Here is a 48155-nt window from a genome sequence, read left to right on the forward strand (position 1 = left end):
CTGGCAGGGCTATTGGATCGACGCGGCGTCAGCGCTGCGTATGAGCGATGATGCGGTTATTGTCCTTGATCCGGTAAACAGAAAAGAAATAGACAAGGGCATCGCCGGTAATGTAAAAACATTTGTAGGTGGTAACTGTACAGTATCGCTGATGTTGATGGCATTAGGCGGTCTTTTTGAACAGGACTTGGTGGAATGGGCTTCGCCAATGACCTATCAAGCCGCTTCTGGTTCAGGTGCCAAGCACATGCGTGAGCTGCTTGAACAAATGGGCGCGGTGCACGGTCATGTTAAGGATTTACTCGATGATCCCGCCAGTGCCATTTTAGACATCGATAAAAAAGTGGCCGAGTTTATTCGCTCTGACGAGAATCCTACGGCGCAATTTGGCGTGCCGTTGGCGGGCAGCCTGATTCCGTATATTGATAGTCAACTGCCTTCAGGCCAAAGTCGCGAAGAGTGGAAAGCCCAGGCCGAGGCGAATAAGATTCTTGGAACTCAAGATGCGCCAGTACCCATTGACGGATTGTGCGTGCGCGTAGGCGCTATGCGTTGTCATAGCCAGGCGGTAACCTTGAAGTTAAAGCAAGACATCAGTGTTGATGAGATCCAAAAAATATTGGCGAGTCACAATGACTGGGTGAAAGTGATCCCCGATGACAGAGAGGTTTCCATGGCAGAGCTTACGCCAGCCAAAATAACCGGGACTTTATCTGTTCCTGTGGGTCGGATCCGTAAACTGAACATGGGGCCCGAGTATATTTCAGCCTTTACCGTAGGCGATCAGTTATTGTGGGGCGCGGCAGAGCCTCTGCGCAGAATGTTGCGCATCTTATTGGAAAAATAAGTTTTAACGGGTTGGTGTTAAAAGACAAAAGGCCCTCCAGTTTACACTGGGGGGCCTTTTTTCATGATCTAATAAAATTAATTATTCTCTTTTTTGTCCATTTCCTCTTGTACGGCATCGGCATCTAAATCGGTAATATCCACTTTCCCTGCGTTGATAGCTTGTATCTTTTTAATACGTTGTAATATTTCTAGCTGAGTGGCGGGGAAACGGGTGCCCAATCGCGCTTTTTCTGTCAAGCTTTCACCAAATGGGTTCTCGATATTGGATAAAGCCATCCCGCCGTCCCCACTGCTGGTAGGCTGGGTAGACCGAACGGCATCTAATATGGCTGAGCCGTTTATCATACTGGAGCCGCCATACTCACGGGTACCCCCGGTCAGGTTGGCCAGTTGCCAGTCTTGATTGCCAAACTCCAGCGCCTCGGCATCCCGAATTTCGGTGTACATCTCGTCTTCAAGGTAGTCGAGTAAGTGATCCTTAAGCTCTGCAACATCGTTATCGAAAAAGACTAAGTTGCGCTCATAAAAAACCGATACTTTGCCGTCATAATAGGTTCCTCGGTTAGAATTGACAAACTCCGTTGCAGCGTCTTCTAATTGGCGCCATACATTTTTTCCGCTAAAGGCTTTAGGCTGAATGCTGGGGCCGCCGATATTCCCTTGAAACAATCCATAGATCACCAACGGGTTTCTCGGGTACTTCTCTTTTAAAATGGTAAATTGGATATCGTCTAAACTTAAAGGAACGCCCGCTACGTTAAGGGTTTTTTGGGCAAGAATGGAATCGCTATCGCCGTAATCGAGCAGCCGCTTTATGCTGCCAGAGGGCGAGGCCTTTGCCATTTCATCCAGTAAGGTGAAGTTATACAGGTTTAACCAATAGGCCAGTTGTTCATTGCGGTTGAGATAATGCAGGGGGACTTCCGAGGGTAAGGCTTCAAGGCTATCTTGTAAAACGGTGAGTATATTGGCCACCTCTTCATCTCGGAGTGATTCAAAGTTAAACCGATTTCCTTCCAGCGCAGTAAGGCGATTAATGCGAACCTTGATACGGCTACCTGTGTTTTGCGGACGGGGGGCTTTTTCTCGGGTAGAGCGCCCCACATCTAAGACCTGAGCTTGCAAAAACGCATTTAAATCATCGTAAGACACTTCCAGTTTTGCGTTCTCATCGTCGCCCCTAAAAGGGGCTGGAATTTTTTGTTCATCCGCGAAAGTAAGGGGGCCGCCCAATGAACAGAGCATGAATATAACCAGCGTTCCTATTCTCATTTTAATGTCCTTTATCTATGCTGAAGTGAGTGTTTGTGTGTTTCTTTACATCGCCTATACGCTTATAAGCTGATTGGTTAAAGACTTCAAGCTGTCAGAGATGTTTTTAGGCGAATAAAGCGGCAGCAAAAATTGCCATACCACCCTTGTCGCGTCGGCAAACACGTCCACAAGAAAAGGAACAATGCAAGCCTGTACAGGACACTAATAAAATGACTTTACTTGGTGTTAAATTCTATCATTTATTATATATTCGAAAATATATGCTCAATATGTGATGATTTTTGATTTATCTGACATGAATATTCTATTTTCATTCAGCTATTATATTCACTCGAAATTACAAAGCAGGGTGTCATCATGTCATTGTGGATAGCGCAAGCAGTAAAGAAGATAAATGCCGATTACCAGCGTTCAGCAGATACACATCTCATTAAATTAGACAGTGGGTCATTACCCGGTATCGATATCTACTTAAAGGATGAAAGTACCCATCCTACTGGTAGCTTAAAGCATCGTTTGGCCCGTTCTTTGTTTCTGTATGCTCTGTGTAACGGCAAAATCCACGAAAATACCACCGTGGTAGAGGCGTCATCAGGCAGTACGGCGGTATCGGAGGCTTATTTTGCACGTATGCTGGGCATTCCGTTTATTGCGGTGATGCCTCGCAGTACCGCCCAAAGTAAAATTCGTCTCATTGAAGCCTTTGGTGGCCAGTGCCATTTTGTTGATTGTCCAACTCAAATGCATGATGAAGCGCAACGTATTGCCCAGCAGAAAAATGGCTACTTTATGGATCAGTTTATGTATGCCGAGCGGGCAACGGATTGGCGGGGTAGTAACAATATCGCTGAGAGTATTTTTGGACAGATGTCGGCAGAGCCGCATCCCATCCCTCATACTGTGGTAATGAGTGCGGGCACTGGTGGTACGTCTGCCACCATTGGCCGGTATATCCGCTACCGAGGTATCAACACCAAATTGCTGGTGGTGGATCCGGAGCATTCTGTTTTTTACGACAGCTTTAATCTAAAACGACCGGATCTCACCGCCAACCGAGGCAGTCGTATTGAGGGCATTGGTCGCCCTCAGGTGGAAGCGTCATTTCAGATAGATGTAATTGATAACATGTTAAAAGTGCCTGATCTGGCCAGTATTGCCACCATGCGGTGGTTGAATCGAAGGGCGGGTATTAAAGCTGGGGCATCCACAGGCACCAATTTGTGGGGCGTGTTTCACGTAGCTCGCCAAATGCAACAGCGGGGCGAAACAGGATCAATCGTGACACTGATGTGTGATAGCGGCGAACGCTATCTTGATACCTATTATAATGATGAATGGGTGAAGCAGGAGTTTGGTTCCACTGATGAATATGATGAACAACTTGCTCGTTGGCTGGGATGATGGGGGAAATTCAGCCCGCTAGCCAATGAAATAAATCTCTCATTTTATTGGCGAAATTGTTCCTGTACGACAATACTTAAATGCATATTTTTATATTCATGAAGTCTTTTCGTAAAGGAATACTCGTTTGAAAATCTGCAATGGGTTATGCCTGTGCCTAATGCTGCCTGGATTCTCGTCCTTCGGCGCCACGGAGCCCTCTGGCATTGAGTTTTCTGGTTTCGCTAGGTTGGTTGCGGGCTACCTAAATACTGATGAAGCCAGCTTTGAAGGCTATGAAAATAAAGTCAGTCTGTCAGAAAAATCCTTGTTGGGCTTTCAGGTTGATTACGCCTTTTCCTCTCAGCTTTCTGTGTCTGCGCAATTGCTTGCGCATAGTGATGACTCCCGTGACTCAGGCGTTCAATGGCTTTACCTGAACTATGAACCGTCATCTGCCTGGCAATTTAAGGCTGGCCGATTACGTACGCCGTATCTAAAATATTCTGATGTTGTGGATGTGGGGTTTACCTATCCTTGGTTATCGGCGCCACAGCAACTTTATGGCAGTTATTTGTTTTTTCCTCAGTATGATGGCATCACTGGGCGATATCGATTTAATTTAGATAAAGTGTATGTCGAAACCGAGCTCTATTATGGCAGTTTTGAAGATGAGGTTACCGCCAGTGGATCGCATTTTTCCCTTGAGGTGAATCAGCTTTATGGGGGCGTTGTACAGGTAACATACAGCGGGCTGCAATTTAGGGTGGCATCGCTAGCCAGTCAAGATCTCGAAGTAAAAATCGATGGTATAGAGCAACTAATTGGAGCCTTGACGGGAGCTGGTTACAGCGAGCTCGCGGCATTCTTTCAGTTGGACGGCAGTGCCGAATCCTATGTCATGGGGTTAACGTACGACAGTCTTGATTGGTTTTTTGTTGCAGAACGAATGAAAGTGAGTACTGATACAGCGATGCTTTCCGGCATTGATAATTACTACCTTACACTGGGACGACATTGGAATGAATTTCAATTTTTAATCACCTTTTCCCATTCTAAGCAAACGCTAAATACGCTCGATAACACGATTCCGGTAGGCGTTGATCCTAACCTTGATAGTCTTTATTACGGTCTGGAAGACTTCGCGTCCATGTATCCCATTGATGACTTAAATACGGTTACATTAACTGGGCGATGGGATTGGTCGCCCTCGTTTGCATTTAAAGCCGAGGTGTCATTTCTCAATGGCGAGCGTGGAAAAACGTCATTTTTTCATATCAAAGAAAGTGCCCAGGATTTCGATCGAAAGGCAATCTTGTACCAGCTCGGTGTGGAGTGGGTATTTTGATCAAATATATCCTCTTTTTCATGGTTGCTAGCCTTGTGGTAAGTACAGGTGCCACAGCCAGTGAGCAGCTTGTGGTGGTCGCCCATACACAGGCGCCATTGCGGTCTTTGGAAAAACATGAAATCCGAAATTTATTTATGGGCGGGATGTTAGATAATTTAACCCCTGTTGCCTTTGCGCCTGGTGTGAAAGAGCGGCTTATTTTTAATACCCGTATAGTGGGGTTAACGGAATCACGCATTCAATCCTACTGGGCACAAATGCGTTTTAGTGGGCGGAGTCATCCTCCAGTGGAAGTACAAACGGTGGATGAAATGTTGGACTATCTGTTACAACACGAGGACTGCGTCGGATATTTACCCGCCGGTATGGAACTTCCACCGTCGTTATCCGTTATTTATCAACTCCAGTAAGGATATTTTAAGTTATTGAATAAGTTCAATTTCCTGACTCGTTTCCAGGGGCTCTGGCTTGCCATAATAATATCCTTGCAGCAATTCACAACCATGCTCAATAAGAAACCTTGCTTGCTCGGGGGTTTCTACCCCTTCTGCACACACGCTTAGGTTTAAGTTTTTTGCCATATCAATGATGGTGACAGTGATGAGCTCTGAGCGTTCAGACTTACCAATTTGATTGACAAACTGTTGGTCAATTTTTAGTGTATCGATATTAAATTCTGTTAAATAACTTAAAGACGAATAGCCCGTACCGAAATCATCAAGCGCAATTTTACAGCCTATTTTACGTACTTGTTCAAAAAAGGTATTACCGGATTGAAAGTTCTTTAAAAAGGCCGATTCGGTAATTTCAAATTCAATGGCACTGGCATGGGGCCCTAACCCCTCAACCGATGAGAGGGCGTACTGTATCAGCTTTTCATTTTGAAGGTCCGATGCCGAGAGGTTTAATGATACGGTAGTTGCATAGCCGTGTTTAGCCAGAATATGCGGCACATCTTTGCATACCTGGCTTATTACCCAGGTGGTGATGGCTGAAATTTTGTCGCTTTGCTCCGCGATGGGGATAAATTCGCCCGGTGATACGATACCAAAATGGGGATTGTACCAGCGCAATAACGCTTCTAGGCTTTTCACTGAGCCGTTTTCATCAACTTTAGGCTGGTAAGCAATGAAAAATTCGTTGTTTTCAAGCGCTGTATAAATGCTGGTGGCAATACGAAGCATACGCTGGTTGTCGTCCTGCATGATACGGGTAAACAAGGTATACTGGCTTCTGCCGCAGCGCTTTGCATGGTACATGGCAACATCGGCATTGCTAATCAAGGTGACAGGGTCATAATCACAATCTTTGGCCATTGCAATGCCAATACTCACTCCGGTTTCTAGCTTCCATTGTTCGACTATGTGGGAGGTGCTTAAAGTATCGACGAGTCTTTGGGCAATTTCTTCAATTTTTATCAGACTGACTTCATCACTTAGGATCACAACAAATTCATCTCCCCCTAAACGTCCAACAATATCGCCTTCCCGAAGGTTTGTGGTGATTTCATCGGAAATCTCACACAGCAATTTGTCGCCGACGTCATGGCCAAAAGAATCGTTGACCATTTTAAAACCGTCTAAATCAAGAAAGAGTATGGCAACATCACGTTCATGACGCTTTGCGCGGGCCAGTTCGATACTAAGGCTTTTCATTAGAAATTGGCGGTTGGGCAGCCCTGTTAGGGGATCAAAATTCGCCAGTTTCTCCATTTGTGCCTGTTGTCGTGTAAGCAAACGGTTTTTCTGATTGATTTGTTCTGTTTGCTGACTGATGTCAGACATCATATTGTTGAAGCCTCGGGTGAGAGCTCGTATTTCTGATTTCCCCTCAATGTTTACCGCCACTGCGTAGTCTTTTGTTTTTTCTATATGACGCATTTTGGCAATAAGTTTAAATAACGGGAGCAGTGAGCGTCGCTGCAATTCAAGCACGATAAAAAGAGAAAAGATCAGGATCGTTAGCACAAACGGAAGGGTTGAATAGGTGAAGTCCCGACGACTGGCAGCGAGTGCATTTTCAATGTTATAAGACAAAACAAGCTTGCCTTGTACAAGCTGTGGGTTGCCAATCATCTTCACGATTTGAATGTGACCATCCTCGATATTGAGGCCGTAATCTAATTCGAACCGTGCTTTTTGGCTATCTATGCTGTGGTAGGGCGTATTCTCAAGTCGAAGGTGTGGCGTACTTTGCCCCGTGTAAGATGAAATAAGGGTTCCTTGTGCATTATAGACTTGGGCAAATTCGACATTTTCATATTCATCTAGGCGTAATAAAATACTAACGATGGAAAAGTTGCCGGGTTCTTCGTTCATATAGGGGAGGAGATCCACCGTGATATTGTCGGTTAATGAGGTCAGTTGTTCGGAAACAAAATCTTCGTACAAGCCTTCATAAACCTGTAACGACACCCAGATAACAAGTCCACTGATAAGGGAAATTGAAACCAAGGTGATGACGGCGATGTGTGACCGGAGGCTTTTCAATATGCGACCTTATGACTGCTGTTCTAATAATTATTGGGACATATACCGTTAAGATTAGACGAAAGCTGCTATTTATCCATTTTTGATGGTGTTTTAGTGCCGCTAATGGTGCCTTTCAACGTGTGCTTGGAACCCATTGATTAATATTGCCGTGAGTGGAGGGATAGGGTGGTAATCTTGCGAGGTTAAAAATCCACCTCGCTATTTGCCAGAAGTCCTGTTAAACTCTGCCTGCCTTTTGAAGGTTCTATTACTATTTGTAAAGCTTCTTCCGTTAGTTCTTTGTGAGTCTCTTGCTCTACTTCCAGAAATCGACTGATTTTAGCCTGCGTTAACATTGATAGCCCTTCTGTGCAAACGGGGTTCAGCCCCTTAATTGTATTTTATACTCTCCTTTACACACATTTTGAGGTTTTCATGTCGTTTACCCCCTTGGGTTTAAGTTCATCGCTACTTAAAGCGGTGTCCGCGTTGGGTTATGAGTCGCCATCTCCTATTCAGGCGCAGGCCATTCCGGTTATTTTATCCGGCAAAGATGTTTTGGCCGCAGCACAAACAGGCACAGGAAAAACTGCCGGTTTTGCTTTACCAATATTACAAAATTTACAAGCTGGGCAACCGGCTAGGGCCAATCAGGTGCGGGCGTTAATTTTGACTCCCACACGTGAATTGGCTGCACAGGTCGAAGATAACATTCGCGGGTTTAATCAGTTTTTGAAACTGAAAACCACCGTGGTGTTTGGCGGTGTTGGTATTAACCCGCAAATGAAGCGATTGCGTGGAGGCACCGATGTTTTGGTGGCCACACCAGGACGCCTTCTGGACTTGTATCAGCAACATGCGGTGAAGTTTGAGCAGTTAGAAGTCTTAGTCTTGGACGAAGCTGACAGAATGCTGGACATGGGATTCATCCATGATATTAAACGCATTTTAAAAGTACTACCGAAGAAGCGTCAAAACCTGCTTTTCTCTGCGACTTTTTCACCTACCGTTACCGCGCTGGGTGAATCCATCGCTTCGAATCCGGTAAAGATTACCACTGCCCGCCCGAATACCACGGTTGCGGAAGTACAGCAGCGGTTAGTGAACGTGGATAAATCGAAAAAAGTCAGCGCGCTTACTACGCTAATCAAACAGCAGAATTGGCGACAAACCTTGGTGTTTAGTCGTACCAAACATGGTGCAAACCGGGTTGCGACACGCTTGACCAACTCTGGTATACCCAGTGCCGCTATCCACGGCAATAAAAGTCAGGGCGCCCGTACTCGTGCGCTAAGCGATTTTAAAGACGGTAAAATCAACGTGCTGGTGGCTACAGATATTGCGGCCCGAGGTATTGATATTGCCCAGTTGCCCATTGTGGTTAACCTGGATTTACCGAATACTGCCGCCGACTACGTGCACCGTATCGGTCGAACTGGACGGGCTGGTGCTACCGGTGAGGCTTGGTCATTAGTCAGTGCCGATGAGTTGTCTCAACTTAAAGATATCGAGACACTCATTCAAAAGTTGTTACCTCGGGAAACCCTGGCCGGGTTTGAACCCAGCCAGATGTTAAGTGAAACCCGTTTAACGGCACCGAAAAGACCGAAAAAACCAAAGAAGCCTAAAGGGGCAAACTCGGAATCATTTTGATTCCAGCGTAAGATTGACGCCGTTAAAATCCTCTTGTAGGTGATGCTGACTATTCGTTAAAAACAACCGGTTAGCATCCACTTCTGCCACATTGACCAAATAGCTTTTTACTGCTTTTGCCCGCGAGTCGGCCAGTACGGTCAAATCCGCTTCGCTGGCTTGATAGTGGTTTCTTAACTGGTTATACAAACTGATGGTCAATGCCTGTTGTATGGCATTGTCTTCTACCGGTGTATCGGTATTTTCCTGTTGCAACTGGGCACTAATGTGTTCTTTTTCACTTGCCACATCACTGTCCATCACCTCATTAAATAACGCCATAAGACTGTCTGATAACGGGCCTTCTAAAGGAAAGCTACTGGCAGACAGATCTTCGGGCAATGCGGCTAAAGACGAGCGAGTAAGTAGGATATTTTGTAACGTCTGTTCTGCTAATTCGCGACTGTCAGCGACGGCATCCACCGAGCCTTCAATATTCACCCGTAAGCCAGGGCGCTGTTTGAGGGCCTCTGCCAGTGTCGTGAGCTTTTCCTTCCCGTTGTCATCCAGCTCATTTATCCCGGCGGCAAAGTCTACAATATTAAGTTCTTCGTCCGATGAAACTAAGCTGGCAAGCAAGGAGAAGGGCGCAGTCACCGCCTTAGTAATGATGTTGCCTATGGCATTAAGAATAATGGATCCGAAACTAAAATCCGGACTATTTACATCACCAGAGACTTCCAGTCCCAAATCAATGACCCCATTTTGGTCTTCCAGCAAGGCCACGGCGAGTCCAAGAGGAAGCTGTAAAGCATCTTCGGAGTCGGTTTTCTTACCCAGGGTTAATTGATCGATAACAAGATGATTTTCACCCTTTAATTGCTCGTCTTCTAATCGATAACTCACATCCAATGACATCAAGCCTTTATCGATGTAATAGCCCATGTAAGTACCGGAATAGGGATTGACCGAGGTCAGTTCTGCACCAGAAACGGAGAAGTCGAGATCCAGATACGGTGAGGCAAGAAACGGGTTTAACTCGCCTTGCAATTTAACCGGCGCATAGCTGTCTATCTTACCTTTTAAATCGACCCCTGCACGGGTGTCTGTTTGGGAACTTAATTGGGTGATGGCACCGTTGAGATCGGCAATACCTGAGGCAAAGCGGGGCGTTAAGGAATAATCGGCAAAATAAGCGCTACCGTCAGTGATGGTCACTTCGGCAATATCCACAGTCATTGGCGTAGCGTCGGCATCATCTTCACTGGCAGATTTCTGTGCCGTGGAGGTTGGGGTATCGTCACTTGGGGGTTGTTCTCGAAGTAAGTCACTTAGGTTTGTTTGCTTATTTTCATCAATTTGGATGTTGGCGTACGGCGCGGAAAGTGTAACCTGCTTAACGGATAAGGCGTTGGCGAGGTTATCAAATTGAACATCTGCCACGTCGAGGGAAGCCCAACTGAGCAACGGCTCATTTTTCCCAGCATCGTTTACCTGTAACTGGTCAATCCGTGCATTTGCCGCAACCTGGATATCGCCCTGAGCGTCGGCTTTGTAATCAGCTGAAGCAAATAAGTGACCATTGTTCATGGTGACGTTGGCATAGTGTGCAATGTAAGGCTGTAACTGGGCCAGTGCAAAATCGTCAAAGGCCAAAGAACCTGAGACCTGTTGCTCTGCCACGTCAACGCTGCCCTGGGTATTGAAACCGGCATGCTGTGCGGCGGCAAGTTGATCACTTCCGGCTTTAAGGGACAGGGAAAAATCTATTGGTTGTGTAAACTGGGTATCAATTTTCCCGGTGCTAAATGCAATGTTGTTAATTTGCCAGTTAACGGTATCGGTGACGGCGTTTTCGCGCACAATCACTTCCCCATTTTGAATACCAAACTGATCTAAAATCACTTGCCATTCTCCCTCATCGCTGGCGTCAGCCGTTGGGGTTGGCGCGGCTTCCTCGGGTGTGGCCTCGGCAACATACAATCGTTGTAGGTCGCTACCTTGTGCATCGACAGTGGTGTCTATGCGAGGTGCTTTTACGGTGACAGAATCGATGGTGACGGTTTGGGCTTGGGAATCCATGTTGATGTTATCAACAACAATGGCCGGTAGGGTAATTTTAGGCACATCGTTTTGCATCAGCGTAAGGGCATCTATGCTCAACTGACCATCAGTAACCTTTACCACTAGATCATCAGCGGTTTGGTTGAGCGTGGCATTAAGGGCAAAACTGATAGAACCGTCACTCAGGGTGCCATCAACCTGATCTTTAATCAGCGGCCAAAACGGGGTGAGTGCAAAGTGTTCTAAGGCAATGTGGGTATCCACGGCTAAGGGAGAAAGCTGAAAAAAGCCGTTTACGCTGATGGTGCCGTTTTGTGCTGTGACAGCGGTAAAATCGTATTGGTTTTCTGTGTCTTTGTTGTTCGCTGCGTTTTCGCTAGGCGTAGCTTGAGTATCTAAATCGGTTAAGGCCACAGACAGTTCAGGGTAATCAAGCTCAGCGCCTGTCACCGAATCGGATATCAGCACATGGCCGTTGAGCAAAGCGAGGTGATCCAGCTTCAGTCGTAATAACTCACTCTCCTCCGATTCTTCTTCTGGGGGCGTTTCTTCGGTTGCAGTTAGGTGATCGACAATGGCTGAGACATTAAAGCGCGGGTTTTCGCCGCCCTCTAGACGCGCAAGGTGAAGGTATGGCCCGTTCAGTGTTAAGTCATCAAGGGTCAACGTTAGCGTGAAAATACTGCGCCAAGCGCTGATATCCACAATAAGATCGTCAAAATGGAATAGCGGGGTAACGTCATCTTTGTTGGTAACGCCAAGGGCGGATACATGAGCACGAAGTAAAAAAGGGTTAATGCTAACGTTACCCACTAAGACATTGGCGTTTAACGTTTCAGAAAGCGTATCCGGTAGTGTACTTTTCAGGTATGCAGGAACTGCTAAGCCTAAGGTGACTAGATAGATGCTGTATACACACAGCGTGATGACAGAAAAACGAAACCATCTGGGTTTTGTTTTGAATCGGTTTATCAGATTTTTAGGCATGGTCTTAGCTATCAAAAAAGAGAAGAAGGTAGCGGGCTGTAAGAAAGGAAATATTCAGCCCGCCAAATGCAGCTTATAAAGCTGAGAGTAAATTATCTAGTCCTGATTCAAAAATAGATTGGGTTTCTGTTGCATCTTCAGCGCTAAAGTAGCTGCTGATTTGTGATACAAAGCTGCTGATCATATCAGTAGACAAACCTAAGGATTCAAATTGACTTTGCAGTTCGTTAACCGAGCTGATGGTGTCACTGTATTCAGAGGCTTTATCCATCAGGCCAGACAGGGCACTGGTACTGCTGCTTTCAGTGCTATCTGTATCTGGTACACTTTCTAACAAGGAATCTAGACCTGTGATATTACTGGCCAATTCGGAGTAATCAGAGGTGGATAGGTTACCTTTTACATAACTGAAAATGGACGCCAAACCGCCTTCAGATTGAGACTCAGTCACACCGAGGTTTTCAGTTACGCTACTGACTAAGCTACTTACATCCAAACTAGAGGTGGTTTCTTCAGTGGTTTCTGTGGTGGAGGTGTCTTTGCCCAACAAGCTTGATAAGTCTTGAAGAGAAGTACTTGCACTGGCAGGCAGCGCGAAAGTAAGTGCAAGGACGGCAGTAACAACAGCGGGTTTAAAGTTCATGGTAATACTCCTGTATGTAGAGCGAAAGTCAAAAGGTCCTGATACTGCTTAGATGGGGTTACGCAATTTAATTGCGTACGGTTTACACCATTTAAACAAATACTATCGGCTCAATTAGTTATCCGATTTTACAATCGCAAATGTTATCCGTTTCTTTCCATAGGCGCACTTATACTTCTTACTAAAATTGCCGTGGTAGAGGAAGAAAAGGGCGAGTATCCGAGATTGTATGTGAATGTAAATATTTGCAGAAGATTATAAATCAACCGTAATGAAATAATAAACGACCTTTACAATGCGCTGACATTCAATCAAGGTATAAAAGAGACGCTTTATAAAAATAAATTATAGTGATTTATCTGAGTAGAACCCATATGCCTGCCAAAAATTCGCCCCAAGACACTGACGTTGAGTCGTGGTTGCAACAACATTCTTCGCCTAAAGGCCAGTCAGGCTTAAGAGCCGCCAATGAACGACGGATCTTGGCGCTGATCCGGCAACACCATCACCTGCCAAAATCCATTATTGCCAAAGAGACAGGGCTGTCGGCCCAAGCGGCTACGGTTATTATCAATAAGCTTGAACAAGAAGGACTTGTGCTTCGGGGCGCACCGCAAAAAGGGAAGCGGGGCCAGCCGTCCATCCCATTTTCACTCAATGCCCAAGGCGCATTTGGGTTAGGGATCCGTATTGGGCGACGGAGTATTCAACTGACACTCATTGATTTTTGCGGCAAGGTGCAAGCTTCGTTACGCGAGCAATGGCAGTATCCTACGGTGGATGCCATGAATCGGTTTGTGCAAAAGGCCATCCCGGCAGTGACGGCACCTCTTACAGCAGAACAAAAACAAAAGTTATGTGGTGTTGGGGTGGCAATGCCGTTTGAAATTTGGCGTTGGAGTGAACAGGCTGGAGCCCCGGAAGCGGTATTAGAACAATGGCGTCAACTGGCCATTGTACCGGCCTTACAACAGATGATTTCCCTGCCTGTGTTTATGTGTAACGACCACACAGCGGCTTGTGCTGCCGAACTGTGGTATGGAAAACACAAACAACTGAATGATTATTTATATTGCTTTATTGGGACTTTTGTCGGTGGGGGGTTGGTTATCAATCGCCAACTTCATGTGGGCCGTAACGGTAATGCCGGAGCGCTAGGATCTTTGCCATTTAATCAGGGCGGTACACAGACACAGCTTATCAATCAGTCGTCACTTTATCTTTTAGAGCGCATGCTTAACGAGCATCAAATTGACAGCACGTTTTTGCATAGCAACACCGCCCCCTGGCCCCATGACTTGCCCGGTTTAGATGGGTGGATTAATGATGTTGCCTCTGGTCTGGCCCACGCCGCCCTCAATGCCCACGGGATCCTCGATTTGGATGCGGTGGTCATTGAAGGGGCGCTGCCCCGTGGTGTACTTGCAAAGGTGGTGGCATCGTGTAAGCAAAAGCTGGCGGACGCGGATAAACGGGGACTCACCCCAGTGACGCTTCTAGAAGGTTCTGTGGGTGCCGATGCCCAATCTTTGGGGAGTGCTCATTTGCCTCTTTTAATGCTATACAGCAATTAGTTGTTATCAATTAAATAAAATTAGTTGATTTATTGTTAAAACTGCAATAAATTGCTGCTTCTCTTTTACCCCGTTGGGCAGTCCACACATTGAGCGGAGATGATAAAATGCAAATTTTATGCATGGGTGAGGCATTAATCGACATGTTATCCACAAAGGGAAAGCCCGGTGTGGATGAAAACAATGAAAGTTTTCGCAAATTTGCAGGTGGTGCGCCGGCAAATGTTGCTGTGGCTGCTGCCAAGTTAGGTGGAGAAAGCTACCTGTTTGGCAAACTGGGTAAAGATCAGTTTGGCGATTATTTGCTTAAAACATTAAAAGCCCTTGGGGTGAATACCCGGTTTACTACCTATTCTGATAAAGGTAAAACCGCCTTGGCTTTTGTGGGCCTGGACGCTGACGGTGAGCGCTCTTTCGATTTTTATATTGAAAACGCCGCACATATTGATCTTAGTGTTAAGGATTTAGATGACGGGTTGTTTGCTTGTCCTCGGATTGTGAGTTTTTGTTCGGGGTCTGTCTCCATGCCTTCCTTGCGGGATGTGACCAAAGAGGCTATCAAGGGCTTTAAGCAAGCCGGTAGTATCTTATGTCTGGATATCAATCTTCGTCCTGCATTTTGGGACGACGCGGCGTTGGCGCCTGAAAAAATTGATGAAACCGCGCGCCAAGTGGATTTTATTAAAGCCAGCAAAGAAGAGTTGGTGGAATTATATGGTGAAGCCAATATAGAAGGGCGAATCCAAAGCTGGTTAGCGGCTGGTGTTTCATTGGTACTTGTCACCAATGGTGGTGAACCCGTGGTGTTTTACAGTAAAGATACCCAAGGGGTATTCCCAACACCGGATGTGAATGCGGTGGATACCACGGCTGCCGGTGATGCCTTCGTCGGCGGCTTCTTGTATCAGCTATCTTCTCAGGTGACGGATTGTGACAGTTTTAAAGCTTGGTCGCAAAACGCAGAAGAAATTATGCACGCGTTGCAGTTTGCCACCCAGTGTGGCGCCCATGCGGTATCACATTATGGCGCCTTTGATGCGCTGCCGACACAACAAGATATCCAGCAACAAAAAGCGTAATTTATCACGATAAACACGCTGAAATTTCAGCAATTAGCCCTTAGGGGCCTTATGTTCCGGATAAAAGAGAAGAGCAGGCAGCGACAGGGTTGTCGCTGCTTGTGGATCATCAGCTAAACTGATTAATAATGGATGAAAAGTCCAGTGTGCTATTTCCCTTCTCACAATGTTCAGCAAACAGCGTAGCGGCTCGCTCGCCCATAGGCACATCGGCAGATACCGATTGCGCCCCCTGCATGGCAAGCTTAAGATCTTTTAACATCAGTGCTGAAGCGAATCCGCCTTGAAATTCATGATCCGCTGGGCTTTCTGGGCCTACACCTTTCACCGGGCAGTAGCTGGTCATCGACCAGGTTTGGCCAGAGGCATTGGATGCAATATCGTAAAAGACCTGTGGATCTAAGCCTAATTTCTGCGCCAGTTGAAAACTTTCACAAGTGGCAATCATCGATGCGCCAAGGAGCATGTTATTGCATATTTTTGCAGCTTGTCCTGCACCTTGCTTGCCAGCATGAATAACATTTTTTCCCATGGCGTTAAGCACCTCTTTTGCCTGTGCAAAGGCATGGCTATCGCCACCGACCATGAAGGTTAGGGTGCCAGCCGATGCCGCGGCAGTGCCGCCGGAAACCGGTGCATCTAACATGGGCAGTTGTTTTTCCTGGGCCAGACCCGAGACATATTGTGCGGTGGCAACGTCGATAGTGGAGCAGTCGATCAATAAGGTGTTTGGTTTAACATTGTTGAGAATATCTTTTACGTAGAGTGCCTTAACATGCTCACCTGCTGGCAGCATAGTGATCACTATATCGGCATCACTCACTGCCACCTGTGCACTAATGGCTATCTTACAGCCAAAGGTGGTCGCGTTATTCATGGCGGCTTCATTAAGATCAAAGGCCACCACCGGAAATTCATGTTTCACTAGGTTTTTGGCCATGCCGGAACCCATATTGCCCAATCCGATAAATGCGAGTTTTTTCATCAGATTTTTCCTCGTTGTTAGAAAACTAAAATAGGTGCTGGTGCTAATAGCACAGGCCTTGCTTATCCCATGGTAGGAATATCAAAAGCATTGTTGTCGTTGTCCGTGCCATCCGGCCAGCGTTGGGTGATGGTTTTGACTTTCGTCCAGAATTTCACACCTTCCATTCCGTGTTGATTGGTATCGCCAAAGGATGAGCGTTTCCATCCACCAAAGGTGTGATAAGCCACAGGAACCGGAATAGGGACGTTGATACCTACCATACCAACGTTAACTCGGCGGGCGAATTCCCGGGCCGCATGACCGTTGCGGGTATAGATGGCGACGCCGTTACCATATTGGTGTTCGCTGGCCAGTTGTAAGGCTTCGTTAAAGCTATTAGCTCGGACCATTTGCAACACGGGCCCGAAAATTTCTTCCTGATAGGACTGCATGGAAGCGGTGACCTTGTCAAAGAAAGTCGGCCCGATAAAATAGCCGTCAGTATTGCCGGGAATTGTATGTTTGCTACCATCGTAAACCAGTTCAGCCCCTTCTTTGATTGCAAGATCAATATAGTGGCTAATGCGGGCTTTATGTTGGGCGGTGACCACGGGGCCATAATCGGCTTTGGGATCATCAGAGGGTGCCACGACAATCTGTTTCATGGCCGCGATGAGTTTTTCACGCAGGGCATTGGCGGTGTCTTCTCCTACCGGCACCACAACAGGCAATGCCATGCAGCGTTCACCGGCAGAGCCAAAGGCGGCACCAACCAAATCTTTGACCACCTGATTTAAATCGGCATCGGGCATGATAATACCGTGGTTTTTCGCCCCTCCCATAGCCTGAACCCGTTTGCCCGCTCGTGCACCACGTTCGTAAACAGCATGGGCAATATCCGATGAGCCCACAAAACTTACGGCTTTTATGTCGGGATGATCAAGAATACAACCGACAATTTCTTTGTCACCGTGCACCACATTAAGCAAACCGGGAGGCAGGCCAGCTTCAATCATCAGTTTAGCTAATTCCACCGGCACAGATGGATCCCGTTCAGAGGGTTTTAGAATAAAGGCATTTCCGCAGGCGATGGCAACACCAAACATCCACATGGGGATCATGGCGGGGAAATTAAAAGGAGTAATGCCGGCAACCACACCGAGGGGCTGACGCATGGAATACACATCAATACCTGGCCCCGCCCCTTCGGTATATTCGCCTTTTAGTGCATGGGGAATACCGCAGGCAAATTCGATGACTTCCAGCCCCCGTTGAATGTCGCCTTGGGCATCACTAAAAACCTTACCGTGCTCGCTGGAAAGTAATTTCGCTAGGCGATCTTTATTGGCTTCTACTAATGCTTTGAAATTAAACATTACCCGCGCTCTGCGCTGGGGGTTGGTCGCTGCCCATGCCATTTGAGCTTCACGGGCAGCAGCAACGGCACTTTCCAGTGTTGCATGGGTGCCTAAAGGTACTTGAGCCTGAACTGTGCCTGTATTTGGGCAAAAGATTTGAGCATGTTTTTCATCAGATAAATTGACTTCTTCACCATTAATAAAATGTGGCAGTGTTCGCATTGCGGTTCTCCTTACATAGTATTAACAATATTCTTACTTTTTGTTTTAACAAACAAGGCCTATACTTGCAGCCAGTAGCTGTAAAAATGCAGGCATTTTGATGAATTGGGATGACTTAAGACTATTTCTTGTGTTGGCAAGAAATGGCCGTGTTGGGTTAGCAGCAAAAGGGGCTGGTGTGGATCCAACCACGTTAATACGACGTGTAAAAAAGCTGGAGGATGCACTAAGTTGCACTTTATTTGAATTAACCAAAAAGGGCTATGTGCTCACCAGTCAGGGAACACGCTTGGTGAAGTACATCGAAAAAGCAGAACATCATTTGTTGCAGGCACAACAAGAGCTCAGTGGCGACCGGGAACACTTGAGCGGTACCATCAGAGTGAGTGTCTCAGAAGGCTTTGGGACCTGGTTTCTTGCGCCGTTACTGGCCGACTTTAAGCAGCGATATCCCGCCATTGGCATTGAGCTGGTCGCCACCAGTGGCTTTTTAAATTTAAACAAGCGGGAAGCCGACATGGCGATTTTGCTTGAAAAGCCTACCAACGGACAGCTTTACACTCAGCGTCTAACGGATTATGAGCTTTATTTGTATTGTCATCAGACCTTGCTTGATACCTACGGTACCCCTCATGATACCAGTGAGTTAGGCGCGTTTAATTTAGTCAGTTATGTCCCTGATTTGTTGTACGCACCGCAATTAAAGTTTATTGAAGAATCCGCGTTATCCAATCTTCAGGCGCTACGTAGTACCAGTATTAATGCCCAATATCAGATGTTGCTCCATGGCGCCGGAGTGGGGATTTTGCCGGCATTTATTGGCCGCAATGCGCCTGCTTTAAAACGGATATTGGCGGATGAAATACGTATTCAGCGTACGTTTTGGCTGGTGACTCATCGAGAAACACGGGAGCAAGCCCGGTTTAAAACCTTTGTGCACTGGTTATCCGAACAAGTTCAAGGGCACAAAGGCCGCTTCGTTGTCAGCGAGTAAGTTTTTTCTTTAAGGAGGCAAGGGCCTTGTGCCCTTTGCTATGATGCAACGTCAGTAAAGCATGAAGCCGCTTCCAAGTTGGAAGCGGCATAACAAGGTTAGAAGGTATAGCTAGCACCGGCAAAGAAGGCAGAGCCACCGGTGTTATAGGTAGAGATATCCTGATAATCCTCATCCAAGGCGTTTTCCAGGCGACCAAATACAGCGAGTTTATCGCTAATATTATAGCGGGCACTGAGATCGAGTAGCACGTAATCTTTTAACGGCGTACCGCTATCCACGGCATCGGCGACCATGCGGACATTGGCTGAGGCCGTAAATTGATCACGCTGATACGTTACCCCAAGATTTCCCAACTGACGGGGACGACGGCTGCGCTGATCGCCATCGGTATCTTCGGTATCGTTATAGGTGTAGTTGGCATTTAGATGCCATTGGGCGGATATGGCCCACTTTGCAATCAATTCCACACCTTCGGAATAGGAGGTGCCTAAATCTTGTAGATAGCCGGAATAGTCGGTGAGATCAAAATAGATGCTGTCTTCTATTTCCTGATTGAAATAGACCACTTCCACTGAGGTTGCCGGTGACAACGTATATTGGAGTCCGACTTCATAGCCTTCGGAAGTTTCCTCTTTGAGATCAGTTTCAGAGGCGGGAGCGTATGCATAAGGGCCCTTGTTGTATTCAATTTCATATAAACTTGGCGCCCGGAAACCTGTACCGTATGCACCCCGAAGTTTGAGTTCTCCGGTATTTAATTGCCACAAATGGGCTGCGCTTAACCGATAGCTGGTGTGTTCGCCAAAATCTTCATTATCATCGTAGCGCAGGCCAGCGGTGATAAATAAATTGTTGGAAGGGTTCGCTTGAAGCTCCGTGTAGTAACCGGTTTGGCTACGACTTTGCTGGGCGGTGGTAATGCTCTCTTCTTCCCAATCGAGGCCATAGACCACCCGATAAATATCGTTGAGTTGGGTGTCGCCCACGTATTCTACCCGCTCTATGGTGCCTTTGGTGAGATAACTGCTTTCACCTAAGGTGAAGTTTTCCCGATCAACCCGGGTTTTTGCGTAAGCCAATTGATGATGTCCAGAGTCCAGGGCATAGTCAGCGCTTAGGCGAAGGTTTTGTTGGTCAAATTCGCTGGTACAATCGTCCACATAGCCGCCACTGTAACAATGGTCGAATTCGCCATCGCCATCACTGTTGCGAGCCACGAAGCCCAAGGTCAGTCTATCGGTGGCGTGAACATTTACCCGGGCATGTACGGTGGTATTGTCATAGCCGTCATCGTCTTTAAGATCCACATCATCCACCCGGGAATTGAAGCCATCGGTGCTGTAATCAGCAACAGAAAGGTAGGCATCAACGTATTGTGTGCCGGCACCGACTTCTGCACTCAGGTTGGTGGTGTCATAACGCCCAGCTTCTGCGCGTACGCCACCATACACACCTTGCTCGGTATGACCGGTTTGAACATTAATCACACCGCCGGCATCTGCGCCATACATCAACCCTTGTGTTCCACGAAGAATTTCCACGCGATTGATATTGTCACTGAGCAATTGACCAACCCGGGGTTGAACCTGGGTGCCCGTGGGATCAGAGATATCCACACCGTCTACGCGAATTAAGGTTCTGTAGCCTTCTTCACCACGAATACGTAGTGATGTAGCAGAACCTATACTGCCGCTGCTTGTCACATGAATAGCCGGCTGCACACGCAGCACATCGGCGAGGTTGGCATAACCTCGCAGTAAAATATCATCTTTGGTGACAACAGAAACCGACGTGGCGATTTCTCGTAATGGTGTATAAACGCGACTGGAAACCACGACATGTTCAATGTCTTCTTCGGTTTGGGTCTCTGTTGCGGCGAATACCGATGTTGTTGCGCAACTTAAAGCAATGGCCATGGCCAGCTTATTCACTTGCATGTTTCATCCTCAATCATAGCTATATCATTATCTTGAACGATTGAAGGAGGGAGAACGGGAGTGCGAATCCACCAGAGTTGATGAGCAATAGCAATCCAATGAAGCCCTCCGCTTCATTCGTAAATCGACTGTCTGACAGGCCGGTGTCGGGCTTAATGCTCAATGGCATCTTACCGTTGCGGGGGCAGCGGTGGATTACAACAAGGTTTTTGGTTTGTTGATACCACACTTCCCGTTTAACCTGTCCAGATAGCATAAAAGTACTATCCACAGGCACCTGAAGCAGCGGGCGCAACCTTACAAACTGACACCTACAAAGTCAATCTGAATTCAATTTAATTATTTCCTTAAGGTGACACGAGGGAGGCGATGGCGGTTTCCAGCCGCTGGCGTTGACTTGGGTGGGGTAAGCCAAAACGCAGGGCGTCTTTCTCGTCGCATAGCCGTGCATATACCTGATGCTGGCACAGATGTGTAAACCATTGGCTGGCGTGGGGCGTTTTTATGGTACGAAATAACCCCGAGCCTGTAGAGATCAGGTGTAAGTGATGACCTAGCGTGTGATGCAACCATGCGCTGTCTTGCCGCAGCGCTTCTCGCTGGCGTTGTTGCCATGCTTTATCGGCGAAGGCCTGGGTCATCACATGCAGGGCCGGTCCATTCACCGACCAAGGGCCTAATAGTGCGTTACAGCTATCACGCCATTGGGGCGGGGCAAACAACATGCCCATTCGAATTCCGGCCAAACCAAAGAATTTTCCCGCAGAACGTAAAACGAGCAAATTGTCCCGCGCCGGCCGCTTCAACATGGAATGTTCAGGCGTACAATCCATAAAGGCTTCATCAATGATCAGCATGCCTAGGTGTTGTTCAAGACGGTGAAGGAGGGCCTCAAGTTGGTCTTGGTTCGCCATAAAGCCGGTGGGATTGTTGGGGTTAATGAGCACCACCATATCATGGGTGGTGATGGCCGATAGAGCAGGTAGATCATCATAAAAACAGACAGGGATTGAGGTATTTTGCCACGCTTTTTGATGCTCTTTGTAGCCCACTTTAGGTAGCCACACGCGATGGATGGGTTGCTCTTGATGAGCGCATAGCCGGGGTAAAAGTTGGATCACACTTTGGGAGCCGGCAATGGGCATTCCCCCTTCATTGCCGTAATATTGGGCCGCGGCTTGGGTAAAGGTATCTGAAATCTGGGGTAAACGTTGCCAAACATCCATGGGAGGCTGGGTGACTGGGTATGAATAGGGTGATATTCCTGTGGACACATCAATCCAGTCATCCTTGTTACCACCGTATTGGCTAATCATCGCCAGTAATTGTCCGCCGTGTTGTAATGCTGTCATAGGGTGCTCACAAGAAAAGTCAGGCCACCGATGGCCAAAATACTCAAACTCAACAATAAACTTGAGCGTTGAAGTAAAGCTAAGCTTCTACGAATATCCTTCGTGTGGACTTCACGACCTGCCCCTAATACCGGGCTAAGGATGGGCTGCCCATGGTAGAGGGCTTTTTCGCCGCCAAGTTGAATACCCAGAACATTGGCACCCGCTGCCATCACCATTCCGCCATTTGCACTTTTATACTGGGCGGCCTGTTTGCACGACAATTGCCATGATGACCACTGTTGGCTTACCGGCCGTTTTTGTAGGTTATACAACAAAGCGGTGAGTCTGGCTGAGGGCCAACCCATCACGTCATCGAAGCGAGCTGCCGCCCAACCAAAATGTATAAAACGGGTATTTTTATATCCCCACATGGCATCAAGGGTGTTGATAAGCCGGTGTAATATCACCAACGGTAAGCCGCCTATGAGGTAATAAAACAAACTGGCAATGACCGCATCATGGCCGTTCTCCAGTATGGATTCCACCGTGGCCCGGGCGATGTCTTTTTCTGATAATTGTTGTGTGTCCCGTGACACTATGCCGCTAACTTGTTTGCGGGCTAAGTCAATAGCGTTTTGCCCTAACGCGTGGGCGATGGGCGCGGTGTGTTCATACAGGCTTCGTTGACCGATGGCCAAATACAAAATAACGCTATCAACAAGATAAGATATGTAAAAGGGCAGTTCAACAAGGTGAAGAATGAAAAACAACAGGCCCACAATGGGGAGCACAAGACATAACAGGGCAACTACACCGGCAAGCTTGCCATACCCCGGTGACAGATCACTGACATTGAGTGTTTCTTCCAGCCCATTCGCCATATGACCAAAGCCGATAAGTGGGTGAAATCGTACCGGTTCACCTAGCCATCTATCGAGGAGTAACGCGGTTAACAAAATACCGCCAGTTGACAAAAGTTCGGTCAAGATAGGACTCTCGTTTCTCTATTGGTTACTGTGCGGTCTGATAAAACTGTCGAGCTTGATCAATGTCCTGACACATTTTTTCCAGCTCATCGAGCATGCGTGTGGTCATGCGGTGTACTTTGTCTGCATTCGGATGGAGAATAAAATGATTGTTTACCGCCGGGATTTGCGGCCAGGTTTGCCATTTCACGGCATCAGGCTGGCTTTGACCGTGTTTGGAGGGCTGAATAATCACCTGGGGTTGCTTAGCCAGTACATCTTCTAAACTTACCTGGGGGTAATCTTCTTGCATATCGACATAGATATTGCGGCCCCCGCACGCGCTGATTTGCTGTTGTAGCCAGGAGTTACCGGCAACGGTTCGAAGGGGGCGGGACCATAACTCGTAAAACACGGTCACCGGTGGCTTATGCTGGTATTGATCTTCTATTTGGCGCAGGCGGGTAAGATAAGCATTTGCCACGGTTTGGGCTTTGTCTTCCCGGCCGGTAAGTTCACCAAGCAATATAATTTCGTTTGCCACATCGTTTAATTCTGTGGGCTGGGTGTACACCACCGGCATATTGTACTTTTCAAGTCGCAAAAGATCATCGGCAGGATTCCCCGTTCGCCAGGCCACCACAATGTCTGGGCGTAATTGCAGGATCTTCTCTATTTGCAAGCGGGCATAGTTGCCAATTTGGGGGATGGATTTGGCTTGTTCCGGATAATCGGAATGTGCCGTGGTTGCCACAATCTGATCCCCAGCACCAATGGCAAACATGGATTCCACCAAATGGGGAGCCAACACCACCAGTCGTCGCCGTTGTTTATCCTCGTCTGGGATGTCTTGGGCCTGTGAGAATGAACAACATAAGGCGGCAACAAGGGCGAAGGTTAAACGGTATACTCGGCTCACCAGTCGATTCCTTTTTGGGCTTTAATGCCGGCTTCGAAGGCATGTTTTTGCGGGCGGACTTCACTAACTGTGTCGGCAATATCAATTACCGCCCGGTGACAGGCGCGACCGGTAATGATTACACTTTGGTTTCTGGGGCGGTTTTTTAGTGCTTGGACAACCTCATCCACATCCAGATATTTATAGCTGAGCATATAGGTGATTTCATCGAGCATCACCAAATCCAAATTAGGATCGGCGAGCCATTCCTTTGCTTGTGCCCATGCTTTCGTGGCCGCTTTTATGTCGGTGTCTTTATCTTGGGTTTCCCAGGTAAAACCCGTTCCCATAACATGAAAAGGAACATGGTGCTGAAGGAGCAGATCCCGCTCTCCACAAGGCCAGGTGCCTTTCACAAATTGCACCACGGCGCAGCGTAAACCATGACCAACGGCGCGGGTGACGGTGCCAAATCCAGACGTAGATTTGCCTTTTCCGTTACCGGTGAGCACAATAATGATCCCTCGTTCTTCTTGGGCTTGTGCCACGCGCTCGTCAATACGGGCTTTTTGCGCTTCCATCCGTTGTTTGTGTTTTTGCTTATCGTGTTCGCTCATGATTGCTCCATAATTAGGGTGCTGAAATTGGGCTAAGGAAGGACATTATTTTTTGCCAGTTAAGGTGTTGTTCACACATATCCGCAAGGCGGATAATTTCTTGCTCTTGTTGCTGGTGATAATCGGCCACCGGGTGAGGATCGATGCCGCACCAGCGTAAAATATGACTAAGGGTTTGGGCGTTATCAAAAATACCGTGCAAATAGGTGCCTGCCACTTGGTTATCAAGGCTTACACTGCCATCAAAAGTGCCATCGCTTAACTGGCAAAAGGGACGCGCCGAGGCACTTGATGTCACCGTGCTAACGCCAGCGTGAATTTGATAGCCGGATACGGGAATGTCCTTTGCGCCATCGAGGCACAGTTTACCCTTATCATTGGTCAGTTGTTTGGTTTTGGTTAAGGTGGTTTCGATGGGTAAATAACCTAAACCTTGGCTTGATCCCGGGTGACTTTCCACGCCGTTTGGATCGTGGATCTCATCACCCAACATCTGATAGCCGCCACAGATCCCTAACACCTTTCCGCCATAACGTAGATGACGTTGAAGATCCGTTTTCCAGCCGGTTTGTGCGAGTAACTGAAGATCGGCACGTACATTTTTGCTACCCGGTAAAATAATGAGATCGCAGGGGGGCAAGGGCGTGTCTTGGGCAACAAAGATGAGATCAATCTGCGGGTGGGTACGTAACATATCAAAGTCAGTATGGTTGCTGATGCGGCTGAATATGGGGACGACCACCTTGATGTGTTTTTCCTGCCGGTTGACATTCTGCGTGGCGCAAATGGCATCTTCTGCGGCCAGTTGAAGGTTGTGCAAATAGGGCAGTACGCCTAAGACGGGTTTCCCCGTTTTGTTTTCCAGCCATTCGATGCCCGGGGTTAGCAAGGTAATATCGCCACGAAATTTGTTAATAACAAACCCCACCACACGCTCTTGCTCGGACTCAGATAACAATGCCAATGTTCCAACCAATTGGGCAAATACGCCGCCCCGATCAATATCTGCAACTAAGATCACCGGGCAATCCACGGCTTCGGCGAACCCCATGTTGGCAATATCTCTATCGCGCAGGTTAATTTCCGCCGGGCTGCCTGCGCCTTCTACGATAATGGCATCGAAGGACTGACTTAATCGCTGATAAGACTGTAAAACGGCCTCCATGGCCACCGACTTATACTGATGATAAGGAGTCGCATGCATGTTGCCGATGCTTTTGCCGTGGACGATAACCTGAGCGCCGGTATCACTGTTGGGCTTTAGTAAGATAGGGTTCATATCCGTGTGGGGCGGTATATGAGCGGCATAGGCTTGTACGGCCTGGGCGCGACCTATTTCCCCGCCGTCTTCAGTGACCGCACTGTTTAGTGCCATATTTTGTGGTTTAAACGGGGTAACACGTATTTTGCGGTGATAGAGGCATCGGCATAATGCAGCCACAAGCATGCTCTTTCCTGCATCAGAAGATGTCCCCTGAACCATCAGAGTCGAACACGAAGTTTTATGCGTCATCAATGGTATCCTCATGACCTTCTAGCCCTATATATCGAATAACGGGGAGGGCACTCGGGTGATCGTCAATGGTAATACGGGTAAGACTGGCATAGCCAATAGCAAGTTGCTGATAGAGGGCAGGCTGCGTCCAATTGATACCAAGCAGGTGGGCTAGAATTTGGCGAATAACACCGCCGTGACTAACCACCAACAGGTGCCTAGCATCGTGTTTGAGCATTTGCTGCCAACCGCTAAGCACACGGTGATGAAAGGCGTTCAAGGTTTCAGCTTGTGGCAAGGTGGCCTTGGCCGGTTGTTGCCAAAATGCCTCTAACTTTGGCCATTGTGAGCGTAAAGCGTCAAAAGGCACGCCGTCAACGTCGCCAAAATCACATTCTTGCAATGAAGATAAGGTGGTTATCGGCGCACTCACCTGCTGGCTGATGGCCTGGGCACCTGATAAACAGCGTGTCAGTGGTGAGCTGATAATTTTATCCACCGTGCGCAAGGCCGCCAGATGAGACAGCATTTGGCTGTGTCCTGTTGGGCTTAGCGGCACATCGGTTCGCCCGTATAACGCCGGTTTCCCCTGAACGCTGCCATGGCGAAGTAAGTCAATGATTCGGCTCATAAGGACGAGGATGCCTTGAGCGTTAAGGGTAGACCTGCGGCCACAAAGGTCACCTTGTGGGCAATTGCGCCTATGGCCTGATTCAGCCAACCGGCCTGATCCACAAACTGACGGCTTATTTCTCCCATGGGAATGATGCCTAATCCCACCTCATTGGCCACCAGTATTGTGGTGCCTTTACGGGCGCTAAGCACGTCTGTTAATTGGGTAAATATATCTTCAAATTGCTGTTCGGGTTGCTTAAACAGCAGGTTATTTAGCCACAATGTTAAACAGTCCACCAAGATGAGATCCTGATCCGGAATATCAGCAATGGCTTGGGGTAATGTGTAAGGGGCTTCAACTAACTTCCAGTGGCAAGGGCGATCTTGCTGATGGCGTTGTATGCGCTTTTCCATCTGGGTATCAGTCACCGTGGCGGTGGCGATGTAGTAGATATCCTGATCCCCAGATTGCGCCAACTCGGTAACGGTTTGTTGGGCAAACCGTGATTTGCCGGAACGGGCACCACCAATAATAAAATGGATCATGATGTTGGCCCCAAATAAGCAATGAAAAGAAAATAAATTAACAGTTCCTGAAGTTGCTGGGCTGCGCCCAGGGTGTCGCCGGTAAACCCTTGAATATGTTTGTGCATCCGTTGTTTAAGTATCAGGCGCAACGCGGCTGAGCCAATGACAATCATCAGGCCAAGTTGCCAGGGTAAGATCACTAACATCAGGGCACCGCTAGCGAGCATGAACACGAGGGTCGCGGTGTTAAATGGCTGGCTAAAGGGCATGCTTTTACTGGCTTTGCCACTTGTCGTATCCACGGCGTAGGGAAGATCCTGAATATGACTGAGGGCCATTGCCCGAGATAAAGGATAGGCCAAGCATAAAGCCGGTACTAGATAGGCCTGCTGGGCTAGCAGGGTCAGTAAAAGCCATTTTCCCACTAAGGCGCCGGTAAGAGCACAGACGCCATAGGTGCCTAAACGACTGTCTTTCATAATTACTAGCTTATGCTGGCTATCTTGGCCGCCACCAAAGGCATCGGCAGTATCAGCAAGGCCGTCTTCGTGAAAGGCGCCGGTGAGCAATACACTCAATGCCATGATAATAAAGACCCCAATGGCAGGCTCAAAAACCGACGACAATACACTATAGGCTGCACATAATATCAGCGCCAGTAGCCAGCCAACCCAAGGAAACAAACTGCCTGCTTCATGCATGCGTTCGTCAGTGTAGGTTACAAAGCGTCCTACGGGCAGGCGGGTGAAAAAGCTCACTGCCAATAAAAAGCGTGATACAAGGTGATAAAGGGCGTCTTTAATTGGCTGAATCATTACAGAACCACGCGGGCGCTTTCAAAGGTGGCCATGTGGTTGTAAAACGCCGTTGCCGCAGTCAATAGTGGAAACGCGACTGCAGCGCCTGTGCCTTCACCTAAACGTAAACCAATATCCAGTAGGGGAGTGGCATTTAACTGCTGTAATATTAGTTTGTGGCCGTGTTCTGCCGACTGATGACAGAAGATCATATAATCCCGCACTGCCGGGCATATTTTTGTGGCCAACAAGGCGGCAGCACTGACAATAAAGCCATCCACTAAAATGAGTTTTCTGGCTTTGGCGGTAGCCAGCATTGCACCGGCAATTTGGCCAACGTCAAACCCGCCGGCTTGCTGTAGGGCAAGAGCCGGTGGTAAGGGCAACGACTGACAATGGTTTTCTATCCGGGCAAGGGCTTTTTGCAGCAAGGCATACTTTAACGCTAGCTGTTTAGCATTAATCCCTGTGCCGGTGCCCACCAATTTGTTGACCGGTTGTCCGGTCAGTGTACTAACAAGGGCAGACGCCATACTGGTGTTGCCAATTCCCATTTCACCAAAGCCAATAACATCCGCGCCGGTATCGATTTGTTGCTGTGCTATCTGGGCACCGTACAAAAGGGCATCTTCACTTTGTTGTGGGGTCATGGCCGGTGCCACGGAAATATCCTCGCTACCCGGACCAAGACGTTTATTGATATAAGCCGGGTGAGCCCTTTCGATGGGCGTGAGTATGCCTGTATCCACCACTTTAAGATGAATGTGGTTTGCCTGACAAAAGCAATTGATAGCCGCACCACCGGCAAGAAAATTTTCTACCATTTGTCGTGTTACCGCTTGTGGGGCAATGCTGATATTGTGTCTGGCAATCCCATGATCGGCGGCAAAAACAATGAGTGTGGGATTGCGTAGGGTGAGGGGGTGAATATCACCTTGCCATTGGCTAAGCGCGATTTGTTTTGCCAGCGCTTCTAACTGCCCCAATGCGCCCACTGGTTTAGTTTTGTTATCGATATGGTTTTGAATGGTCGCAACAGCCTCAAGGTCAAGGCCAGAAATAGACCAGTAATCTGGATTAAATAACGACATACTTTTCACCTGTCAGGGTTGACGCTGGCGCATGGCAAGCAAGAAAAATACACTGCCAATGGCAGAGGTAATAATGCCGATGGGGATCTCTCTCCCATCAAAGGCGGCGCGGGCAAATACATCCACCCAAACCATAAAACAACCGCCTAACAATGCACTGCCTAAAAACAGAATACGACTGGTTACCCCCAACCAGTGACGAATAATATGGGGGATCATCAAGCCGACAAAACCAATACCGCCGCAATAGGCAACAATGGCGGCAGTGAGTACCGCGCATATCAATAAACTTAGCACCCGCATACGGGTCACGTTTACGCCCAAGGTTTTGGCATTGTCGTCACCTAGCAGTAAGGCATCTAATTGGGGGCCATACAGGTATAGGATGAAAATACTTACAAGTACAATGACGAACATGACACCGGCATACCAGGCTTCGACACGGGCAAGGCTACCCATTAACCAAAATACCACCTGATTTGCGGCAAAGGGATCGCCAACAAAAAGGAAAAACTGACTTAAGGCACTTAACATAAAAGACACGGCTACGCCGGCTAGCAGCATATGCTCCATGCGCCGGCCAAAGGTGGTATGGGACAGTAATTGCACCAGTAGTACCGCGAAAATGGCCCCAATCAGTGCAGAGCCTGGTAGTGCCATATTATAAAACGCCGTGGGTAATCCCCAACTTAGGCCTAACTGGCTATTAAAAAACAAGGTGGCGACGCTGGCACCGAGACCGGCGCCGGCAACAACGCCGAACAAGTAAGGATCGGCCAGCCCATTGCGGGTGACATTTTGTAACGTGGCACCGGCCACTGACAAGCCTGCGCCCACAAGAAAGCCGACAATGATGCGGGGTAAGCGAATATCCCACAAAATGGCGCTGTCGATGGGATCGCTACACTGGGCAACCACACAATGGTATAAGGTGTCATTGGTGAGACTGGCAGCACCAAAAAAGACCGAACACAGGGGCGCACAGACAGACAGAACAATTAATAACATCCACTTCTTGTTCATGCTTGCTCACCGTTTTGTTGATCTGGGTATTCGCCCATCGGGGGAATAAACTCAATACGAATAGCCCGCTCTTGCGCTGATGCGTGCACTTGGCAGGGTAATTTAAAGGTGGCGCTAAGCAGGTTGGGACGAAATACCTCACGGGGACTGCCGTGGGCTAAACAAGCGCCGTGATCTAACAAGGTGACGTGATCGCAATACGCCGCCGCCAGATTAAGATCATGCAAACTGACAATAACGGTTTTATTTTGCTTGGTGCACAGTTGATGGAGCAAATGCAGGATCTGGTGTTGATAATACACATCCAGGTGATTCACGGGCTCATCAAGAATGAGCAGGGGGGCGCCCTGCACCAAGGCGCGGGCAATCAGGCATCGTTGCTGTTCACCCCCAGAGAGTGCACTGAAGTGCTGATGGCTTTTATCCGCTAACCCCACATCTTTGAGCGCTTGATTCACCCGTGCTTTGTCGGCATCGGTATAACGGGATAAAAGGCTTTTGTGGGGAAGCAGCCCCATGGTAACCACTTGTTGTGTGGTGAGGGCAAAAACCGTATCGTTTACCTGATTGACCACCGCAATTTGTTGGGCGAGTTGTTGTGGCGAATACTCTGTTAGCTTGCGCCCTTGCCAGCGGATCTCGCCATCACCGAATTGCTGACCGGAAATACACTTTAATAAGCTGGTTTTACCGGCACCATTGGGGCCCAATACGCCGTAGAACTTTCCCACAGGAAAGTGAATAGAAATATCGCGCAAAATAGCGACATGATTGATTTTCAGGCTTATGGCGTTAACGGCCAGTCCGGTTGACATGGTATGGATACCGCACTCATTCTTTATGAGGCGGGGAAACAACAGAGCAACGGGCTCTGGTTAAAGAAGGTATACCTTTTTGCATCGCAATTTAGCAGGGGTACACGTTCTTCGTGTTTTCCCGCACGAAGTTAAAAGTTCTGTGTGATGCGGCTGGTGTCTGACTCTTGCCCAATAGCGACGTGCGTTGGCAAATACAGTTGCGGGTACAGTTCTGGATTGACACCAGATTCCCATTTAATTCGTCATTTTTTCAATGTCCGAAACCCCATCACAGTGGCGGCGAGTCTATCAATTTTTTTTCACTGTGACATTGTATTTTTTGGTCTTACCGATTTTTCCCCTCGCCGCCCGTTATTTTGCTGCAGAAACACTACGGCTGTGTTTCCGACTCGGGAAAATCTGCCAGTAATTGTCTGATAAGTTCATTGAGGCTATTTTGCACGGTAATGGCGTCACGGGAGGATAATTTGGCGCTGCCTGCGGCACTGTAAATAAAGGTATTGCCGGTGACCACATCAATTTGCAATGCTTGATAGTCCGTGACCTGTTCACCCACAGGAATGCTAAAAATACTGCCTAATGAAATGCCGCCGGAACGGCCAAATACGCCAGTTCCCAGTCCTAGATTTAAGCGCGTACTGTTTTCTTTGCTGGAGGTGGAAGGCTGAAATCCCACTTGCATGTCGGCAATATCCTGCGCCGCTAACACATAGCCTTTTTGCTGCAAGATGTCGGCGATGGCGATAATAAGCTGATTTTCGATTTGTGGATTTATACTGTTAAGGGGTGGGTGCACATAAAAAGTATGAAGCTGAGCAAAATCTTGCTTGGGATCTATTTCGATTTGTGTGTTGTGACTGGCACAGCCGCTGATAATAAACAGCGTGATGAGGCCAATAAGTACATAGCGGATACTCTGCTGACACTTAAAAACTGGTGTTAATCTATTCATTTTATGGCTTCACTTATTCAAATCGCGTTTTGTTTAAAAGGAAATTTGCCCATATAGGATCGCTTTTTTGTGAATTATTTTACCTTGTCCGGTATGACCCTATTTGTGTATTTCGTTGATGCAGCGCAAAGCTGATCTCATCTTGCCTCGTTATACTTTCTTCTAACTCATCTGATCTCGTGCCCAACGTAGTAGTTCATTTTGCTGTCAGCAATTGTGCAACGACCTGTCAGATTTTCACCGAATTTAAGGATATTCACCGTGAAAAAGACGCCCTATATTATACTTGCTCTGCTAATTGTGGTTATTGTCCTCACCTATTTCAATTTTTTCCAAACGTCAGACACTCAAGATGTGGCATCAAGCAATGGTCGTATCGAAGCGATTGAAATTGGAATTGCTGCCAAAGTGGCAGGTCGGGTGGAAGCCATTTATGTGTCTGAGGGAGAACAGGTAACGGCAGGCACCAAGGTTGCCAAACTGGATACTACCACAATTGAAGGGCAGTTAGCGCAAGCTAAGGCTCAGTTGCAGCAGGCACAAAGCGCGGTGGCGGCGGCCAATATGGCAGTGGCCCAACGAGAAAGTGAAAAGGTGGCGTTGGAAGCCGCATTACTGCAAAGCGAAGCGGAATTAAATGCGGCACAGGCCCATGCAAGGCGCACCAACGAATTATCAAAAACCGGGGCCGTGTCGCGTCAGTTGGCTGAGGACAACGAAACCAATGTGGAAAGTGCGAAAGCGGCGGTGAATGCAGCCGCGGCTCGGTTATCCGCTGCCGATGCCACTATCGAAGCGGCTAAAGCGCAATATTTATCTTCACAAGCGGCAGTGGCGGCGGCGGAGGCGGCCATCGCCCAGATTAATTCTGAGATGCAAGACATGGTGCTTATAGCGCCTCGTGACGGACGCATTCAGTATCGGGTTGTGGAGCCCGGCGAAGTGGTGGCCGCGGGAGGACGCGTGCTGAGTCTGGTTGATTTAACCAATGTCTATATGACCTTCTTTTTACCGGCAACCCAGGCCGGGAGGCTGGCAATCGGTTCTGAGGCACGTATTGTGCTGGATGCCGTGCCGGATATCGCCATTCCGGCTCATATTTCTTATGTGGCGGATGTTGCCCAGTTTACGCCCCGTTCTGTGGAGACCCAAAGTGAGCGGGAAAAGCTGATGTTTCGGGTAAAGGCGCAAATTCCACAGGCGTTATTGACCAAATACATCGAGAAAGTGAAAACAGGGTTACCCGGCGTGGTCTGGGTGAAATTGGATGACAATGCCCAATGGCCTGACGACGTGCCAGAGCGAGTAGCTCAATGACCGACAGGGTAATTTGCCGCGGACTGACGGTTCGCTACAAAAAAAACGTTGCCCTTAGCGATGTGAGTTTGCGCATTGTAGAAGGGAAAACCGTGGGCTTTATCGGACCTGACGGTGTTGGAAAGTCGACGCTTTTGTCCTTGATCGCCGGAGAGCGGGCGCTGCAGGATGGTGAGTTGGAGGTGCTCGGCGGTGATATGCGTCAAGCTAAACATCGTCGACAGATTTGTACTGATATCGCCTACATGCCCCAAGGGTTGGGAAAAAATCTTTACCCCACGTTGTCGGTGGAGGAAAACTTACAGTTTTTTGCCAAGCTTTTTGGTCATGGCGCCAAAGAGCGGCGTCAACGTATTGATACCCTTACCCGGCGTACCGGTTTATATCCCTTTTTATCACGGCCAGCGGGTAAGTTGTCGGGAGGGATGAAACAAAAATTGGGGCTTTGCTGTGCCCTTATTCACGATCCCAAGTTGCTGATCTTAGATGAACCCACCACTGGGGTTGATCCCCTGGCTCGCAGTCAGTTTTGGCGGCTTATTGCGGATATTCGCCGGGGCCAGCCAAACATTACGGTATTGGTGGCCACCGCGTATATGGATGAGGCGGAGCAGTTTGAGCATCTTTTCGCCATGAACGATGGCAAGATCCTGGCAACGGGGTCACCACAGGAGTTAATGACACAAACCCATACAGACAATTTGGAAGCTGCCTTTATTGCCTTGTTGCCCCAGAGGATACAAGAGCAGCACGGCAAGGTGGCTATTATCCCCATCGCAGCAGAGGATTCACTACCCATCGCCATAGAGGCAAAAGGGCTGACCATGAAGTTTGGTGACTTTACCGCCGTGGATAATGTCAGCTTTACCATTCGCAAAGGGGAAATCTTTGGCTTTTTAGGCTCAAACGGCTGCGGTAAGTCTACCACCATGAAAATGCTCACCGGATTATTGCCACAAACCGAAGGGGAGGTCTGGCTATTAGGGAAAGCGTTAGATCCTACGGATATTGCTACCCGTTACCGAGTGGGCTACATGTCGCAGAGTTTTTCCTTATACAACGAACTAACGGTGTTACAAAATCTGGTGTTGCATGCCCGTTTGTTCAATGTGCCAACCCAGGAACGGGCCGCCCGAGTAGAGGAAATGCTGACGCGGTTTGCGTTAACTGAACACCAAGATGCCTTACCCGCTTCGTTACCCCTTGGCCTGCGGCAACGCTTATCTTTAGCTGTGGCCATGGTACATAAGCCGGAAGTGCTGATCCTCGATGAACCTACCTCTGGCGTGGATCCGGTGGCGCGGGATAACTTTTGGCGCTTATTGATTGCGCTGGCCCGCAATGACGGCGTAACTATCTTTATTTCCACCCATTTTATGAATGAAGCGGCACGCTGTGATCGTATTTCACTTATGCATGCGGGCAAAGTCCTGGTAACTGATTCGCCGGCGCGGATCATCGCCAAACGACAAACTTCCACCCTGGAAGAGGCATTTATCGCCTATTTGGAAGATGCGCAACCTGAGGATGACAACGAGGTAAATGCGCAACTTGGGACAACAGAGGCCATGGCCATATCAGAACAACGCCACGATAAGGCTGGGATGTCTGCCCACCAAGGGTTTTCCTGGCGACGTTTACTCAGTTATGGGATCCGGGAAAGTTTAGAGTTGATGCGGGATCCCATCAGGCTGACCATGGCGTTTCTTGGCAGTATGGTGCTGATGGTGGTGATTGGCTATGGCATCACCATGGATGTGGAAGACTTACAGTACGCGGTGTTTGATAGAGATAAATCCGCTATCAGTGAAAATTATGTCAATAGTTTGGCCGGCTCCCGGTATTTTGTGACACAACCGGCCATCACCAGCTACGCCGAAATGGATAAACGGATGAGAAGTGGAGAGTTGTCTCTTGCCATTGAAATTCCTCCTGATTTTGGGCAAAAGCTGCATAAAGGGGAAGACGTTGAAATTGCCGCCTGGATTGATGGTTCCATGCCTTCCCGGGCCGAAACCATCGAAGGCTATGTGGAAGGGATCCATGTGACCTGGCTATTAGAACAAGCCGCTCAAGCCAGTACCGTCAGCAGTACCTCCTATATCGATGTGCAATCCCGTTACCTGTATAACCCGGATATTCGCAGTTTAGTGGCCATCGCGCCTGCGGTGATCCCCATGTTACTTCTAATGATTCCGGCGTTGCTTACCTCGCTGGCCGTGGTTAGAGAAAAGGAAATGGGCTCTATTATTAATTTGTATGTGACGCCGGTACGCAAAATTGAGTTTTTAGTGGGTAAACAACTGCCCTATATCGCGACTTCTTTTGTCAGCTTTATTTTACTGATTGTGATGGCAGTGGCGCTGTTTGATGTGCCGTTGAAAGGCGACCTGCTCGCCCTTGGGATCATCGGCTTATTGTTTGTGACCTTTTCCACCAGCTTTGGTTTGTTTGCCTCGGTTTTTACCAATAGCCAAATTGCCGCCATTTTGCTGACTACCATAGGCACCATGGTTCCGGCGGTACAATTTGCCGGCATGATCACACCGGTTTCCGCCCTTGAAGGGGCGGGGAAACTCATTGGTGAACTGCATCCTGTGAGTTATTTCTTATTGGCTTGTCGCGGCATTTTCAGTAAAGGACTGGGCTTTGAAACCTTGGATTTTACTGTGTATGCCATTGCCGCTTCCATCCCCATAACCATAGGGTTAACTGTGGTCATGTTAAGAAAACAGGAGCGCTAAGCGATGCGATTATCCAATGTGGTGCACCTGTCGGTTAAAGAGTTGTGGAGTCTGTGGCGAGACCCGATAATGCTGGTTCTTATCGCTTATGTGTTCAGTGTGAATATTTACACCGCCGCCACCGCAGTGCCTGAATCCCTTCACAATGCGCCCATTGCTTTTGTGGATCATGATCATTCCCAGTTGTCTAAACGTGTTATCGACGCCTTTATGCCGCCTTATTTTTTAACGCCTAAGGTGATTAGCGATCAAGAGGTCAATGAGGTTTTAGATACCGGGACTTACACCTTTGTGGTTACCATTCCCCCTGATTTTGAAAAATGGGTGATGAAAGGGAGCGTGCCCGACGTCCAAGTGAATGTGGATGCCACACGGATCAGTCAGGCTTTCACCGGTAACGGTTATATAACCGAAATTCTCAATGAAGAGGTGGCGGCCTTTGTTGCAGGTTATAAGACGGATACCACGTATCCGGTGGATCTTGTTATGCGCGCTCGCTTTAATCCGGCGTTAGAGAGTTTTTGGTTTGGCTCGGTGATGGAATTGATTAATTCAGTGACCTTAATTGCCATTATTTTATCCGGTGCCGCCCTTATCCGGGAAAAAGAGCGAGGCACGGTGGAACACCTGTTGGCCATGCCCGTGTCAAATGGCGATATTATGTTGTCAAAAATCATCGCGACTATTCTGGTGGTGTGGTGTGCCACCTTGATGTCGGTATACGGTATTATCGAGTATGCCCTTGGGGTACCGATTAATGGGGATGTTTCTCTGTTTATGTTGGCGGTGATATTACAATTGTTTGCAGTGAGCAGTATGGGGATTTTCATGGCCACCATTGCCCGTTCCATGCCGCAATTTGGCTTGTTACTGATCTTAGTGCTTTTGCCGTTACAACTACTCAGTGGCGGTATCACGCCTCGGGAAAGCATGCCGGAATTCATTCAATATATAATGTTGCTTGCGCCCAATACCCATTTTGTAATGGCATCCCAAGGGATCCTCTATCGTGCCGCAGACATTACGATTATTTATCCCCAGTTACTGGCGCTGATGGTTATCGGTGGGGTTTTCTACGTTATTGCCTTGCGCCGCTTTAAAAGTACAGTGGGAAGTGTATAAAGAGAACGGCTTCACCCTGTTTTTATACAGGGTGAAAAACCGTTTTACATTAGGGCGATGGGTGAGTGGCTAATTTCGCCGCCAACTGACGACGAACGGCATACACGTTGGTCATTTTCTTGCCTCTGTGGGCCTGAACTTCATCGGCGGTAAACAAGGTGTGGTTTTTCACCTTTACAATGTCCGTGGCAATATAATTTAGGACATTGGCTAATTCACCGTCGGTCAAAGGTGAATTTGCCGCGCCAGGCACACTGATCCAGTACTGACGACCTTCTGGCATATGCATAAAGTCGTTGCCGTATTCGTGAAAATTCGGCGTTTGCGGTGCCATACCGGTGCCATTAGCTTGATGACAGCCCTGACATTGCAGCATGTAATCCGTTTGCGCTTTCGTTAAGCCAGCTGCGGTTGCCGCAGGGGGGCACACCATAAGCGCTATCCCTACCGTGCTTAAACATAATAATGAATAAAGTGACATCGTAGATCTCCGGACAACGGTTAGGGCGTGGCCAGTGCGTTTCTTAATTCATGACTGCTTTGCCATTGGCTATTGGCAATCTTCTCGCGGATCAGCGAGACGTCTTTGGCAGAAATGTCAGTGCCTTGTGGTGCCGGCGGCGAGGCGATTTCATTAAGGACATAGGTTAACACCGAGGCGATTTCGTTATCCGTTAGCGAACTGCCAAAAGCCTGCATATAGCCGTTGTAGGCGGCGCCTTGAGACTCTATAGGCCCATTTAATCCCTGTAAAACCACGCTGATTAAATAGTCTTTTCCTCCCTCCTTTGCATATACCGCTGGCAGCTTTGTTAGGGGAGGGAAGGCACCGGGAATACCGGTGCCCGTTGCCAGATGGCAAGCCGAGCAGGTTGCAAAGATCTGTTGTCCGGTCCGTTCTTCGGCCCGAACAAAATGAGAAAAGACAAGCATGCTGGCAACTGCGCAAAACCCAGTTGCCCGTAAAGTTCGTCGTTTATCCATCCACTGCTACTCCAAGTACAACGCCGGTGGAACAGGTGTAAACGCTACTTGAGGTGCCCAAACACCAGTTAATATCGTTATTCGACTGAGGGCGATAGACGGGTTTGTCGTTTTCATTTCGGTTACATAAGCAGCGACCACAGCTCGTTTTACCGCAGCAGTCATTGTAGGAAATGATGTAATCTTTGCCATCCGCAGGGTTGCGGCAGGTACCGATCCAGGTAATGGGCGACATTTCTGTTCCTGGCGGACAGGAGGATGCCGTTCCACCACAACAGGAGCATAAAAAGCCATCAATGGCACAGTAGCGCCAGTAATCACAGCTTGTAGGATCCCCCGGATCACCGTCTAAACTGGATACTTGCTTGCCCACACCGGGATATCCGCCGGTGGCTTCCGATGCTCTTGCTACCGGTAGAAGGGGAACGGCGGCGGCGCCGATCATGAGCTTCGACAAGCTGGTTAGTACATGTCTTCGAGAGGTGTTTTGCGCCACCTTGCGGGAGCCGCGCTCCATCAATTTATCTAGAAATTTCATGGTTTTTCTCCTTAGGCAAAGTTTTTCTGCATGTATTCTTGCAAGCTGGCATAGCCGGTTTCTTTTACGTTAAACAAGCTTTCGATATGTTCTCGTGAATTCACAATGCCCATGGCCTGTAAGGTTCCGTTCTCGTCAATCAGTACCGCATAAGGCAGTTTTGCCACACCAAAGGCTTTGCCCACCAATTCGCTGTTTACCACATTGGCTTTTTCCAGTTTCTGACGCTTAATAAAACTGTCTATTTCTTCTGATGCGCCGTCGGTAGCAAACACCAGATCCACCCAGGATTGCTCTTCCCGTGAAATGGATTTCGCAATGGGAATAAGGGATTTACACATGGGACAGGTAGGAGAGACAAAAAACAGAAGCTGGCATTTGCCGGATTCCGGTTTACCGCCTATATGCATTTTTTGTTTATTCATCAGGTTGATGGCATCGATGGAGGGGGCCCCATCGCCGACTTTTAGCTGCTTATTAATGGACAGGGCACCGGCAGGCGCAACGCGCTCGTAAAGCACGCCAATTTGACGTACCAGTGCAAAGACAATAATGGCCAACACTACAAGTGCGATCCATAAAATGATGTTTGAAGCGATGAGTAAATTAGTCATGTCGAAACCTCAAGTTTTTCAATAAAGCCTGGTTTTCCAGCAAGCTGTCGATGCTGCTGTATGTAATAAAAAGAATCAGTGAAAAGACGATACCCGTGATCCATACCGCCAAGGTGTCCCCATAGGATGCCGATGAGGCGTAGAACAGTGCCACCAGTGCTATGAGGATCGTATTGCGAACGAACAATTTGGCCGGGGCAACACCGGCTTCGGTGTTATTGAGTGAACAGCCGCAGTCATTCAATGATTTTTGGGTTAGTGCCGCATAGCCTAAAAATACCCCGTATGTGGCGAACAGCATGACCAACAAGGCCGTCGTTATCACCGGTGTGGCAATGGCAAAGGTGATAAGGGCGGCGATGACAATGCCTAGCTCAATAAAAGGGACAAATTTGGCGAAAGTTAGGGCCAACGGTGCGGGTAACAATTCATAGGCCACCAGCGCTTGTCGAAAACGGCCGGGGTTTTTCAGCTTGTGTACGCTACTGGCCAATATCAGCGATAGGAAAAAGCCAAATAACCCAATTTGTAATACCTGTAGAAAGACCGTCAACATAGCTTATTTCCCCTGATGTAAAACGATGGGCATGGTGGCATCGCCAACAGAGATAAAGCGTTGATATTCACCGTCGGTGTTGTAGATATCCAGTCCCATTTCTGTGTTGGTTACCACTAACAAAGGGGTCTTGGAACGGGTAACTTCAATGGAAAACGCATTTTTCTTTAACGCAATCCGCTGAACCCGTTTTTTCCTTTGGGTGTCAAAAACCCAGACTTCTTCGCCGCCAAACTTGTGACTGCCGTTGTAGCCATCTTTATGCATGATCACATAGAGCTTGTTTACGCCATCGGAGGTGACCAGTTGCCAACCGCCCGGACGCCAGTTCTGCGCGGCTTCTTCTTCACTGACGAGTGACCAAGGCGGCAGAATTTCGGGTTTATTGTTGGATAAATCAACGGGCTGAACGCGGCTTTTGTATGACAGGAAATAGGCCGTAGTACCAATAAAAGCCGGTTTATCAAACAGGGGGTCGTCTTCGACGCTGAAAAACGATGGGATATCGTAGCGGGTGGTTTCCTGACCGTTATCATCAAACGCGACGGCTTTCATGCCCCCATTGCCGCACAAGGAGGCAAAGCCTTTTGTGCCTGCCGGATAGATCAGGTTACAGCCTGCAATGGGCAATTCACTGAGTAAGGCCCCAGTGTCGGTATCCATCACAATCACCGATGCGGCGGGAGTAAACGCTAAAATCAGCAAATACTTGTCGTTGTCTACCAGCTTTAGCATGTGTTTGCTGGCCACAATCTGGGCGCGATTGTTTTTCGGTAAAATGACTTCTTTTACCCGTTTAAGGGTTGTTTTATCGTAAATCGAAATGACATCTGTACGCGTACCACTGGTACCGCGCGAGAAAAACGTCTCGGCCACATACAGACGGGGCTTAACCGTTGAGGCCACAAAGTTAGCCATCATTGAGGCATCGACAAAACCTTTGAACTCCTGAGTGTCTGCTGCTACATCGATGATGGCGACCTTGCCGGCGATCATGGAATTGAAATTAACATCGTGGGCAAAGATCCACGAATCAGGATAGGTGGCAGGCAGTGTTGCCACCGAGGGTATAGGTTCTGGCTTTAGCTCTGCAACGACAGGCAGGGCACAGCAAGCGAATAATAGGGCAGTGAACCCATTGAGCAGTATTTTGCGCATATCTGATTATTCCTGAATAAGTGACTTGAATGTATGGCATTTAAAAAACGCCACTCCGTTTGTTTAAAACCATGAATATTTGAAGGAAACGCCCCACCATCGGGGTTTGCCGTAATATTGTTCCGTCATGCCGAAGACATCAGTGCTCGACAAGTCAAAGGCTTGGACGATGTATTCTTCGTCTGTGAGATTGTCTACAAAGGCGCTGATTTGCCAGGTATCGTCACCGGAGGTATAGGTGATAGAGGCGTTATAGAGGGTGTAGGCCTCTTGCTGAAGTGTTTCGGCATCGGACAGTGCAAACCTCACGTCATCGCGAAAGACAAAATCCCCTTGAAAAGCCAGGTAACCTGACGCCACTGGCAGGCTGTAACGAACAAGGCCGTTATAGTTCCATTTGGGGGATTGCACGGGCACGGTTTTTGAGCCATCGGCCAAGGTGGCTTCGGCATCGTTGTAGGCTGCCCCAAGTAAGAGATCCCAGTTATCACCGATTTGCCCTTGATACTCCACTTCAAAACCTTGGGAGGTGGCTTCCGGTGAATTGATGGTAATGGTATCCAGACCAATGATGTTGAAGATCTGGTAATTGTCATAATCGTAATAATAGACGGCGGCGTTTAGGCGGCCATAGTCGCCCACATCGCTTTTGATACCAAATTCGTAGGCGTCTAAATGCTCCGGATCGTAACTGAGCGTGGCATCGTCATAATCATTTGGCAGTGTTAACGGGAAAATAGGGGCATTGTAGCCGCCACCTTTCACCCCTCGATTCCAACTTAAATAGGTCAGTATCTCTTCGGTGGGATACCAGTTTAGTTGTAAGCGTCCGGCGACCTCTGTGTCTTTTCGACTTGCCGAATATTGACCGAGTTCTGCTTGCAGTACGATGTTGTCGCTATCAGCGAAACCGGGTTGAGATGCCGGATCAAGAAATTCCACCGCGTTGACGGAAAAATCGAATTCTTTTTCGTCCTGGATAAGACGTAGCCCACCGATAAGGGTGAGATCGTCGCTTAATGGATATTCTATCTGAGCAAATACCGAAGTGGAGGTGAGTTTGGATGAATACGGATTGTATAAGCCGCCTTCGCTACCGGTTACTGTGGTACCGCCGCCGCCAATGAAAGGCTCGGTAATGGCGCCGTTGGAATCATCAATATCCAGGTCGAGGTAATAGGCACCCGTTACCCAAAGCAAATCACCGGCATTGCCTTCTAAGCGGATTTCTTGAGAAATCTGTCTGGCATCGGTGGTGAGGAAAAAATTGAAAAACGAAACAGGGGAGGCATCACTGTCTTCGATATAGGTACGTTGTACGTTGGAAATATCAGAGATCGAGACCAGTTTTAAATCGTCAGTAATGTGCCAATTCAGTGTGGCTGTGGCGCCGTTGGTTTTAAGTTTATTAAAGCCAGGATCATCATAATCTCCGGCATAAACGTCACCGTCGTTATCAATATATTCTAACACCGGGTTCATTTCGTCAGGGGTAAGTTCACCCGCTCGGATAGCGCTTACGTTTTCGAAAAATCCCGTATCGATATCCTGCTCACCGTAGCGAAAATTTAACAAGGCTTCGAAGTCGCTGCTTGGCGCATACAAAAACTGTAACCGCGCGGTTTTGTCGTTGGCATTGTTAAGGTTATCACCGGTATAGCGGTTTGTGATGTAACCATCCGCTTTATTGATATTAACGGATACGCGAGTGGAGAGTGTGTCGGTTAAGCCAATACCATAAGCCCCTTCAAATTTACGTTGATTGTAATCACCGATGGTGACCTTGGCGTAGGCGTCCAACTCTTGGGATGGTTTTCTTGAAATATAGTGGACCAGACCGCCGGTGGCATTTCGGCCAAACAGGGTGCCTTGTGGGCCACGCAAAATTTCCACACGCTCTACGTCAAATAAACTGAATCCAGCACCGGACATTTGACTGATATAGACTTCGTCCACATAGAGGGCCACGGGGCTTTCTACGTTGGTGGTGAAATCGGAATTGGTGACGCCTCGTATCCCCACCGAGTAATTGGCTTCGCCGTTAGGTTGGACGGTTTGAACGCCCGGTGCCATGGCGGTAACCTGCTGGGCGTTATCAAATCCCAAGGCTTCCAATTGATCGCCGGATAAAGCCGTAATGGCAATACCTACGTCCTGGACACTTTGTTCACGTTTTTGTGCCACAACACTTATTTCTTCAAATACTTGCTGAGCGAAGGCGGTGTGTCCACAGCTTAGTCCTAAACTAAGTGCGAGTGCTATTTTGCATTTCCTCATTTTTTTCCCTCTGTTCCAAGTTGTGATTTTTTTTGTGCCCTGTTAGGGATTCAGCAACTATTAGGCCAAATTAGTACAAGTGAACTATATTGGTTTACAGAGAGGATGTTACTGAGGAGGGTTTGACGTATAATCAACCCGGTTAAATAAATCGAAAAGGATCTCAACATTGCCTGCAAACGCGCCTGACCGGCAGAAAAAAAATTTGCCCAAAAGAGGGCCATATAAATCCGGATTAGAACGTCAAAAACAAATCGTAGAAGCGGCCAGAATATTGCTCATTGATGAGGGATATCACAATTTTTCCATTCGTAAGGTTGCCAAGAAAGTCGGCATTTCTCCGGGTAATCTACAGCATCATTTTGCTACCCGTGATGAGCTGGTGTCAGCCATGATTGATCATGTCATAGGTAAGTACTTACTTTTGATTGAGGATATTAAAAATAAAGCACCTTCACCTAAAGCCTGTTTATTTGAAGTGATTGAGTTTGTGACGCGGGATTTGCAGACCCGAGACACGACGGTCTTTTTTCCGGAGATTTGGTCATTGTCAAATCATGACCAATACATTGATGGTTTGATGCAAAAAATGTACGAAGTCTATCGTCGGACCTATCAGGATATTGCGTTGCAAATCAATCCGGATTTAAGTGAAGAGCAGGGTAGGCTAATTGCTTTGTTTATTTCTTCAACCATTGAAGGTCATACCATGTTTATCGGTTATAAAAAATCTTATAACCAGATGTGTGAAGGAGTCATAAAAATGATTTGTAGTATGGCTTTACAATTGATTGAAAGTGGTGAAATACCCACCGAAAAGACGAATAATTAAGCACTAAAATGGTACGAGTGTACTAGGTTGCACTAAATTTGCGCACACCAAAAGGGTGCGTTGATGTTATTTTAGTTTTTTGTCATTTAACAATAAACGTATAAAGTAACCCTAACAGCTGTGATAACATCACATTACTACCCGTGTTTTACAGGCTAGCCGCTGTATTGATTGCAAATTTACTCATAACCATAAAATAAGAAAAGGATCTGTCATGAAGGCTCTTACTTTTGCAACACGCCGTGGATTGTGTGCGGCAGCGACAATCTTTGCCAGTGTGCTGTCACCGGCTTTTGGCAGCGACAGCAATGTACTCTCCTACGAGGATACGTTTAATCTGGAGTTTGTGGCGAATCCCCAGTTTATTGATGATGATACGGTAATTTATCGTCGTCAAAGCATGGATATCATGACGGATGGACGTCATAGTCAACTTTGGCAGATTAATGTAAAGACCGGTGAGCATCGTCCATTTATTGCTCAACAAGCCAGTGTGAGCAATGTGACGCTTTCCCCCAACGGTAAAATGTTGGCCTATACCCAAACCGTTGATGGGCGTAGCCAGTTATTTGTTTACTACCTTGATTCCCGCCAGTCCGCTCAGCTGACAAATATTGATGAGAGACCGGACCATATTACCTGGTCCCATGATGGCAAAACCTTAGCCTTTACAGCCTTTACTGAACACAAGCAAGCGCCTTTATTTACTGATATGCCGGCAAAACCTAAAGGGGCAAAATGGGCGCCAACAGCAAAGTATATTGATGCTGTGGAATATCGTAGCGATGGGGCCGGTTATATACGGGAAGGTTATGAGCAGATTTATATTTTGCCGGTGGAAGGGGGAACCCCGCGGCAATTAACCAAAGGTAAATTTCCCAACGGTGGACATCTGAGTTTCAGTGCTGATGATCAATGGATTTATTTCTCCTCCCCCCATAGTGAAGATTACGCACTTAATCCGCTAGCTGCGGACATTTACAAGGTCGACGTGGATTCCGGTGAAATGGTACAAGTGACCGATATGGCAGGCCCTGAAAGCCGTCCCACGTTAAGCCCAAATGGAAAGTATCTGGCGTTTAGCCAACTCAATGATCGCCATTTATCGTATCAAAATAGTGATATTGTGGTGATGAGCCTCGCCTCCGGCAAAATGACCCGGCTTACTACCTCACTAAACCGGGCAATCGGTAAGTTTGTTTGGCAGGGCAACAGCAAAGGTTTGGTGTTTTCCTATTTGAATAAAGGGGAAAACAAGCTGGCTAAGGTGGATCTCGATGGCGATGTGGAAAAATTAACTATTACGTTAGGGGGACAGTCTTTTGGGCGGCCCTACACCTCCGGGGATTTTGCCGTTAGCGATGATGGCGATATTGTTTATACTTTGGCAAGTCGCACCATGCCGGGTGACTTGGCGCTGTATAAAAAGCGAGGTGATGACACACAGCTAACCCACCTTAATGATGATGCCTTGGGTTATAAAGAACTGGCAAAAGTAGAGGATCTCGCGGTCACCTCCAGTGTTGATAATCGAAGTATTGATGCCTGGCTTGCTTTGCCGCCTAATTTTGATGCCACTAAAAAATATCCGTTAATTCTTGAGATCCACGGTGGACCCCATGCGGCTTATGGCCCCCATTTTTCCATGGAAATTCAGCTGATGGCTGCCGCCGGTTATGTGGTGGTGTGGGCAAACCCAAGAGGTAGTGCGTCTTATGGTGAAGATTTTGGCAACCTGATCCATCACAATTACCCTTCAGAAGATTATAACGACCTGATGGATACGGTGGATACGGTTATTGCGAAAGGTTATGTGGATACGGATAATTTGTTTATAACCGGTGGTTCAGGCGGTGGTGTTTTAACTGCGTGGTCTGTGGGTAAAACAGACCGGTTTGCTGCCGCAGTGGTGGCCAAACCCGTGATTAACTGGGTAAGTTTTGCGCTAACGGCAGATGCGTATCCCTATTTTAGCCAGTACTGGATGGCCGACATGCCATGGAATATTGCTGAAAAACTGTGGAAAAGAAGTCCCCTTTCTTTGGTTGGCAACGTAACCACGCCCACCATGCTTCTGACCGGTGAATCTGACTATCGCACCCCAATAAGTGAGTCAGAGCAATTTTATCAAGCGTTAAAATTACAAGGTGTGGATGCTGCTTTGGTACGTGTTCCGGGGTCTTCTCACGGCATCGCCAGTCGCCCTTCAAGGCTTATTCAAAAAGTCGGGAATATTTTAGCCTGGTTTGAACGTTATAAAACACCGGTTGCCGACCAAGAATAAAGGTTCTGGTTGTATTTTCATTTTTGAGCAAAAAAACGGGCTCGCAAGTAGTCCGTTTTTTTATGCTTATTGTCTCAGCTTTAACCTTGTCTTAACCCCTACCTAAGTATGCTTGCTATTCATCAGTGCTGACATTTGTTCAGTAGATATAATATTTGCTCAGTTGTTCCTCTCACAACGTCCCAGGTCCGGATCGAAAGTAAGGAAATCCGAAAAATGAAGTGTTTCAGATATATTGGTAGTTTATTGATGATAGGCTCTTTGCTTGCTGGTTGCCAGCAAGAAGAAGCCGGAGCACCACCGGCAGGTTATGTTCCGACCGTCTCTTATATTACGGTGACGCCATCAGTTCATACAATGAATTCGACATTGCAGGGACGGGTTGTCGCCTCCCGAAGTGCCGAGGTGAGACCTCAGGTTTCGGGGATCGTAAAAAAACGTCTCTTCAACGAGGGAGATAGCGTAAAAGAAGGGCAAGTACTCTATCAACTTGACCCGACAACCTATGCATCGGCTTACAATGAAGCCAAGGCCGATCTTGCCAGCGCCAAAGCATTGGTTGAAACCGCGCGACTAAAAGACGAGCGCTATGCCTCTTTGCTGGAAATTGAAGGTGTTTCCCAACAAGATGCGGATGATGCACACGCCGATTATCTTCAAGCCGTGGCCGATATTGCCAAATATGAAGCCGCGCTTGAAACTGCAAAAATTAATCTTGAATTTACCAAAATCAAAGCACCTATTAGTGGGCGAATTGGTATTTCTTCGATAACAGAAGGTGCGTTGGTCACGGCGGAACAAGAGACCGCCCTTGCCACTATCCGTCAGTTAGATCCTATTTATGTGGATATGACAAAAAGCAGCAAAGCGCGGTTGCAATTACGCCAATTGTTAAGCAGCAAATCCATTCAAGAAGGAACCACAACCGTGTCTCTTGAACTGGAAGATGGCAGTGATTATGGGTATGAAGGGCAATTGAAAGTGCAGGAAGTCTCGGTGGACGCGTCTACCGGGGCGGTGACGCTACGAGCACAATTTCCCAACCCTGAAGGATTGTTATTGCCCGGCATGTTTGTGCGTACCTCGGTGGACGAAGGCGTAGACGAAAATGCCATCCTCGTGCCTCAGCAAGGTATTTATCATAGCAGTAATGGTGATGCTTATGCCTATGTGATTAGCGATGCCAATACCATAGAGAAACGGGTAGTAAAAACCATTAGTACCGTTGGGAACAAATGGTTGATCGCCAGTGGGTTGAGTGCTCAGGATAAACTACTGGTGGAAGGGAGTAGCAAAGTTAGACCGGACAGTCAGGTGAACCCCGTTGAGGTAGAAATGGATTCTTCAGGGGAAATGGTTGTTATCAATGATGACGTTGACAAGGTCAATGCTGACTCAACAGCCATGACAGGAGTGTAACGCATGCTGGCTCGCTTTTTTATTGATCGCCCCGTTTTTGCCTGGGTGATTTCTATCATTATTATGATTGCCGGTATTGGGGCGATTGCAACATTACCCATTGCCCAGTATCCGAGTATCGCGCCTCCTACAATTAAGATTAGCACCAGTTATACCGGGGCAGATGCCCAAACCGTGGAAAACAGTGTTACTCAAATATTGGAACAGCAACTTACCGGTTTAGATGGACTGCTTTACTTTTCTTCAAGTAGCACATCAGATGGCGACGCATCGGTAAATGTCACCTTTGAACAGGGAACCGATGCTGATTACGCCCAGGTACAGGTACAAAACAAAATTGATCAGGTAACTACCCGGTTACCAGAGTCGGTGCAAACAGAAGGTTTGGTGG

General features: G+C 47.8%; 42 protein-coding genes and 2 riboswitches. Of the genes, 15 read left to right on the forward strand and 27 right to left on the reverse strand.

What is annotated here, in order from left to right; translation table 11 throughout:
- Window positions 1-847 (forward strand): aspartate-semialdehyde dehydrogenase (gene asd, locus V5298_RS08160; protein WP_332930967.1); only part of this gene is annotated, 847 nt, incomplete at its 5' end.
- A gap of 77 nt (window positions 848-924) precedes the next feature.
- Here asd and V5298_RS08165 read toward each other — a convergent pair.
- Entirely contained in the window at window positions 925-2121 is a 1197-nt protein-coding gene (locus tag V5298_RS08165) for a DUF547 domain-containing protein (protein WP_332930968.1), read from the reverse strand.
- Between the two features lie 360 nt (window positions 2122-2481).
- On the opposite strand from V5298_RS08165, the gene V5298_RS08170 reads away from it, so the two are divergent.
- The 3 genes from V5298_RS08170 to V5298_RS08180 all read left to right on the forward strand — a co-directional run bounded on the left by V5298_RS08170 (window position 2482) and on the right by V5298_RS08180 (window position 5265).
- Entirely contained in the window at window positions 2482-3525 is a 1044-nt protein-coding gene (locus V5298_RS08170; protein ID WP_332930969.1) for a PLP-dependent cysteine synthase family protein, read from the forward strand.
- 127 nt (window positions 3526-3652) lie between these two features.
- Complete coding sequence (locus V5298_RS08175; protein ID WP_332930970.1) at window positions 3653-4852, forward strand: hypothetical protein; 1200 nt, start codon at window positions 3653-3655, stop codon at window positions 4850-4852.
- A complete protein-coding gene (locus V5298_RS08180) occupies window positions 4840-5265 on the forward strand; it encodes a hypothetical protein (protein WP_416351159.1) in 426 nt (141 codons plus the stop codon). The genes V5298_RS08175 and V5298_RS08180 overlap by 13 nt, the downstream gene beginning before the upstream one ends.
- A gap of 12 nt (window positions 5266-5277) precedes the next feature.
- On the opposite strand, the gene V5298_RS08185 is transcribed toward V5298_RS08180, so the two are convergent.
- The gene (locus V5298_RS08185) at window positions 5278-7344 is read right to left on the reverse strand and encodes an EAL domain-containing protein (protein WP_332930972.1); all 2067 of its coding nucleotides are present in this window, start codon (window positions 7342-7344) and stop codon (window positions 5278-5280) included.
- Between the two features lie 185 nt (window positions 7345-7529).
- Entirely contained in the window at window positions 7530-7682 is a 153-nt protein-coding gene (locus tag V5298_RS08190) for a hypothetical protein (protein WP_332930973.1), read from the reverse strand.
- Window positions 7683-7761: 79 nt separating this feature from the next.
- Here V5298_RS08190 and V5298_RS08195 point away from each other — a divergent pair, with 79 nt between their 5' ends.
- Window positions 7762-8979 carry a DEAD/DEAH box helicase gene (locus tag V5298_RS08195; protein ID WP_332930974.1) on the forward strand — a complete coding sequence of 406 codons (1218 nt, stop codon included), beginning with the start codon at window positions 7762-7764 and terminating at the stop codon, window positions 8977-8979.
- On the opposite strand, the gene V5298_RS08200 is transcribed toward V5298_RS08195, so the two are convergent.
- On the reverse strand, window positions 8971-12009 hold the full coding sequence (locus V5298_RS08200; protein WP_332930975.1) for a DUF748 domain-containing protein: 3039 nt from the start codon (window positions 12007-12009) through the stop codon (window positions 8971-8973). The genes V5298_RS08195 and V5298_RS08200 overlap by 9 nt on opposite strands.
- A gap of 73 nt (window positions 12010-12082) precedes the next feature.
- Window positions 12083-12652: a DUF2780 domain-containing protein gene (locus V5298_RS08205; RefSeq protein WP_332930976.1), complete on the reverse strand. Its 570-nt coding sequence runs from the start codon at window positions 12650-12652 to the stop codon at window positions 12083-12085.
- 374 nt (window positions 12653-13026) lie between these two features.
- Between V5298_RS08205 and V5298_RS08210 the strand changes: the two genes are divergently transcribed.
- Complete coding sequence (locus V5298_RS08210; protein ID WP_332930977.1) at window positions 13027-14226, forward strand: ROK family transcriptional regulator; 1200 nt, start codon at window positions 13027-13029, stop codon at window positions 14224-14226.
- A 107-nt stretch (window positions 14227-14333) separates the two neighbouring features.
- Window positions 14334-15305, forward strand: a complete 972-nt coding sequence (locus tag V5298_RS08215; protein ID WP_332930978.1) for a carbohydrate kinase — start codon at window positions 14334-14336, stop codon at window positions 15303-15305.
- A gap of 109 nt (window positions 15306-15414) precedes the next feature.
- On the opposite strand, the gene mmsB is transcribed toward V5298_RS08215, so the two are convergent.
- Window positions 15415-16290 (reverse strand): 3-hydroxyisobutyrate dehydrogenase, encoded by an 876-nt coding sequence (gene mmsB / locus V5298_RS08220; RefSeq protein ID WP_332930979.1) that lies wholly within the window; start codon window positions 16288-16290, stop codon window positions 15415-15417.
- 62 nt (window positions 16291-16352) lie between these two features.
- A complete protein-coding gene (locus V5298_RS08225) occupies window positions 16353-17852 on the reverse strand; it encodes a CoA-acylating methylmalonate-semialdehyde dehydrogenase (RefSeq protein ID WP_332930980.1) in 1500 nt (499 codons plus the stop codon).
- 100 nt (window positions 17853-17952) lie between these two features.
- On the opposite strand from V5298_RS08225, the gene V5298_RS08230 reads away from it, so the two are divergent.
- Window positions 17953-18846, forward strand: coding sequence for a LysR family transcriptional regulator (locus tag V5298_RS08230; protein WP_332930981.1), 894 nt, complete (start codon window positions 17953-17955; stop codon window positions 18844-18846).
- Window positions 18847-18944: 98 nt separating this feature from the next.
- On the opposite strand, the gene V5298_RS08235 is transcribed toward V5298_RS08230, so the two are convergent.
- The 13 genes from V5298_RS08235 to V5298_RS08295 all read right to left on the reverse strand — a co-directional run bounded on the left by V5298_RS08235 (window position 18945) and on the right by V5298_RS08295 (window position 31919).
- A complete protein-coding gene (locus V5298_RS08235) occupies window positions 18945-20786 on the reverse strand; it encodes a TonB-dependent receptor plug domain-containing protein (protein WP_332930982.1) in 1842 nt (613 codons plus the stop codon).
- 121 nt (window positions 20787-20907) lie between these two features.
- Window positions 20908-21082: riboswitch (cobalamin riboswitch) on the reverse strand.
- 51 nt (window positions 21083-21133) lie between these two features.
- Window positions 21134-22138, reverse strand: a complete 1005-nt coding sequence (gene cobD, locus V5298_RS08240; protein ID WP_332930983.1) for a threonine-phosphate decarboxylase CobD — start codon at window positions 22136-22138, stop codon at window positions 21134-21136.
- Window positions 22135-23106 (reverse strand): adenosylcobinamide-phosphate synthase CbiB, encoded by a 972-nt coding sequence (gene cbiB, locus V5298_RS08245; protein ID WP_332930984.1) that lies wholly within the window; start codon window positions 23104-23106, stop codon window positions 22135-22137. The genes cobD and cbiB overlap by 4 nt, the downstream gene beginning before the upstream one ends.
- A gap of 25 nt (window positions 23107-23131) precedes the next feature.
- A complete protein-coding gene (locus V5298_RS08250) occupies window positions 23132-24004 on the reverse strand; it encodes a cobalamin-binding protein (protein ID WP_332930985.1) in 873 nt (290 codons plus the stop codon).
- Entirely contained in the window at window positions 24001-24600 is a 600-nt protein-coding gene (cobO, locus tag V5298_RS08255) for a cob(I)yrinic acid a,c-diamide adenosyltransferase (protein ID WP_332930986.1), read from the reverse strand. Before cobO ends, V5298_RS08250 begins: the two co-directional genes overlap by 4 nt.
- Window positions 24601-24613: 13 nt before the next feature.
- The gene (locus V5298_RS08260; protein WP_332930987.1) at window positions 24614-26113 is read right to left on the reverse strand and encodes a cobyric acid synthase; all 1500 of its coding nucleotides are present in this window, start codon (window positions 26111-26113) and stop codon (window positions 24614-24616) included.
- Window positions 26103-26726 (reverse strand): histidine phosphatase family protein, encoded by a 624-nt coding sequence (locus V5298_RS08265; RefSeq protein WP_332930988.1) that lies wholly within the window; start codon window positions 26724-26726, stop codon window positions 26103-26105. The genes V5298_RS08260 and V5298_RS08265 overlap by 11 nt, the downstream gene beginning before the upstream one ends.
- Entirely contained in the window at window positions 26723-27256 is a 534-nt protein-coding gene (cobU, locus tag V5298_RS08270) for a bifunctional adenosylcobinamide kinase/adenosylcobinamide-phosphate guanylyltransferase (protein ID WP_332930989.1), read from the reverse strand. Before cobU ends, V5298_RS08265 begins: the two co-directional genes overlap by 4 nt.
- A complete protein-coding gene (gene cobS / locus V5298_RS08275) occupies window positions 27253-28053 on the reverse strand; it encodes an adenosylcobinamide-GDP ribazoletransferase (RefSeq protein ID WP_332930990.1) in 801 nt (266 codons plus the stop codon). The genes cobU and cobS overlap by 4 nt, the downstream gene beginning before the upstream one ends.
- Window positions 28053-29126, reverse strand: a complete 1074-nt coding sequence (gene cobT, locus V5298_RS08280; protein ID WP_332930991.1) for a nicotinate-nucleotide--dimethylbenzimidazole phosphoribosyltransferase — start codon at window positions 29124-29126, stop codon at window positions 28053-28055. Before cobT ends, cobS begins: the two co-directional genes overlap by 1 nt.
- Window positions 29127-29138: 12 nt before the next feature.
- Window positions 29139-30149 carry an iron ABC transporter permease gene (locus tag V5298_RS08285; RefSeq protein ID WP_332930992.1) on the reverse strand — a complete coding sequence of 337 codons (1011 nt, stop codon included), beginning with the start codon at window positions 30147-30149 and terminating at the stop codon, window positions 29139-29141.
- On the reverse strand, window positions 30146-30964 hold the full coding sequence (locus tag V5298_RS08290; protein ID WP_332930993.1) for an ABC transporter ATP-binding protein: 819 nt from the start codon (window positions 30962-30964) through the stop codon (window positions 30146-30148). The genes V5298_RS08285 and V5298_RS08290 overlap by 4 nt, the downstream gene beginning before the upstream one ends.
- 134 nt (window positions 30965-31098) lie before the next feature.
- Window positions 31099-31250: riboswitch (cobalamin riboswitch) on the reverse strand.
- Window positions 31251-31337: 87 nt separating this feature from the next.
- On the reverse strand, window positions 31338-31919 hold the full coding sequence (locus V5298_RS08295; protein ID WP_332930994.1) for a DUF4136 domain-containing protein: 582 nt from the start codon (window positions 31917-31919) through the stop codon (window positions 31338-31340).
- Between the two features lie 261 nt (window positions 31920-32180).
- On the opposite strand from V5298_RS08295, the gene V5298_RS08300 reads away from it, so the two are divergent.
- The 3 genes from V5298_RS08300 to V5298_RS08310 are packed head-to-tail and all read left to right on the forward strand — an operon-like array spanning window position 32181 to window position 37102.
- The gene (locus V5298_RS08300) at window positions 32181-33236 is read left to right on the forward strand and encodes an HlyD family secretion protein (RefSeq protein ID WP_332930995.1); all 1056 of its coding nucleotides are present in this window, start codon (window positions 32181-32183) and stop codon (window positions 33234-33236) included.
- Window positions 33233-35980, forward strand: a complete 2748-nt coding sequence (rbbA, locus tag V5298_RS08305) for a ribosome-associated ATPase/putative transporter RbbA (RefSeq protein WP_332930996.1) — start codon at window positions 33233-33235, stop codon at window positions 35978-35980. The genes V5298_RS08300 and rbbA overlap by 4 nt, the downstream gene beginning before the upstream one ends.
- A 3-nt stretch (window positions 35981-35983) precedes the next feature.
- On the forward strand, window positions 35984-37102 hold the full coding sequence (locus V5298_RS08310; protein ID WP_332930997.1) for an ABC transporter permease: 1119 nt from the start codon (window positions 35984-35986) through the stop codon (window positions 37100-37102).
- 49 nt (window positions 37103-37151) lie between these two features.
- Here the strand turns inward: V5298_RS08310 and V5298_RS08315 are convergent, their stop codons facing one another.
- From V5298_RS08315 to V5298_RS08345, 7 genes are all read right to left on the reverse strand, one after another.
- Entirely contained in the window at window positions 37152-37535 is a 384-nt protein-coding gene (locus tag V5298_RS08315) for a c-type cytochrome (protein WP_332930998.1), read from the reverse strand.
- Window positions 37536-37603: 68 nt separating this feature from the next.
- Window positions 37604-38086, reverse strand: coding sequence for a cytochrome c (locus V5298_RS08320; RefSeq protein ID WP_332930999.1), 483 nt, complete (start codon window positions 38084-38086; stop codon window positions 37604-37606).
- On the reverse strand, window positions 38079-38624 hold the full coding sequence (locus V5298_RS08325) for a methylamine dehydrogenase light chain (protein ID WP_332931000.1): 546 nt from the start codon (window positions 38622-38624) through the stop codon (window positions 38079-38081). The genes V5298_RS08320 and V5298_RS08325 overlap by 8 nt, the downstream gene beginning before the upstream one ends.
- An 11-nt stretch (window positions 38625-38635) precedes the next feature.
- On the reverse strand, window positions 38636-39238 hold the full coding sequence (locus V5298_RS08330) for a methylamine dehydrogenase (protein WP_332931001.1): 603 nt from the start codon (window positions 39236-39238) through the stop codon (window positions 38636-38638).
- The gene (locus tag V5298_RS08335) at window positions 39231-39794 is read right to left on the reverse strand and encodes a MauE/DoxX family redox-associated membrane protein (protein ID WP_332931002.1); all 564 of its coding nucleotides are present in this window, start codon (window positions 39792-39794) and stop codon (window positions 39231-39233) included. The genes V5298_RS08330 and V5298_RS08335 overlap by 8 nt, the downstream gene beginning before the upstream one ends.
- A 3-nt stretch (window positions 39795-39797) precedes the next feature.
- Complete coding sequence (locus tag V5298_RS08340) at window positions 39798-40952, reverse strand: amine dehydrogenase large subunit (protein WP_332931003.1); 1155 nt, start codon at window positions 40950-40952, stop codon at window positions 39798-39800.
- 63 nt (window positions 40953-41015) lie between these two features.
- The gene (locus V5298_RS08345; protein ID WP_332931004.1) at window positions 41016-43229 is read right to left on the reverse strand and encodes a TonB-dependent receptor; all 2214 of its coding nucleotides are present in this window, start codon (window positions 43227-43229) and stop codon (window positions 41016-41018) included.
- A 169-nt stretch (window positions 43230-43398) separates the two neighbouring features.
- Between V5298_RS08345 and V5298_RS08350 the strand changes: the two genes are divergently transcribed.
- The 4 genes from V5298_RS08350 to V5298_RS08365 all read left to right on the forward strand — a co-directional run.
- Window positions 43399-44061 carry a TetR/AcrR family transcriptional regulator gene (locus V5298_RS08350; protein WP_332931005.1) on the forward strand — a complete coding sequence of 221 codons (663 nt, stop codon included), beginning with the start codon at window positions 43399-43401 and terminating at the stop codon, window positions 44059-44061.
- Between the two features lie 214 nt (window positions 44062-44275).
- Window positions 44276-46345: a S9 family peptidase gene (locus tag V5298_RS08355; protein ID WP_332931006.1), complete on the forward strand. Its 2070-nt coding sequence runs from the start codon at window positions 44276-44278 to the stop codon at window positions 46343-46345.
- A 216-nt stretch (window positions 46346-46561) separates the two neighbouring features.
- Window positions 46562-47764, forward strand: coding sequence for an efflux RND transporter periplasmic adaptor subunit (locus V5298_RS08360; protein ID WP_332931007.1), 1203 nt, complete (start codon window positions 46562-46564; stop codon window positions 47762-47764).
- Between the two features lie 3 nt (window positions 47765-47767).
- Window positions 47768-48155, forward strand: a 388-nt coding sequence (locus tag V5298_RS08365) for an efflux RND transporter permease subunit (RefSeq protein WP_332931008.1), incomplete at its 3' end; no start/stop codon positions are given.

The sequence above is a fragment of the Alteromonas sp. 14N.309.X.WAT.G.H12 genome, assembly GCF_036697315.1.
Classification (GTDB): domain Bacteria; phylum Pseudomonadota; class Gammaproteobacteria; order Enterobacterales; family Alteromonadaceae; genus Alteromonas.

Excerpts from the sequence above, each read along its gene's own strand:
- V5298_RS08165 (WP_332930968.1), bottom strand. The coding sequence starts at position 2,121 with ATGAGAATAGGAACGCTGGTTATATTCATGCTCTGTTCATTGGGCGGC.
- V5298_RS08170 (WP_332930969.1), top strand. The coding sequence starts at position 2,482 with ATGTCATTGTGGATAGCGCAAGCAGTAAAGAAGATAAATGCCGATTAC.
- V5298_RS08190 (WP_332930973.1), bottom strand. The coding sequence starts at position 7,682 with ATGTTAACGCAGGCTAAAATCAGTCGATTTCTGGAAGTAGAGCAAGAG.
- V5298_RS08195 (WP_332930974.1), top strand. The coding sequence starts at position 7,762 with ATGTCGTTTACCCCCTTGGGTTTAAGTTCATCGCTACTTAAAGCGGTG.
- V5298_RS08200 (WP_332930975.1), bottom strand. The coding sequence starts at position 12,009 with ATGCCTAAAAATCTGATAAACCGATTCAAAACAAAACCCAGATGGTTT.
- V5298_RS08205 (WP_332930976.1), bottom strand. The coding sequence starts at position 12,652 with ATGAACTTTAAACCCGCTGTTGTTACTGCCGTCCTTGCACTTACTTTC.
- V5298_RS08210 (WP_332930977.1), top strand. The coding sequence starts at position 13,027 with ATGCCTGCCAAAAATTCGCCCCAAGACACTGACGTTGAGTCGTGGTTG.
- V5298_RS08215 (WP_332930978.1), top strand. The coding sequence starts at position 14,334 with ATGCAAATTTTATGCATGGGTGAGGCATTAATCGACATGTTATCCACA.
- mmsB (WP_332930979.1), bottom strand. The coding sequence starts at position 16,290 with ATGAAAAAACTCGCATTTATCGGATTGGGCAATATGGGTTCCGGCATG.
- V5298_RS08225 (WP_332930980.1), bottom strand. The coding sequence starts at position 17,852 with ATGCGAACACTGCCACATTTTATTAATGGTGAAGAAGTCAATTTATCT.
- V5298_RS08230 (WP_332930981.1), top strand. The coding sequence starts at position 17,953 with ATGAATTGGGATGACTTAAGACTATTTCTTGTGTTGGCAAGAAATGGC.
- V5298_RS08235 (WP_332930982.1), bottom strand. The coding sequence starts at position 20,786 with ATGCAAGTGAATAAGCTGGCCATGGCCATTGCTTTAAGTTGCGCAACA.
- cobD (WP_332930983.1), bottom strand. The coding sequence starts at position 22,138 with ATGACAGCATTACAACACGGCGGACAATTACTGGCGATGATTAGCCAA.
- cobO (WP_332930986.1), bottom strand. The coding sequence starts at position 24,600 with ATGAGCGAACACGATAAGCAAAAACACAAACAACGGATGGAAGCGCAA.
- V5298_RS08260 (WP_332930987.1), bottom strand. The coding sequence starts at position 26,113 with ATGACGCATAAAACTTCGTGTTCGACTCTGATGGTTCAGGGGACATCT.
- V5298_RS08265 (WP_332930988.1), bottom strand. The coding sequence starts at position 26,726 with ATGAGCCGAATCATTGACTTACTTCGCCATGGCAGCGTTCAGGGGAAA.
- cobU (WP_332930989.1), bottom strand. The coding sequence starts at position 27,256 with ATGATCCATTTTATTATTGGTGGTGCCCGTTCCGGCAAATCACGGTTT.
- cobS (WP_332930990.1), bottom strand. The coding sequence starts at position 28,053 with ATGATTCAGCCAATTAAAGACGCCCTTTATCACCTTGTATCACGCTTT.
- cobT (WP_332930991.1), bottom strand. The coding sequence starts at position 29,126 with ATGTCGTTATTTAATCCAGATTACTGGTCTATTTCTGGCCTTGACCTT.
- V5298_RS08285 (WP_332930992.1), bottom strand. The coding sequence starts at position 30,149 with ATGAACAAGAAGTGGATGTTATTAATTGTTCTGTCTGTCTGTGCGCCC.
- V5298_RS08290 (WP_332930993.1), bottom strand. The coding sequence starts at position 30,964 with ATGTCAACCGGACTGGCCGTTAACGCCATAAGCCTGAAAATCAATCAT.
- V5298_RS08295 (WP_332930994.1), bottom strand. The coding sequence starts at position 31,919 with ATGAATAGATTAACACCAGTTTTTAAGTGTCAGCAGAGTATCCGCTAT.
- rbbA (WP_332930996.1), top strand. The coding sequence starts at position 33,233 with ATGACCGACAGGGTAATTTGCCGCGGACTGACGGTTCGCTACAAAAAA.
- V5298_RS08310 (WP_332930997.1), top strand. The coding sequence starts at position 35,984 with ATGCGATTATCCAATGTGGTGCACCTGTCGGTTAAAGAGTTGTGGAGT.
- V5298_RS08315 (WP_332930998.1), bottom strand. The coding sequence starts at position 37,535 with ATGGTGTGCCCCCCTGCGGCAACCGCAGCTGGCTTAACGAAAGCGCAA.
- V5298_RS08320 (WP_332930999.1), bottom strand. The coding sequence starts at position 38,086 with ATGGATAAACGACGAACTTTACGGGCAACTGGGTTTTGCGCAGTTGCC.
- V5298_RS08325 (WP_332931000.1), bottom strand. The coding sequence starts at position 38,624 with ATGAAATTTCTAGATAAATTGATGGAGCGCGGCTCCCGCAAGGTGGCG.
- V5298_RS08330 (WP_332931001.1), bottom strand. The coding sequence starts at position 39,238 with ATGACTAATTTACTCATCGCTTCAAACATCATTTTATGGATCGCACTT.
- V5298_RS08335 (WP_332931002.1), bottom strand. The coding sequence starts at position 39,794 with ATGTTGACGGTCTTTCTACAGGTATTACAAATTGGGTTATTTGGCTTT.
- V5298_RS08340 (WP_332931003.1), bottom strand. The coding sequence starts at position 40,952 with ATGCGCAAAATACTGCTCAATGGGTTCACTGCCCTATTATTCGCTTGC.
- V5298_RS08345 (WP_332931004.1), bottom strand. The coding sequence starts at position 43,229 with ATGAGGAAATGCAAAATAGCACTCGCACTTAGTTTAGGACTAAGCTGT.
- V5298_RS08355 (WP_332931006.1), top strand. The coding sequence starts at position 44,276 with ATGAAGGCTCTTACTTTTGCAACACGCCGTGGATTGTGTGCGGCAGCG.
- V5298_RS08360 (WP_332931007.1), top strand. The coding sequence starts at position 46,562 with ATGAAGTGTTTCAGATATATTGGTAGTTTATTGATGATAGGCTCTTTG.